The sequence below is a fragment of the Bacillus pfraonensis genome (assembly GCF_050768835.1).
In the GTDB taxonomy this organism is placed as follows: Bacteria; Bacillota; Bacilli; order Bacillales; family Bacillaceae_G; genus Bacillus_A; species Bacillus_A pfraonensis.
This window is the reverse complement of record NZ_JAHCDO010000008.1, coordinates 57,672-115,342: the sequence shown is the minus strand read 5'-3', so window position 1 is coordinate 115,342 and position 57,671 is coordinate 57,672. Positions and strand designations below refer to the sequence as shown.

Annotated in this window: 53 protein-coding genes, 1 pseudogene and 1 riboswitch (1 of these 55 only partly in view); of the genes and pseudogenes, 18 read left to right on the top strand and 36 right to left on the bottom strand. The window is 35.2% G+C overall.

Annotated elements, in window-relative coordinates:
• The first annotated feature begins 115 nt into the window (after positions 1–115).
• The 3 genes from KFD70_RS09395 (at position 116) to gerQ (ending at position 2,647) form a co-directional block, all read left to right on the top strand.
• Positions 116–1,396: a serine hydrolase gene (locus KFD70_RS09395; RefSeq protein ID WP_336451706.1), complete on the top strand. Its 1,281-nt coding sequence runs from the start codon at positions 116–118 to the stop codon at positions 1,394–1,396.
• A gap of 340 nt (positions 1,397–1,736) precedes the next feature.
• Positions 1,737–2,162 (top strand): cell wall hydrolase, encoded by a 426-nt coding sequence (locus KFD70_RS09390; protein WP_336451705.1) that lies wholly within the window; start codon positions 1,737–1,739, stop codon positions 2,160–2,162.
• Between the two features lie 44 nt (positions 2,163–2,206).
• Complete coding sequence (gerQ, locus tag KFD70_RS09385; RefSeq protein WP_336451498.1) at positions 2,207–2,647, top strand: spore coat protein GerQ; 441 nt, start codon at positions 2,207–2,209, stop codon at positions 2,645–2,647.
• Between the two features lie 35 nt (positions 2,648–2,682).
• Here the strand turns inward: gerQ and KFD70_RS09380 are convergent, their stop codons facing one another.
• Both KFD70_RS09380 and KFD70_RS09375 read right to left on the bottom strand, forming a co-directional pair.
• Entirely contained in the window at positions 2,683–3,051 is a 369-nt protein-coding gene (locus tag KFD70_RS09380) for a DUF423 domain-containing protein (RefSeq protein WP_336451497.1), read from the bottom strand.
• A gap of 63 nt (positions 3,052–3,114) precedes the next feature.
• The gene (locus tag KFD70_RS09375; RefSeq protein WP_336451496.1) at positions 3,115–3,411 is read right to left on the bottom strand and encodes a YwdI family protein; all 297 of its coding nucleotides are present in this window, start codon (positions 3,409–3,411) and stop codon (positions 3,115–3,117) included.
• Positions 3,412–3,991: 580 nt separating this feature from the next.
• On the opposite strand from KFD70_RS09375, the gene KFD70_RS09370 reads away from it, so the two are divergent.
• The 3 genes from KFD70_RS09370 to KFD70_RS09360 all read left to right on the top strand — a co-directional run bounded on the left by KFD70_RS09370 (position 3,992) and on the right by KFD70_RS09360 (position 7,005).
• Positions 3,992–5,275 (top strand): purine/pyrimidine permease, encoded by a 1,284-nt coding sequence (locus KFD70_RS09370; protein ID WP_336451495.1) that lies wholly within the window; start codon positions 3,992–3,994, stop codon positions 5,273–5,275.
• Positions 5,276–5,495: 220 nt separating this feature from the next.
• The gene (locus KFD70_RS09365) at positions 5,496–6,317 is read left to right on the top strand and encodes a Cof-type HAD-IIB family hydrolase (RefSeq protein ID WP_431613152.1); all 822 of its coding nucleotides are present in this window, start codon (positions 5,496–5,498) and stop codon (positions 6,315–6,317) included.
• A 394-nt stretch (positions 6,318–6,711) separates the two neighbouring features.
• Entirely contained in the window at positions 6,712–7,005 is a 294-nt protein-coding gene (locus KFD70_RS09360) for a DUF3817 domain-containing protein (RefSeq protein ID WP_241816473.1), read from the top strand.
• Positions 7,006–7,045: 40 nt separating this feature from the next.
• On the opposite strand, the gene KFD70_RS09355 is transcribed toward KFD70_RS09360, so the two are convergent.
• From KFD70_RS09355 to KFD70_RS09335, 5 genes are all read right to left on the bottom strand, one after another.
• Positions 7,046–7,723, bottom strand: coding sequence for a uracil-DNA glycosylase (locus KFD70_RS09355; protein WP_431613151.1), 678 nt, complete (start codon positions 7,721–7,723; stop codon positions 7,046–7,048).
• Positions 7,724–7,742: 19 nt separating this feature from the next.
• On the bottom strand, positions 7,743–8,735 hold the full coding sequence (locus tag KFD70_RS09350) for an ABC transporter permease (RefSeq protein ID WP_431613150.1): 993 nt from the start codon (positions 8,733–8,735) through the stop codon (positions 7,743–7,745).
• On the bottom strand, positions 8,728–9,645 hold the full coding sequence (locus KFD70_RS09345; RefSeq protein WP_336451491.1) for an ABC transporter ATP-binding protein: 918 nt from the start codon (positions 9,643–9,645) through the stop codon (positions 8,728–8,730). The genes KFD70_RS09350 and KFD70_RS09345 overlap by 8 nt, the downstream gene beginning before the upstream one ends.
• The gene (locus KFD70_RS09340; RefSeq protein WP_431613149.1) at positions 9,642–10,454 is read right to left on the bottom strand and encodes an SGNH/GDSL hydrolase family protein; all 813 of its coding nucleotides are present in this window, start codon (positions 10,452–10,454) and stop codon (positions 9,642–9,644) included. The genes KFD70_RS09345 and KFD70_RS09340 overlap by 4 nt, the downstream gene beginning before the upstream one ends.
• An 81-nt stretch (positions 10,455–10,535) precedes the next feature.
• Entirely contained in the window at positions 10,536–11,513 is a 978-nt protein-coding gene (locus tag KFD70_RS09335) for a LacI family DNA-binding transcriptional regulator (protein WP_431613148.1), read from the bottom strand.
• A 98-nt stretch (positions 11,514–11,611) separates the two neighbouring features.
• Between KFD70_RS09335 and KFD70_RS09330 the strand changes: the two genes are divergently transcribed.
• Positions 11,612–12,241, top strand: coding sequence for a YczE/YyaS/YitT family protein (locus KFD70_RS09330; RefSeq protein ID WP_336451488.1), 630 nt, complete (start codon positions 11,612–11,614; stop codon positions 12,239–12,241).
• A gap of 12 nt (positions 12,242–12,253) precedes the next feature.
• Here the strand turns inward: KFD70_RS09330 and thrC are convergent, their stop codons facing one another.
• The 6 genes from thrC to KFD70_RS09300 form a co-directional block, all read right to left on the bottom strand.
• Positions 12,254–13,312 carry a threonine synthase gene (thrC, locus tag KFD70_RS09325; RefSeq protein WP_336451487.1) on the bottom strand — a complete coding sequence of 353 codons (1,059 nt, stop codon included), beginning with the start codon at positions 13,310–13,312 and terminating at the stop codon, positions 12,254–12,256.
• Positions 13,312–14,607 carry a homoserine dehydrogenase gene (locus KFD70_RS09320; protein ID WP_336451486.1) on the bottom strand — a complete coding sequence of 432 codons (1,296 nt, stop codon included), beginning with the start codon at positions 14,605–14,607 and terminating at the stop codon, positions 13,312–13,314. Before KFD70_RS09320 ends, thrC begins: the two co-directional genes overlap by 1 nt.
• Positions 14,608–14,751: 144 nt before the next feature.
• Complete coding sequence (metA, locus tag KFD70_RS09315) at positions 14,752–15,657, bottom strand: homoserine O-acetyltransferase MetA (RefSeq protein ID WP_336451485.1); 906 nt, start codon at positions 15,655–15,657, stop codon at positions 14,752–14,754.
• Positions 15,641–16,939 (bottom strand): bifunctional O-acetylhomoserine aminocarboxypropyltransferase/cysteine synthase, encoded by a 1,299-nt coding sequence (locus KFD70_RS09310; protein WP_336451484.1) that lies wholly within the window; start codon positions 16,937–16,939, stop codon positions 15,641–15,643. Before KFD70_RS09310 ends, metA begins: the two co-directional genes overlap by 17 nt.
• A gap of 91 nt (positions 16,940–17,030) precedes the next feature.
• Positions 17,031–17,136, bottom strand: a riboswitch (SAM riboswitch).
• 127 nt (positions 17,137–17,263) lie between these two features.
• Positions 17,264–17,893 carry a hypothetical protein gene (locus tag KFD70_RS09305; protein ID WP_336451483.1) on the bottom strand — a complete coding sequence of 210 codons (630 nt, stop codon included), beginning with the start codon at positions 17,891–17,893 and terminating at the stop codon, positions 17,264–17,266.
• Positions 17,894–18,126: 233 nt separating this feature from the next.
• On the bottom strand, positions 18,127–18,813 hold the full coding sequence (locus tag KFD70_RS09300) for a YjjG family noncanonical pyrimidine nucleotidase (RefSeq protein ID WP_336451482.1): 687 nt from the start codon (positions 18,811–18,813) through the stop codon (positions 18,127–18,129).
• A gap of 119 nt (positions 18,814–18,932) precedes the next feature.
• Between KFD70_RS09300 and yeiL the strand changes: the two genes are divergently transcribed.
• Positions 18,933–19,607, top strand: a complete 675-nt coding sequence (gene yeiL / locus KFD70_RS09295; protein ID WP_336451481.1) for a transcriptional regulator YeiL — start codon at positions 18,933–18,935, stop codon at positions 19,605–19,607.
• Positions 19,608–19,684: 77 nt separating this feature from the next.
• Here the strand turns inward: yeiL and KFD70_RS09290 are convergent, their stop codons facing one another.
• From KFD70_RS09290 to KFD70_RS09280, 3 genes are all read right to left on the bottom strand, one after another.
• Positions 19,685–20,311 (bottom strand): FMN-dependent NADH-azoreductase, encoded by a 627-nt coding sequence (locus KFD70_RS09290; RefSeq protein WP_431613147.1) that lies wholly within the window; start codon positions 20,309–20,311, stop codon positions 19,685–19,687.
• Between the two features lie 196 nt (positions 20,312–20,507).
• Positions 20,508–21,155: a response regulator gene (locus KFD70_RS09285; RefSeq protein ID WP_336451479.1), complete on the bottom strand. Its 648-nt coding sequence runs from the start codon at positions 21,153–21,155 to the stop codon at positions 20,508–20,510.
• Positions 21,156–21,180: 25 nt separating this feature from the next.
• The gene (locus KFD70_RS09280; RefSeq protein WP_336451478.1) at positions 21,181–22,755 is read right to left on the bottom strand and encodes a GAF domain-containing sensor histidine kinase; all 1,575 of its coding nucleotides are present in this window, start codon (positions 22,753–22,755) and stop codon (positions 21,181–21,183) included.
• A gap of 157 nt (positions 22,756–22,912) precedes the next feature.
• On the opposite strand from KFD70_RS09280, the gene pdxK reads away from it, so the two are divergent.
• The gene (pdxK, locus tag KFD70_RS09275) at positions 22,913–23,737 is read left to right on the top strand and encodes a pyridoxine/pyridoxal/pyridoxamine kinase (protein WP_336451477.1); all 825 of its coding nucleotides are present in this window, start codon (positions 22,913–22,915) and stop codon (positions 23,735–23,737) included.
• Between the two features lie 142 nt (positions 23,738–23,879).
• On the opposite strand, the gene KFD70_RS09270 is transcribed toward pdxK, so the two are convergent.
• The 7 genes from KFD70_RS09270 to KFD70_RS09240 form a co-directional block, all read right to left on the bottom strand.
• Positions 23,880–24,083 (bottom strand): YbdD/YjiX family protein, encoded by a 204-nt coding sequence (locus KFD70_RS09270; RefSeq protein WP_336451476.1) that lies wholly within the window; start codon positions 24,081–24,083, stop codon positions 23,880–23,882.
• Positions 24,076–26,151 carry a carbon starvation protein CstA gene (cstA, locus tag KFD70_RS09265; RefSeq protein WP_431613146.1) on the bottom strand — a complete coding sequence of 692 codons (2,076 nt, stop codon included), beginning with the start codon at positions 26,149–26,151 and terminating at the stop codon, positions 24,076–24,078. Before cstA ends, KFD70_RS09270 begins: the two co-directional genes overlap by 8 nt.
• A gap of 122 nt (positions 26,152–26,273) precedes the next feature.
• On the bottom strand, positions 26,274–26,990 hold the full coding sequence (locus KFD70_RS09260) for a LytR/AlgR family response regulator transcription factor (protein WP_336451474.1): 717 nt from the start codon (positions 26,988–26,990) through the stop codon (positions 26,274–26,276).
• Between the two features lie 157 nt (positions 26,991–27,147).
• Positions 27,148–28,347, bottom strand: coding sequence for an MFS transporter (locus KFD70_RS09255; protein WP_336451473.1), 1,200 nt, complete (start codon positions 28,345–28,347; stop codon positions 27,148–27,150).
• A gap of 318 nt (positions 28,348–28,665) precedes the next feature.
• On the bottom strand, positions 28,666–29,406 hold the full coding sequence (locus KFD70_RS09250; protein WP_336451472.1) for a WecB/TagA/CpsF family glycosyltransferase: 741 nt from the start codon (positions 29,404–29,406) through the stop codon (positions 28,666–28,668).
• Positions 29,407–29,420: 14 nt separating this feature from the next.
• Entirely contained in the window at positions 29,421–30,524 is a 1,104-nt protein-coding gene (locus KFD70_RS09245; protein ID WP_336451471.1) for a glycosyltransferase family 4 protein, read from the bottom strand.
• Positions 30,525–30,609: 85 nt separating this feature from the next.
• Positions 30,610–32,016, bottom strand: a complete 1,407-nt coding sequence (locus KFD70_RS09240) for an O-antigen ligase family protein (protein WP_336451470.1) — start codon at positions 32,014–32,016, stop codon at positions 30,610–30,612.
• 302 nt (positions 32,017–32,318) lie between these two features.
• On the opposite strand from KFD70_RS09240, the gene KFD70_RS09235 reads away from it, so the two are divergent.
• Positions 32,319–32,960 carry a trimeric intracellular cation channel family protein gene (locus KFD70_RS09235; protein WP_174100878.1) on the top strand — a complete coding sequence of 214 codons (642 nt, stop codon included), beginning with the start codon at positions 32,319–32,321 and terminating at the stop codon, positions 32,958–32,960.
• 293 nt (positions 32,961–33,253) lie between these two features.
• On the opposite strand, the gene KFD70_RS09230 is transcribed toward KFD70_RS09235, so the two are convergent.
• A complete protein-coding gene (locus tag KFD70_RS09230) occupies positions 33,254–34,570 on the bottom strand; it encodes a hypothetical protein (protein WP_336451469.1) in 1,317 nt (438 codons plus the stop codon).
• 484 nt (positions 34,571–35,054) lie between these two features.
• Here KFD70_RS09230 and KFD70_RS09225 point away from each other — a divergent pair, with 484 nt between their 5' ends.
• The 4 genes from KFD70_RS09225 to KFD70_RS09210 all read left to right on the top strand — a co-directional run bounded on the left by KFD70_RS09225 (position 35,055) and on the right by KFD70_RS09210 (position 39,076).
• Positions 35,055–35,567 carry an acyl-CoA thioesterase gene (locus tag KFD70_RS09225; RefSeq protein WP_336451468.1) on the top strand — a complete coding sequence of 171 codons (513 nt, stop codon included), beginning with the start codon at positions 35,055–35,057 and terminating at the stop codon, positions 35,565–35,567.
• 425 nt (positions 35,568–35,992) lie between these two features.
• Positions 35,993–36,715 carry a LicD family protein gene (locus KFD70_RS09220; protein ID WP_336451467.1) on the top strand — a complete coding sequence of 241 codons (723 nt, stop codon included), beginning with the start codon at positions 35,993–35,995 and terminating at the stop codon, positions 36,713–36,715.
• 56 nt (positions 36,716–36,771) lie between these two features.
• Positions 36,772–38,226 (top strand): oligosaccharide flippase family protein, encoded by a 1,455-nt coding sequence (locus tag KFD70_RS09215; RefSeq protein ID WP_336451466.1) that lies wholly within the window; start codon positions 36,772–36,774, stop codon positions 38,224–38,226.
• Between the two features lie 28 nt (positions 38,227–38,254).
• Positions 38,255–39,076 carry a glycosyltransferase family 2 protein gene (locus tag KFD70_RS09210; RefSeq protein WP_336451465.1) on the top strand — a complete coding sequence of 274 codons (822 nt, stop codon included), beginning with the start codon at positions 38,255–38,257 and terminating at the stop codon, positions 39,074–39,076.
• Positions 39,077–39,099: 23 nt separating this feature from the next.
• On the opposite strand, the gene KFD70_RS09205 is transcribed toward KFD70_RS09210, so the two are convergent.
• Together KFD70_RS09205 and KFD70_RS09200 are read right to left on the bottom strand one after the other, a co-directional pair.
• A complete protein-coding gene (locus KFD70_RS09205; RefSeq protein ID WP_336451464.1) occupies positions 39,100–40,047 on the bottom strand; it encodes an SDR family NAD(P)-dependent oxidoreductase in 948 nt (315 codons plus the stop codon).
• Between the two features lie 55 nt (positions 40,048–40,102).
• Positions 40,103–40,675, bottom strand: a complete 573-nt coding sequence (locus KFD70_RS09200) for a TetR/AcrR family transcriptional regulator (RefSeq protein WP_336451463.1) — start codon at positions 40,673–40,675, stop codon at positions 40,103–40,105.
• A 129-nt stretch (positions 40,676–40,804) separates the two neighbouring features.
• Between KFD70_RS09200 and KFD70_RS09195 the strand changes: the two genes are divergently transcribed.
• On the top strand, positions 40,805–42,397 hold the full coding sequence (locus KFD70_RS09195; protein WP_336451462.1) for an ABC-F family ATP-binding cassette domain-containing protein: 1,593 nt from the start codon (positions 40,805–40,807) through the stop codon (positions 42,395–42,397).
• A 582-nt stretch (positions 42,398–42,979) separates the two neighbouring features.
• Here the strand turns inward: KFD70_RS09195 and KFD70_RS09190 are convergent.
• Complete coding sequence (locus tag KFD70_RS09190) at positions 42,980–44,434, bottom strand: glycosyltransferase family 39 protein (protein WP_431613145.1); 1,455 nt, start codon at positions 44,432–44,434, stop codon at positions 42,980–42,982.
• 602 nt (positions 44,435–45,036) lie between these two features.
• Here KFD70_RS09190 and KFD70_RS09185 point away from each other — a divergent pair.
• Both KFD70_RS09185 and KFD70_RS09180 read left to right on the top strand, forming a co-directional pair.
• Positions 45,037–45,417: a GtrA family protein gene (locus KFD70_RS09185; protein WP_336451460.1), complete on the top strand. Its 381-nt coding sequence runs from the start codon at positions 45,037–45,039 to the stop codon at positions 45,415–45,417.
• Positions 45,418–45,460: 43 nt separating this feature from the next.
• The gene (locus KFD70_RS09180) at positions 45,461–46,438 is read left to right on the top strand and encodes a glycosyltransferase family 2 protein (RefSeq protein ID WP_336451459.1); all 978 of its coding nucleotides are present in this window, start codon (positions 45,461–45,463) and stop codon (positions 46,436–46,438) included.
• Positions 46,439–46,651: 213 nt separating this feature from the next.
• Here the strand turns inward: KFD70_RS09180 and KFD70_RS09175 are convergent, their stop codons facing one another.
• Positions 46,652–47,521 carry a TetR/AcrR family transcriptional regulator gene (locus KFD70_RS09175; protein ID WP_336451458.1) on the bottom strand — a complete coding sequence of 290 codons (870 nt, stop codon included), beginning with the start codon at positions 47,519–47,521 and terminating at the stop codon, positions 46,652–46,654.
• Positions 47,522–47,669: 148 nt separating this feature from the next.
• On the opposite strand from KFD70_RS09175, the gene KFD70_RS09170 reads away from it, so the two are divergent.
• On the top strand, positions 47,670–50,786 hold the full coding sequence (locus KFD70_RS09170) for an efflux RND transporter permease subunit (RefSeq protein ID WP_431613144.1): 3,117 nt from the start codon (positions 47,670–47,672) through the stop codon (positions 50,784–50,786).
• Between the two features lie 24 nt (positions 50,787–50,810).
• On the opposite strand, the gene msrB is transcribed toward KFD70_RS09170, so the two are convergent.
• The 8 genes and pseudogenes from msrB to KFD70_RS09130 form a co-directional block, all read right to left on the bottom strand.
• Positions 50,811–51,263 carry a peptide-methionine (R)-S-oxide reductase MsrB gene (msrB, locus tag KFD70_RS09165; protein WP_420792338.1) on the bottom strand — a complete coding sequence of 151 codons (453 nt, stop codon included), beginning with the start codon at positions 51,261–51,263 and terminating at the stop codon, positions 50,811–50,813.
• Positions 51,252–51,776, bottom strand: a pseudogene (msrA, locus tag KFD70_RS09160) (peptide-methionine (S)-S-oxide reductase MsrA); the annotation flags it as partial. The pseudogene msrA and the gene msrB, both read right to left, overlap by 12 nt.
• Before the next feature lie 97 nt (positions 51,777–51,873).
• Positions 51,874–52,908 carry an AI-2E family transporter gene (locus KFD70_RS09155; protein WP_336451455.1) on the bottom strand — a complete coding sequence of 345 codons (1,035 nt, stop codon included), beginning with the start codon at positions 52,906–52,908 and terminating at the stop codon, positions 51,874–51,876.
• A 337-nt stretch (positions 52,909–53,245) separates the two neighbouring features.
• Positions 53,246–53,938, bottom strand: coding sequence for an antiholin-like protein LrgB (gene lrgB, locus KFD70_RS09150; protein WP_336451454.1), 693 nt, complete (start codon positions 53,936–53,938; stop codon positions 53,246–53,248).
• 34 nt (positions 53,939–53,972) lie between these two features.
• Complete coding sequence (gene lrgA / locus KFD70_RS09145) at positions 53,973–54,404, bottom strand: antiholin-like murein hydrolase modulator LrgA (RefSeq protein ID WP_336451453.1); 432 nt, start codon at positions 54,402–54,404, stop codon at positions 53,973–53,975.
• A gap of 132 nt (positions 54,405–54,536) precedes the next feature.
• Positions 54,537–55,277: a LytR/AlgR family response regulator transcription factor gene (locus KFD70_RS09140; RefSeq protein ID WP_336451452.1), complete on the bottom strand. Its 741-nt coding sequence runs from the start codon at positions 55,275–55,277 to the stop codon at positions 54,537–54,539.
• Complete coding sequence (locus KFD70_RS09135) at positions 55,255–57,027, bottom strand: LytS/YhcK type 5TM receptor domain-containing protein (protein ID WP_431613143.1); 1,773 nt, start codon at positions 57,025–57,027, stop codon at positions 55,255–55,257. Before KFD70_RS09135 ends, KFD70_RS09140 begins: the two co-directional genes overlap by 23 nt.
• 136 nt (positions 57,028–57,163) lie before the next feature.
• On the bottom strand, positions 57,164–57,671 hold the 3' portion of the coding sequence (locus KFD70_RS09130; protein WP_336451450.1) for a DUF6944 family repetitive protein. Its footprint extends 272 nt past the window's final position; only the last 508 of its 780 coding nucleotides appear in the window; its start codon lies off the right edge, out of view; the stop codon is at positions 57,164–57,166.

Genomic DNA, 57,671 nt, shown 5'->3' with positions numbered 1-57,671 from the left:
TTAAACAATAACAGACAAAAATTTGTCAAATTCCCTATTAAATCATAACCTTCTTATATTCGAAATTACGCTAAGATGGTACGAGCTATATGCTAATAACGATGCGAAGGTGATAATTTATATGAGGAAAATTTTATCTATTTTACTAGTGTTTCTATTGTCATTTTCTTCCTCAGGAGTAACAACCTCCCCTGCAGAAGAAAAAATACAAATAGAAGCTGCCGCTGCCATTCTTTTTGATGCAGATACAGGGAAAATACTACATGAACAAAATCCAGATGAATTACTAGCTATTGCCAGTATGTCAAAACTTATTGTTGTTTACTCCGTTTTAGAGGCTATTAAAGAAGGAAAAATCACATGGGATACAAAAGTAAATATCTCTGATTACGCTTATGAAATTTCCCGTAATAATGAATTCTCCAATGTTCCTTTCGAAAAAGGGCGACAATATACAGTTAAAGAATTATATCATTCTATTGTTATCTTCTCTGCAAATGGATCCAGCATTGCACTTGCTGAACTTCTTGCAGGAAGTGAAAAGAACTTCTTAAATCTTGCAAATGAACATGCAAAAAAACTAGGGTTAAAGAAATATAAATTTGTAAATGCTACTGGATTAAATAACGCTGATTTAAAAGGAAAGCATCCGGAAGGAACCGATCCGAACGGAGAAAACTCCTTATCAGCTCGTGACATGGGTATTCTATCAAAAACGATTATTAAAAAGTATCCAGAAATGCTAGAAGATACAAAACAAAGATTTAGAAACTTCCCAGATAACCATCCAAAGCCAATCCGTATGGAAAACTGGAACTGGATGTTGCCCGGGGCCGCTTTCGCTTACGAAGGAACAGATGGTTTAAAAACGGGAAGTTCAGATACAGCTGGATATGGGTTTACAATTACAGCAAAACGCGGTGACTTACGTCTTATCTCCGTTATTATTAAGACAAAATCAATGGATGAACGCTTTACGGAATCCCGTGAATTAATTGATTACGGTTTTAATAACTTTGAAAAACAGAAATTGAAAGTAGATAAAAATAATACACTTTCTGTTGTAAAAGGAAAAGAAGACAACGTAACTGTGACGCCTGAAAAAGAGATAACGGTAATCACGAAAAAAGGTAGCAAACCACCTTACAAAGTTTCCACTGAAGCAGATAAATCACTTGCTGAAGATGGAAAATTAGTAGCACCTATAAAAAAAGATACAAAAGTTGGCTCGCTCGTTTTAGAGTCAACTGACCAATACGGATTCTTAAATGGAAGCAACAAAATGAAAGTCACTGCAAAAACAACAGAAGAAGTAGAAAAAGCAAATTGGATCGTATTAACAATACGATCCATTGGTGACTTCTTCTCAAATATGTGGTCAAAAGTGTTTGGATAATAAAAAAGCTAGCAAATTGCTAGCTTTTTTATTATGTCTCTCCCTCTATATAAATCCAAATAAAAAACTTGACATAACTCCTTTTCTTTTAGGCGAAATTGAGCATCCAGCTATGCATAGAACTTCCTACCCCATGCCACTAAGTGAAAGCAGCAGGAAAAATCTTTATCCTCCGCAGCAATGACTTATGGATGTATATAACATCAAAATCCCACTTCTTAAAACTTTGTTTGGTTGTCATATCTGGCTTCTTTTTCTCATACGTATGAACTAGTAATTGTTCTACACCGTTTTTACCAACTCCTCTTTCTGTAAAAATGGTGGAAGAGAGGTGAAACAAATGGGTGTAATTTCTTATAACGAAGAACATGTAAAATTATTAGCAAGACTTATGCGAGCTGAAGCTGAAGGAGAAGGACAGCAAGGCATGCTAATGGTTGGGAATGTAGGTGTAAATCGTGTTAGAGGAAATTGTTTAGACTTCAAGAACATACGTAATCTACAACAAATGGTATTTCAAAGGCCTGGTGGTTTTGAAGCGACACAAAAGGGGTATTTTTACCAGCGTGCACGCGAACAAGATATCGCCCTTGCAAGACGTGTTATTGAAGGTCAACGATTTTGGCCTGCTAATTTTGCTTTATGGTTTTTCAGGCCAGACGGTCCTTGTCCACCAACTTGGTATAATCAACAAAATACTGGTCGTTTTAAAAAGCACTGCTTTTTCCAACCATCAGGAGAGGACTGCCCAGGTGTATATAGTTAGTTTTATTCTACATTTTAATTTTTAAGGGGAGGGAACGATTTATTATGGCACAGCAACAAAATCCATTCTATGGAACTTTTTTTCAACCTTCTGGAACCCAGTTACCACCAGGACAACAACAGCAACAAATGACACCTCAGCAACAACAAGCAATGCAACAACAAGCGATGCAACAACAAGCGCAAGCACAGTTTGCAGTATCTCAAGGTATGCTACCACTAGAACAATCCTATATCGAAAACATCCTTCGTTTAAACAAAGGGAAAAGAGCAACTGTTGTTATGACATACGAGCGTGGTAGTTCACTTGGAACACAATCTTATACAGGCATTATTGAGGCTGCTGGTCGTGATCATATCGTAATCAGTGAACCTCAATCTGGAAAACGTTTCTTACTACTTATGATTTACTTAGATTACGTAGAATTCCCGGAAGAAATTGTATATTTACCAAGCCAACAAGCAACCTATCCCCCAAGATCATAAAAAAAAGCTGGCGTTTGCCAGCTTTTGTTTTGTCTTTATAACCCTTTTACAACTGCAGTTCCTAGTAAAATCCAGCCTACGATGAACGCGACGCCACCAAGTGGTGTAATCGGTCCAAAAAACTTAATACCTGTTGTACTTAATGCATATAGACTTCCAGAGAACATAATAATTCCAGCTACCATAAACCAGCCTGCTGCACCTAGAAGGGAAGATTGAATTTTATCCATTAATAAAGCAACAATAAACAATCCTCCGGCATGAAACATTTGATATGTAACACCTGTTTTCCAAACTTCTAACATTTTTGCAGAAATCTTATTTTCTAAACCGTGTGCACCAAAAGCACCTAATGCAACAGATAATCCAGCTGCAATACAGCCTAATAAGAAGAAGATTTTCATTAGAATTCCCCTTTTTATCTTTATGATAAGAAATTTTTACATATAAGCCAACCTTTTTAACTCCTAAAAATCAAATAAAGAATTGCCGTTTGCATCCTCTTCCTTCATGTATACAGGTTCCCCCGAAACTGGTACGACTTGCTGAGTTGTTGCTGTCATTGTCATCGGATGAGATGATATAACTTGTGATTGTAATTTTGGCTCTACATACGTATGAGATTCACTCTGTTCATCTAAAAGTAAATCACATAAAGCACGAACAACTGATAAATGTTCTTTTGCCTTCTGTCCTTCACTGCTTTTTGCTTTCGCAATTTCATTTGCCATTTTATTTAAGATCTTATCGCTAGATACTTGCATTCCGTGTCACCTCTTACTTTGTAGTTCTTTCTCAAATTGCCCTAGTTTCTCTACTATATATATCCACTTTGATTTTCAAGCACCTAAGTCGCGGCTATGAAAACAAAAGAAGATCTCCACTTGTTTTCTCATTTTGTTCTCACTTGGCATGGGGCTAAAAAAGGCACTGACGGCTTCTATCCATCGCCGGATTCTCTCTTTCCACCTATAAAGAATGATTTTATGTCGTTTTTTTATTTTGTATTTATATAGACCGAATACTATTATCATATCATGTTATTTTAATTTTTCCTGCTATTTGTTTATCCATCTTCTTCCTCCGCATTGCATGAAATAAAGTGAAACTTTAATCAGTGGGGGTTTTCTTCATCTCCCACTGATAATTAGTCCCCACGAATCGGGCTTTTACGGGCTAAATTCCCCTCAATACTCATTACTACTACCCTAACAGGAATAATACGAAGTAGTTTTATTTTTTGTATTCCTATTCTTCTTCAACTCTTTTCTCCACTACAATCTTTGCCAGAGGAAATAAAATACGTATATACTAGAAGCGGAATCTACGAAAGAGGTCGATATGATGAAAACATTTCTTTCCGCCCTGCAGTGGGCGTTGTTTATTTTGGCTGGAAGCCTCATTGTACCAATTAGCGTTGCGGCCAGTTATGGACTTGAAGGTGCTGAAGCCATTGCATTTGTACAACGAACGTTATTTGTTCTTGGTTTCGCTGGTCTTCTGCAAGCTATATTTGGTCATAGGCTTCCTATCCAAGAAGGCCCAGCTGGTCTTTGGTGGGGAATTTTCTCACTATATGCAAGTCTAGGTGTTGTATTATTTGGATCTAACAGTGAAACACTTCGAGTCTTGCAATACGCTTTCTTATTAAGTGGTATTATTTGTATTATCCTTAGTGTTTTGGGGCTTATTGATAAACTTGTTCGATATTTTACACCGACAGTAATTGGAACATATTTATTCCTTCTTGTCGCCCAGCTAAGTGGTGCCTTCCTAAAGGGAATGTTTGGCCTAGATGGTAAACATTCCGAAGTACAAGCAAATGTATTCATTCTTTCACTTATTGTTATTTTACTATCATTTTTCATTATGAAGTTACCTATTATTGGACAATACTCTGTTCTTTTCAGCATTGTCTTTGGATGGATTTTATTTGCATGTTTCGGATTGTCTAATCCTATTACACCGGTAACAGACATGATTCGACTTCCATCCCTATTTGTCTTTGGGACGCCTCGCATTGAATGGAACATGGCGATCACCGTTATATTTGTTACACTGTTACTTTTAACAAACATGTTAGCAAGCATTCGTGTTGTACAAAAAGTTGTTTCTAAATACGAAAAAGACGCAGTCCAAGATCGCTTTAAACAAGCTGGTATTATAACAGGAATTAACCAATTGTTAGGTGGTTTGTTCTCAGCGATTGGACCTGTGGCTATTTCAGGATCAGCTGGATTTATTGCAACAACAAATATTTATAAACGCCTTCCTTTCATATTAGGATCAAGTTTTATTATTGTAATTAGTATATTTCCAAAGATTACATCATTCTTTGCCGCTATTCCTGTCGCTGTTGGATATGCTGCCATTTATCCTGTATTTGCAAGTATGATTGGTCTTGCCTTTCGTGAATATGACACCGTAGAAAATAAAGAGCGTTTATTCCGCGTCGCTGGTCTGTCTCTTTTCACAGGAATCGGTGTTATGTTTGTCCCACCGCAGGCTTTTTCGACCCTGCCACCATTTTTAGCATCATTTTTAAGCAATGGCCTTGTACTCGGTTCTGTCATGACTATTTTGCTTGAAGTTTTATTTTCCCGTTCAAAGGAAAAACAGCCATTATAAATTGGAAAACTTCCATTATTGCACTCTATTTTCAGAGTTGTTACGATAGTGATAAATCATTATGGGCAATATGCCCATAATAATTTATCCTAACAATACAGTAATCCAATAAACTTTTTCTAAAGAAGTTCGATGTCTTACTATTTATTCCTCATTATTTTGCTAGATTGAATTTCTAACAATACGAATCATTATTTCAACAAAGAAAGGAATTTTTTACATGTCTTATAAAATGATTGTTTTAGATTTAGATGATACTTTACTTCGCGATGACCATACAATTTCAGAACGTACAAAACAAGCTTTAATGACAGCCCAAGAGCAAGGAGTAAAGGTTGTACTTGCTTCTGGCCGTCCAACATTTGGTATGCGCCATATCGCAAAGGAACTCCGTTTAGAAGAATACGGCAGTTTTATCCTATCATTTAATGGTGCTAAAATTATTAACTGTAAAACAGATGAAGAACTATTCAGTAGTACACTATCTCCTGAAATCGTTCACAGTTTATATGAAATCAGTAAGCATGAAGACGTTTGGATTCATACGTATGTCGGAGATGATATCGTAACAGAAGAGAATAATCCATATACAGAAATTGAAGGTCAACTGACAGGCATGCCGATTATCCAAGTAGATAGTTTTACAGCAGCTGTGCAAGAACCTGTTGTAAAAGTATTAATGAATAAAGAAGCTGAGCGCCTTGTAGAAGTAGAAAAGAAACTACAAAAACAATTAGAAGGTAAACTAAGTGTAATGCGTTCTAAGCCATTTTTCTTAGAATTCACAGAAGCTGGTGTTACAAAAGGAACAAGCTTAAATCAACTGATTCAAAAGCTTGGTATTAAGCGCGAAGAAGTTATTGCAATGGGTGATAGCTATAACGACCAAGCAATGATCGAGTTTGCTGGTCTTGGGGTTGCGATGGGTAATGCTCCAGATGATATTAAAGAAATTGCTAACTACGTAACAGACACAAACATGAATGACGGCGTTGCTAAAGTTGTAGAGAAATTTGTACTTAAAACTGAAGTTCTAGTTTAATATATAAATTTTTCAACATATACATTGCTGCTATGAAATCAAAAGGTAACTTACAATCTCTTTCTCCCTTTGTTTTCATTTGGCATGGGGCGAAAACAGGCACTGACCGCTTCTATCCATGGACTGACTCTCTCTCCCATCTAAAAAGAGGGGTTTTATATCAGTTCTTCAATCTGAATTTATATAAATCCATTCACAAAACCCATTTGAAGTCAAACACTTCAAATGGGTTTTTATTTAAATATACGTAGCTTTGTGAAGATATTTTGAACTTTACAACATTCCGGTAGTGTAAACTTTGTTTTTGTATATAATGAAACAAAATAGACTATTTTATTTTGAATTAGAATACAAATTTACTATATACAAGCTCATATTATAAGGAGGCTGTTTCATGTTATCTACACCAATCGGAAGATTAAGAGCAATTGGATTAGTCGAGGGGATTTCCTTCCTACTATTATTATTCGTAGCAATGCCGCTAAAATACTTCGCGGATTTTCCAGCAGCCGTTAAAATTACAGGTATGGCTCACGGCGTACTATTCATACTATTCATCTTTGCAGTGATTCAAGTAACAATCGTACATCGTAAGTCAATCTTATGGGCTTTAGGTGCATTTATTGCTTCCGTTATCCCATTTGGTACGTTCGTACTAGATGCAAAATTAAAAAATGAACCACAATAAGTAAAAAGGTAGCTAACAATTATCCTGTTAGCTACCTTTTTTATAGGTTTGGAATTTGCCAATCAATTTCTTTCTCATTCATACTAGATAAGATATCGTTCACTTTCGAAAATGGTTTACTTCCAAAGAAACCGCGTCTTACTGATAATGGACTTGGATGTACCGATTCAATAATATGATGATTTGCATTTGTAATCAGCTTTTTCTTCGCCTGTGCATGGCGTCCCCACAGTATAAAAATCACTGGTTTATCTCGTTCATTTAAAAGCTCAATTACGCGATCAGTGAAATGCTCCCACCCTTTTCCTTTATGAGAATTTGCTTCCCCTTGTCTGACAGTTAACACCGCGTTTAGTAATAACACGCCTTGCTCCGCCCATTTCACTAAATAACCGTTATTCGGGATTTCACAACCAAGGTCTGCATGCAGTTCTTTGTACATGTTTTGCAATGATGGTGGTGTTTTCACACCAGGTTGTACAGAAAAACTTAGCCCATGCGCTTGATCTGGCCCATGATATGGATCTTGTCCTAAAATGACAACCTTCGTATCCCCATAACTTGTATAATGCAATGCATTAAAAATATCATTGGCATTTGGATATACTACATGGGTACTATATTCTTCTTTTAAAAACTGCCTTAGTTTCTGATAATATGGTTTTTCAAATTCTGGTGCAAGTAACGGCTCCCAATCATTCTTTAAAATATGTTCCATCTCTTCACTTCCTCTTCACTTAATTAACCATGTCTTGCTTTGTAAAGACTACAAACGAAACGATAAGAGAAGCTATTGCCCAAACGGTTAAATTCATCAATGAAAAGCTCATCGATAGACCTTGCAATGCTGGTAACTTTCCTGACAAGTAATCTGTTAAGGATAAATTTACACTAAAAATATATTTTGCCCCTTCCCAAGATGTTGCGAAAGAACTTAAGATACCACCTGCAATTAATGCTGCCAGCATGACTCCCATACCAGCTGGTGTATTACGAATTAACACTGAAATCATAAAGGATATTGTTCCCACAACAATTGCAACAAACCACGCTAATCCATATGCCATTAAAATATATTGCCATTGCGGAATAAGATGAACAAAATTTGTATTTAATGTTTCTTTATCTATCCCAAATCCTGTAAGTACTGGTAAGTTCCAACCAGAATATCCAAAAACAACGCCCGATAATGCGTATGAAAAAATTCCTACCAGGAGCAATATAAGTGAGATAAATAACAACATCGTCACGTATTTACTGAGAAGAATTTTCCAGCGCCGAATCGGCCGTGTTAGAAGCATTTTCATCGTTCCATCGCTTCGTTCTCCTGAAACAATATCAATCGCTACAATCATTACAAGAAGCGGAATAAACAATGTAATCCCCTGTTCAATGAATGCTCGCACAAATGTCGGTGCTCCCGGTGCAGTTGGATTAATATCATGATCTAAATAATATTGTTGTTGCTCCACTCGTACTTTCAACCAATCCCGCCATTCTTCTGGCAATCTTGAATTATTTAAACGGTTTTGTGAATCAACAATTTGCTGCTGAAGGGCTACTTTCCAATCACTCGTACCGAGGCGCTTTTGTGTTGTTTGCACTTCACGATACTGTGCATACACAAACAAAGGAATTAAGATTGCCAATATGAGCATAACGACAAAAATACGTTTCTTTCGATAGATTTTTTCTGATTCATTTAAAACAAGATTCGCAAATTCACGCATGCTGCTCACTCCTTGTGAGTTCAATGAATAAATCTTCTAACGTAAACACAAGTTCCTTCACGCTATGTACATCTATTCCGTTTTCTACAAAGCGTTTATTCCAATTACTAATTGATGAAATGTCCATCCGGCAAAGTAAACGTTCATTGTCTACACTAATTTCTCTTACTTCTTCTGCCGCTTCTAACATATTTTTCGCCTTTGCAATCGGTGTAACAATCCATTCCACACGATCGCTCGCAGTTTTAATTAACTCTTCAATTGGTGCAACCGTAATCATTTTCCCTTTATGAATAATCGCAACGCGATCACATATCATTTGTACTTCGCTTAGTAAGTGACTCGAAATAAAGACGCTCATATTTTCTTCTTTCACAAGCTTATGTATAAATTCCCGCATCTCTCTAATACCAGCTGGATCTAAGCCATTTGTTGGCTCATCTAATATAAGCAGTTTCGGGTTTCCAAGAAGAGCCTGTGCGATTCCAAGACGTTGTTTCATGCCAAGAGAATATGTTTTTACTTTATCGTGAATACGTTCATCTAAGTGAACCATTTTCGCAATTTCTAAAATACGTTCATCTGATATACCGCCAAGCATCCGTGCAAATTGCTTTAAATTTTCCCATCCCGTTAAATAGGTATAAAGTTCTGGGTTTTCCACGATACTCCCAATTTGTCGCATCGCTTCGCGAAAATTCCCTTGAATATTATACCCACCAATCGTAATCTCACCTTCAGTTGCTTTAATAAGCCCAACTAGCATCCGAATTGTCGTTGTTTTCCCAGCTCCATTTGGACCTAAAAATCCAAATACTTCTCCTTGGTTCACATCAAACGATATGTTCTCCACAAGCGTCTTTTTCCCAATTACCTTTTTTACATCCCGCACTGAAAGTATTATCGTCATTTCGCCTCTCCTCCATCTAGCTGCATCTTACTTACAACATTTTGTAATAAGCGAGTTGCCATGTATGAGTAGCCTGTTTCGTTTGGATGGAAATGATCTGAGTATAATAATTCTTTCCCTCTGCTTTGAAACAGATCAAACGTTGGCGTTATATATACATTTCTATTATCTATTGCTAATTTCTCTAAAGATGCATTCCAATCTACAACAATCGATGAAGAGCCTTTTAAATCCTCTACATCTTCAAATGGATTATATAAACCAAGCCAAAAAATCGGACTATCTTGGTTTAACTTTCGGATTTCAGCTAAAATTTGCTTCGCCTGATTTTGAAACGTTTGCGTATCAGGACGGTATGTTTCTAAGTCTATCTTCTCAAGTGATTCCCAGCCTGGAAATAAGTCATTGCCTCCAATGGTTAAAACGATTAAATCTGCCTGTTTAATGGAGTATTGAGCACCACTGCTTTCTATTTGCTTTAACAAATCTGGCATCTTCGCACCACTAACAGCTAAATTCGTTAACGCAACCTTTTGTTTATAATCCTCTTGTAGACTTTCTTTTACTCGCCCCACATAGCCAATTCCTTCTTTATCACCAACGCCGCGAGTTAAAGAATCACCTAAGCTGACAACTTGTAATGTTCCTGGGTTTTGTTTCCCTTTTACTTGTTTTTGTTCTGTCTTCGTAGTTAAATTTGAAGCTTTCGGATTTAATACATCATTAATACCCGAAATAAAGCCATATGCAAATAAACAAAAAGATACGATTGTAATGAGTAAAATTCCTTTTATTAATTTTGATCTCATATCAAAACCCCTTTTAGCCTGGTAGATTGCCCATATTATACCAAACGCCCATTTGAAAAGCGATTTTCATCTCTTCTATAATTATGTAGTTTCACGAATAGTCAATTGCGGCAAGAGTTCAATACTCTTCACATCTATCTTTTCATCTTTTATCTTCTCATATAGTATCTCAAATGCTTTTGCACCAAATGCTTTACTAGAATGAGCAATCGTTGTAATTCCTAATACATCTGCTACTTCTTGATCGTCACACCCAATAATCGCTAGATCTTCCGGAACACGAATCCCATGTTTCTTTGCTTCTGTTACCATACCTGCTGCAATATGGTTACAAGAAACAAGGAATGCTGTTGGCCTTACAGGCATCTTTATCCATTCCCTTATTACATTGCGCCCGTCGTCTACCTTAAAACACCCTTTAAATTTCCAGTTATCCGCAGGTGTAATAGAAATATGTTGCAGTGCATCCTCGTACGCTTGTTTTCTTCTTTGACTATTAATGCTATTGTCTCTTCCAATACAATATCCAATACAAGTATGACCAGTATCTATCAAGATTTTCATTCCTTGAGCAAACACTTTATAGTAATCAATATGTACGCTCGAGATGAAATTCGAATCTATTTCTTCACAAACTACAATTGGCCCAAATTTCGTATACTCCTCGAGCTTTTCCTTATCATTTGTCCGGGAACATATAATGACTCCATCAAGCTTTTTCATTTTTAACATCTGCAAAATTTCAAGTTCCCTTTCTTCACTATAATTCGTCTGACAAAGCATCATATGATAATTATTCTTTGCAGTTTCTTTCGATATCCCCTCAATAATAGCACTATAATATTGATCATTTACATGCGGCAATAAAACACCAATTACATTTGTTTTTCCTTTCACTAAATGAATTGCATTCACATTTTGAGTGTAATTTAACTCTTCTATAATGGCTAAAATCTCTTTTCGTTTCTGTTCATTCACATACGGATGATTATTAAGTACACGTGAAACAGTTGATACAGATACTCCAGCCAATTCGGCAATTTTTCTTATATTAGTCATTTCATTCTCTCCTTTTTACAAAATTTCTCCCTTGACCTGGTAAGCTTTTCACATTATATCCTTTCCTAGCAAACACGTTCAGAAAGGATTAGGAACATATGATACAATTCAAACTAGAATATATATTTTTTATCGGTGGCTTACTCATTCTATCTCTCGGAATTAATATGATGACAACCATCACTTCTTTTGGACTTAGTCCTTATGATTCATTTTTCATTGCCCTATACCAAAATTTTGGAGTAAGTATTGGCTTTTGGATTTTTATGATTAACTTCGCTTTTACAATTATTGTACTGTTTTTAAATAAAAAGCACATTACAATAGGAACAATCGTTACTATGGTTCTTATATCTGTTTTTGTTGATTGGATTGGTTCTATCGATGTCATTATGAATTCTATCCGCTCTCTTCCAAAATATATAACACTTATTTGTGGAAATCTATTTGTTGGCGCTGGAATTGGCATTTATGTATCTACACAGCTCTGTGCTGCACCGCAAGAAGCATTCGTCTTAACCATGGCTGAAAAGAAAAAGTGGACATTTCGAAGAACAGAAATTTCATTAGCCTTTTTATTTTTAACATGTAGCTTTTTACTAGACGGTCCTATTTACTTTGGTACAATTATCCTTTCATTTACAACAGGCTGGATTATTCAAGCATTTATTCAGATTGGCACAAAGGTCCTTAACATAAAAAAGCCTATTGAGCATCACGCTCAATAGGCTTCATCTATTTTACTGAAAAACAGCTCCCTGAATATAATCAAAGACAGCCTTCTCATCATTTGGTAACACAACTGGCTGAATTTTCTTCGTATCAATAGCGATATTTGGGTCTTTCAAGCCGTTACCTGTTAATACCGCTACAATTTGGCTTCCTTTTGCAATTTCGCCGCTTTGCAGTTGTTTATAAACACCTGCAAGAGAAGCGCATGAAGCAGGTTCTGCAAAGATTCCTTCGTACTTGGCTAACCATTCATATGCCTCAAGAATTTCACGATCTGTCACTTCATCAATTTTACCTTGAGAGTATTCTGCAGCGAGGGCGGCTTGTTCCCAACTTGCTGGATTCCCAATTCGAATCGCTGTTGCAATTGTTTCTGGCTCTTCAATCTTATGTCCACGCACAATTGCCGCTGCTCCTTCCGCTTCAAAACCGTGCATCTTTGGCAATCCCGTGCCAAGTCTTTCATGATACTCTTTGAAACCTTTCCAATATGCTGTAATATTTCCAGCATTACCAACTGGAATTGCTAGAATATCCGGTGCTTTTCCAAGCGCATCACAAATCTCAAACGCAGCTGTTTTTTGCCCTTCAATTCGGTATGGATTAACAGAGTTTACAAGTGTAATCGGCGATGACTTACTTAGCTTACGTACAATTTGCAAAGCATGGTCGAAATTCCCATCAATACTGATAATCTCGGCACCATACATGACAGCTTGCGCTAATTTACCGTATGCAATCTTCCCATTTGGAATAATAACGATACATGACAATCCTGCCCTAGCCGCATAAGCTGCTGCAGATGCAGATGTATTCCCCGTAGAAGCACAGATAATGGCTCCGCTCCCCGCCTCTTTTGCCTTTGCTACCGCCATTACCATACCGCGATCCTTAAAGGATCCGCTCGGATTTGCTCCTTCGATTTTCCCATAAATTGTTGAACCCCACCGCTTCGAAAGGTTTTCTAATAAAACAAGTGGTGTATTGCCTTCATGCAATGTTAAGGAAGGTGTCTTTTCCGTAATAGGTAAAAACTCCTTATACTCAGCAAGCAAACCTTTCCACATTACTTAGCATCTCCTTCGATTCGATAGTTTGCTTTCACACAATCTACTTCCTCGTATTCCCTAAGTGTATGTAAAATATATTCATAGTCTGCAAGTGATGCACGATGGGTTACGATAACAATCTCAGCCTTTCCTTTCTCCTGTAGCGGCATTTGGATAATCTTCTCAAAGCTAACACCACGTTCAGAGAATAAAGACGTGATTTTTGCAAACACACCAATTTCATCTTTTACATGTAATCGTAAAAACTTTTTCACAAAAATTTCATCCGGCTCTTTTAATACCTTCTCATACTGAGGAGAAACTGCACTATTCCCAGTTACACCAAGGCGTACATTTTGCATTACCGCAACTAAATCAGAAACAACCGCTGTCGCTGTTGGTAAGCTTCCTGCACCAGGTCCATAAAACATCGTTTCTCCTACCGCTTCACCATACACATATACGGCGTTATATTCATTTTGAACAGCTGCAAGAGGGTGTGTATTCGGAAGCAACGTTGGTTCAACTGTTACCTCTAACTTTTCACCATCGCGCTTTGCGAGCCCAATTAATTTAATTGTGTATCCTAAGCTTTTACTATATGCAATATCTTCCTCTGTAATGGAAGTAATCCCTTTCACCTTCACATCTCCAAGTTCTACATTTGTAGAAAAACCAAGAGTAGCCAAAATCGTCATTTTTCTTGCTGCATCTAAACCTTCAACATCTGATGTTGGATCTGCTTCTGCAAATCCAAGCTGCTGCGCTTCTTTTAACACGTCGTCGTATGCTCTCCCTTCGTCAGACATTTTTGTCAGAATAAAGTTCGTTGTTCCGTTCACGATTCCCATCACTTTCGTAATAAGATCCGAGGAAAGCCCTTCTACAATGCTGCGTAGAATTGGAATCCCTCCAGCTACGCTCGCTTCGTAGAATAAATCAGCTTGATTTTCCTTTGCTACTGTCAGTAATTCCGCCCCATGCAATGCCATTAAATCTTTATTAGCAGTAACAACATGTTTACCATTGTTCAAGGCTTGTAAAATATAAGATTTTGCTTCCTGTATACCTCCCATCACTTCAATGACAACATCGATATCAGGATTATCTATAATTTCATTTGCATTTTTCGTTAATAAAGTAGAGGGGACTTGGACCTCTCTCTCTTTCTCAATATTTTGCACTAATACTTTTGTTACTTTCACTGGGCAACCAACTTGGTGCATTAATCGATCTTGATGATCCGTAATAATACGAACCACACCGCTGCCAACTGTTCCAAGGCCTAATAAGCCCACTTGAATTTCATTCATGATACTGTCCACCCCTCTAAAGAATTGTATTTAGATGCCATTATATAAGGTAAAATTCTGAAAAACAATGTATTTTGAACATTTAGAAAAATATAAGATAATCCTTACAAAGAAAGCGTTGCCACGTGTTATATGATGATCATCTTACAAAATATAAGGGGTTTCTTGATATACATAATAATTTAACCAATTTGAAAATAATAAATTTCCATGACTTCGCCATCTTATGAGTGGCTTTTCAGCTGGGTTATTATGTTTAAAATAGTTTTTTGGAACCTTAATCTCTAGCCCTTTTTGTTTATCGCGTTCATATTCCTCTTTTAACGTATTACAGCTATATTCACTATGACCAAGAACAAAAACCTGCCTTCCCTCTTGCCCCATAATAAGGTGAACACCCGCTTCTTCTGATGTTGCTAGTAACGTTAGTTCTGGTACCTTTTCAATATCAGCTCTACGTACTTCTGTATGGCGAGAATGAGGTGCAAAGAAGAGTTCATCAAACCCTTGCAATAATTTCACATGCTGTTCATGCACTTCATGTTCAAATACACCAAACATCTTTTCTTTAAGCGGATATTTTGGAATTCCATAGTGATAATGCAAACCCGCTTGCGCCCCCCAACAAATATGCAGAGTAGATGTTACATTTGTTTTTGAATATTCCATAATACGCCCAAGTTCTTCCCAATAATCTACCTCTTCAAAAGGAAGTGTTTCAACCGGCGCTCCTGTAATAATGAGACCATCAAATTTTTCTCCCTCGATATCGCGAAACGTTTTATAAAAACTTGTTAAATGATCTTGCGCTACATTACGGGATACATGAGACTCCATATGGAGCAAATGCACGTATAATTGGAGTGGTGTATTACCGAGTAATCTGAGCAATTGCGCTTCTGTTTCTTGTTTTGTTGGCATTAAGTTCAAAATTGCAATTTTTAAAGCACGTATATCTTGTGTTTCAGCTCGTTCTTTTGTCATGACAAAAATATTCTCTTTTTGCAATACTTTACGAGCTGGTAAATCCTTATCAACAATGATCGGCATGTGCTTTGCCTCCAACTAATGCTTCCTCTAGGTCCGCAATAATATCAGAAACATCTTCTATACCGACTGATAGGCGAATTAAATCAGATGTAACACCTGCTAAACGCTGTTCTTCTTCATTTAACTGTCTATGCGTTGTACTAGAAGGATGAATCACACATGTTCTCGCATCTGCTACATGTGTTACAAGTGTTGCTAACTTCACATTTGCAATAAATTCTTTCGCAGATTCTAATCCTCCTTTAATTCCAAATGTTAAAACACCACTTGCACCTTTTGCTAAATACTTTTGTGCTAGTAGATAATTTTCGTTACTTTCTAATCCCGGATAATTCACCCATTCAATACGATCATGATTAGCAAGCCACTTCGCAACTGCAAGAGCATTTTCACTATGACGCTCCATTCGTAAATGCAATGTTTCTAAACCAATATTGCTAATATACGCATTGAATGGGCTCATACAGTTTCCATAGTCTCTTAATAGTTGAACACGAGCTTTCACAATATATGCTGCCTGCCCAAAGTTCTGCACATAACTTACACCGTGATAACTTGGATCTGGTTCGACAAGCTCTGGATATTTTCCATTTGTCCAATCAAAATTTCCACCATCAATAACAATCCCACCTAATGAACTTGCATGGCCATCAATATATTTTGTTGTAGAATGAACAATGATATTTGCCCCATGTTCAAACGCTTGGCACAAATATGGTGTCGCCAAAGTATTGTCCACGATAAAAGGTACTTCTAGTTCTTTTGCCGCTGCTGAAAACTCTTTAAAATTTAAAACATTCATCGCTGGATTTCCAAGCGATTCTGCATAAATTAGCTTTGTTTTGTCATTTGCAAGTGCCACAATCTCATCAGCAGCTAAATTTGGATTAAAGAATGTAACATCAATTCCTAATTTACGTAGACTTATCCCAAATAAGTTAAATGTTCCCCCATAAACGGTTGAAGAACAAAGTAAATGATCACCACTACTACAAATATTTAGAACAGCAAGCATAATGGCCGCTTGACCAGAGGCTGTCGCAACAGCTCCAACGCCGCCTTCTAAATCGGATAACTTTTGTTCAAATGCTGCTAGTGTCGGATTCCCAATACGCGTATAAATATAGCCTTCTGCCTCTAAATTAAAGAGTGCCGCTAAATCATCAGACGTATCGTATTTGTACGTCGTACTTTGATAGAGTGGTAAAACACGTGGTTCACCATTTTTTGGTGTATAACCACCCTGTACACAAATGGTTCCTTTTCCCCATGATTCTCCCATTTCTCTTTCTCCTTTCTTTTATAGAAAATAAAAAAACTGCTTCTTTCCCTAACAAGAAAGAAGCAGTTTGAAAACACGCTCTAAAGTCTCTTTCTTATCTCTCAGGGTTTATTACCTGCAGGATTTGGCACAATTCCGTGATACGGCTGTTGCCAAGGTTTCATAGGGCCTGTCCCTCCACCTTTTCTTGATAAGACTATGCAATTACCGTTGATTTTATAGCAATCATTTCCTAATGTCAATTATTTTTCTGAATGTTTACAAAAGATTTTATTAACTGTTTTATTGTTTATTCAGAAAATTAAAGTTATATTAAAATTATTATTATAATTGACCTTTCCCCCTAAAATATTCTACACGTTTACTTATACGTTTTTTCTTTTCATACTCTATCGTCATGAGTAAAGCGGCTATTATAAGCAAGCTATTACTAACAATCATCAAAGGAATAGATAAGTATATCATTGCATATAAACTTGGAAAAATTGCAGCGCACATAAAAAAAATTCGATGAAGAAACACTGCGATACAAACAAATAGTATAGATACCATAACCATAATAAAAATAGAAAACTGTTCTACATGAAAGGAAGTCCACCGATATTCTCGATAAAAATAAGTTATGACTTGTACGGCACATGCTAAAAAGCCTATCATGTGACCAACAACATGGAATTTATACCTATCTTGTTTTCTTCCAATTTTTATAGCTAAATTTATAAAGGTACCCATTACAGCCCCGATTACTGTGAACACCCCTATATACCATAAATTTCTACCAATCGAAATCTCAACGCCATAAACACCATAAAGCATAAGGGCTATACCCGTTCCAATCATTATAGTAGACAAAACAACATCATATTTTTTATACGGAAATTGCCTTTGCAAAATTAACGAAATAATTAATATACAGGTACATGCTGCTAAAGCAGTATAAATAAAAACACCCAAACCTCTCCCTCCCTCATGGTAAATTTTACTATAAAATCACAATAAGTCTTATATTCATTCATATGAAAAAAAACTCACGTACATAACGCGAGTTTTCACTATTCTACAATAACAGCTATACCTTAACCAATTCATTTCCCTCTATTCCTTTGGCTTATTGCACAAGACACTCTCCCAATTTCCTTAGAATCTTTAAAGGGATAACACCATGTTTTAATCTAAGAAGATCGTAATTATTGTAAAATTTGATAAAGCTCATTAAGACTTTGTATTTCATAAGTCGGAATAATTCCAATATGATTCGGCTTCTTAGCAGGATTAAACCAACATGTGTCTAATCCTGCTAACTGCCCACCTTTAATATCTGCACTTAATGAATCACCGATAATTAATCCTTTCTCCACAGAGAAATTAGAAATTCGTGCAAAAACATAATCGAAGTATTCCTTCATTGGCTTTTGATGACCAGTGTCTTCTGAAACAAAAATATCCTTAAAGAATGAATGTAATCCCGAATTACGCAGGCGTTTATCTTGCGTTTTGGAAACACCGTTTGTAACAATATATAAATCATATTCGCTTTGGAGATCTTGTATTAGTTCAAAGGCTCCTTGAATAAGCTGATTCCCTTCTTCTAAATAACTACGATAATTCTGTTCAAACAAAGGTCCATCAACTTCCTGACCGTACTCCTTAAATAAAATTGAAAATCGAGTATTTACTACCTCATCTCGGTCCATTTTTCCTTCCTCAAAGGATTTCCACAGACCTTGGTTTATTCTTTTATAATGTGCTGTAATTTCATCAGTTAAAGGGATTTTTTGTTCCTCAAAAAGTAAATGTAACGCCGTTCTTTCAGCTGCTTTAAAATCTAATAAGGTATCGTCTACATCAAATAGTAATGTTTGATATTTCTTCATGTTGTTTCTCTCCCTTTCCACTATAAAAACACATTTTTTCTTTTATTCTCAAATAAATCGTATCACTCCCACTTGTAAAAAGAATAGGAGATATCTCATACTAAATGAGAGGTGAAAAAATGAAAATCGAAAAAAATTCAGATGAAATTTATAGTTATGTACAACGCTTCAATTTTCAAACGTTCTTCTCATTTGATATTTTTCCATATATAGAAATTCATTCGTTTCAAAAGAAAGAAACCATTTGTAACGAAGGAGAAGACTTTCCTTATCTCTATTACTTAATCTCTGGAAAAGCAAAAATATATATGAGCCATCAAAATGGGAGAATTTCCTTAATTGACTTTGTAAAAGCACCGTCAATTATTGGAGAATTAGGATTAATTGGAGTCGAATCTATAACAAAAGGTATCGAAGCTATGGAATCATGTATCTGTCTAGCTCTTCCTCTAAAAGATTGTCATCATCTCTTATTACAAGACGCATACTTCTTACAACAGCTATGCAAATTTATTGGAGAAAAAACACTTACTCGAACTGAACAATATGCAAGAAGCTATAACTACCCTTTAGAAAATCGATTAGCAGCTTTTATTCTGTTAACTGAGCAAAACAATTGTTATCTCGAAAAGCATACAGAGGCCTCTGAATACTTAAACGTTAGTTATCGTCATCTCTTATATGTATTAAAGCAGTTTTGTCAGCAAAATTGGTTAAAAAAAGAAGGAAGAATGTATTTGATACAGGGTAGAGAGCAATTAAAACAGTTAGCAGATGAGCTCAAACGAAAATAAAAAAGCAGCACCAACGTCTTAAAAACGTTGATACTGCAAGGGTACTTGTCATGTTTGAGTGACGATTATATTTTTAATTAAAATGTACTTGCTACTTTAGCAGCTTTTTCAAGGCCTTCTGCAATAATTGCTTCTGCTTTATCTGGGAATTGATTATGACCTTCAATGATCACTGTTTCCATATTTGTTGCACCGAAGAAGCCCATCATGCTTGCTACATATTTAACAGCCATTTCTACGCCAGCTGCTGGTCCTTCAGAATATACACCACCGCGTGCATTTAATAGTGTAATTTTCTTATCACCGATAAGACCTACCGGACCTTCTGGTGTATATTTAAATGTTTTTCCAGCACGATTTAGGTAATCAATATATGTGTGTAGTACAGCTGGAATTGTTAAGTTCCATAATGGGAAACCAAATACCACTTTGTCAGCTGCAAGGAATTGATCTAAATATTTATCCGCAACAGCTACTGCTTTTGCTTCTTCTGCTGTTAAGTCAAACCCTTTACCAGCTTTAAATGTACCATTAATCATATCTACGCCTACATATGGCAACTCTTCATTATATAAATCAAGTTCTACCACTGTATCATTTGGATGTGATTCTTTGTAGCTTGCTAAAAATGTTTCATATAATTTCACGCTAACCGCTTGGTCCGCTGGGCGGTTGTTAGCCTTTACGAATAAAACTGTTGTCATGTTTTATTTTCCTCCTAATACTTACTCTTACGTTGTTTATTATTTACTCGCTAAAAAGGGACAACCCCTTGTAATTGTTGTTGCTTACAAATACCATTTTATCCTCTCTCTTCTTTCATTTCTTCCTCACATGGACGTATCTTTTCAAAAAAAAAGTCCGCCTCCTAAAGGCGAACTAGGTCCTACGACTTTTGTCTTATACGATCCCATTTTTCACTGCATATAAAGCTGCTTGTGTACGATCCGATAGACTTAATTTACTTAGAATACTACTTACATGGGCTTTTACTGTTTTTTCGGTAATAACTAAAACAGATGCAATTTCCTTATTACTCATTCCTTTTGCCAAGAGCTGTAATACTTCATTCTCCCTTGCCGTTAGTACATCTACATGAATATTTGATAACTCCTGTTTCTCTTCTTGCGGCAACGTTTGAGAAAGAAGGCTACTGGCTATATCAGGATGAAGTTGAATATTTCCTTTGTATGCACTACGGATGGCTTCCACAAGTTGATCCGGCTCGACATCTTTTAAAATGTATCCACTTGCTCCAGCCTTTAAGGCTGGTAACACATGTGCTTGATCCGAAAAACTAGTTAATACGAGCACTTTTACATTTGGATACTCTTTTTTTATACACGCAGTTGCTTCAATCCCATCCATCTCTGGCATATATAAATCCATTAGTACAACATCTGGCTGCACCTCTCCTACTTTCATTAGTGCCTCTTTTCCGTTATTTGCTTCTCCAACTAGCTCCAAATCTTCTTGCGTGCTTAAAAAAAATGCTAATCCTTTTAAAACAACTGTATGATCATCAACTAATAATACTTTTATCTTCACGAATTTCCCTCATTTTCACATAGCATTATAATGGTACGATAACTTTTATACTCGTTCGATTTTTCTCACTTACAATTGTAATACATCCGCCAATTAACCCTGCGCGCTCACGCATTGTTGTCATACCGAGCGATTTTTTCTCTTTTATGTCTTTTTCTATAAAACCAAGCCCGTAATCAACTATCTCTAAAGACACTTCTTTCTCCGTCACTCTCAAATAAATTGTGGCCTCTGTTACTCCCGCATGTTTACTCACATTATTTAACGCTTCTTGCCCAATTCGCCATAGCGTTTCTTCCACTACACGTGGTAAATCGCGCACACCTGTAACCTGTTCACGTATTTTCAAACCTAAATTTTCACCATATTGCTTTAAAGCGGGCAGTAATCCTTTTTCTAATCCTTCTGGGCGAAGTTGCCAAATAAGTGTCCGCATTTCTTTTAAGGCACCTTGCGCTAACTCTCTCATCTCATAAAGAGATTGATCTACTCTTTCATTTTGTCCCTTCAAAACAGCTTCTGCGCCCTTCGTCATGAAGGTTAATGAAAATAGCTTTTGTGAAACTGAATCATGCAAATCCCTTGCCAAGCGGTTTCGTTCTTCCATTCGGACAAGCTCACGGCGCTGCTGGTTTAATCGTAAATTCTCAATCATTAATGAAATATGATTCGTTAACGCTTGAAGAACATCTACGGCATTTGTATCAAACTCACCCTTGTTTGAACTCACACATAAAACGCCGAACACATGATTTCGAATATGTATTGGAGCTGCAATAATAGAACCATTAGGATGAACGCTATTTCCCACTTGTCTTTTCATTAAAATAGGTCGATTTTTTTCTATCGCTTCCTTCGCTGCCCTCTCTAAGCCAAAATCCACTTGTACTGTATGCTTCTTATAGCAAGCTCGCATAGAGAGCTTTTCCTCTTTTATAAAAAATGAAACTGGCTCCCATAGAAATACATCTCCCACTTGTTTCACAACTTCTTCTGGCAATGTACTTAATTTATGAATTTTTCTTAGTTCCTGAATAAATCGCTCTAGTTTCACATAATAATGAGCTCGTTTCTTTTCATTTTCATATAGTTTCGTTCTTTTTAAAGCTGTCCCAATTTGCAAAGCAACCGATTGCAACAGCATAAGTTCTTCTTCAGAAAAATGTATTTTCCCTGGACCTGCAACATTTAAAACCCCAAAATCTTCTCCACCAGCTTTTAATGGGACAGTTGCATGATGAAGGATCCCCTCAGTGTCACCCCAATTATTTTCAACCGCGTTGTTAATTCGTTTACATTCAATAATATTAACAGCTCGCTCTAATTTCCCCTCTACAAAACGGCGTAAACACCAACATTCTCCTTCACACATTGGCCTTTTATTTTGAAAAGAAAGCGCTGCTGGTAAATGATAATCAATTAACTTTGTATACCTACCATTTTCATCAGCAAGAAAAATCCATCCTGTTGTTAATCCTGTTACATGCAATAACTTCTCTAATACTGCTTGCAACACATGATATGTATCATTAGATGTATTTAATGTTTCTGCAATCTCTTTTAATATAGCTAATTCACTTATACGGTTTTCTTGAAACATAAATTGTCTCCTACATACAATATTTTCTTTTCTCATTGTACCAAATTCAATATCTTTTCAACCAAGCTAACTACTTTTTCACTTTTTACTTATTCACAACATTGATATAATGGTTAAAAATGTAGTTTTCATTATATCACCTGAGGGGGCTTTCACAATGACATTAAACAAGGCACTTACAATCGCTGGTTCTGACACAAGCGGTGGTGCTGGTATACAAGCAGATTTAAAAACGTTCCAAGAACTTGGTGTATACGGCATGACATCTCTTACAACAATCGTAACGATGGATCCGCATAACGGCTGGGCACATAACGTATTCCCTATTCCTGCTTCTACACTCAAACCACAATTAGAAACAACAATTGAAGGTGTTGGTGTTGATGCTTTAAAAACAGGTATGCTTGGATCTGTTGAAATCATTGAAATGGTTGCTGAAACAATTGAAAAGCATAATCTACAAAATGTAGTCGTAGACCCAGTTATGGTTTGTAAAGGTGCAGATGAAGCGTTGCATCCCGAAACAAATGATTGCTTACGCGATGTACTTGTTCCAAAAGCATTAGTTGTTACACCAAACTTATTTGAAGCCTACCAATTAAGCGGTGTAAAAATTAATTCACTTGAAGACATGAAAGAAGCTGCTAAAAAAATTCATGCTTTAGGTGCAAAATATGTATTAATTAAAGGTGGTAGCAAATTAGGTACAGAAACTGCAATTGACGTATTGTACGATGGAGAAACATTCGATTTTCTAGAATCAGAGAAAATTGATACAACAAATACACACGGCGCAGGTTGTACATACTCTGCAGCAATTACAGCTGAACTTGCAAAAGGTAAATCTGTAAAAGAGGCTGTAGCAATCGCAAAAGAATTCATCACAGCTGCAATTCGTTACTCTTTCAAATTAAACGAATACATCGGACCAACACATCACGGTGCATATCGTAAATTTGCTGCTGGAAAAGAACTTGTATAAGAAATAAAAAACAAGCTATCCATGGATAGCTTGTTTTTTATGATGCTAATTTATCTCTATAATCCCAAAACTTTTTACCTTTTTGTTGTTCCACGTGAAACAACAAAAAAAGTAAAAAAGAGCGACGAATCGCTCTTTCTCTTCAACAACACCTTGATATTTTTCCACCTTTCGCATTGAATCTAGCTTCTTGCGCCTCTGCAAAAAACTGTTTTTGACATAGAATCGGTTCTTCCGGGTGGTGCTGTTTCATATGAATAACATACGTTTCATAACTTGGTACTCCAACAAGCAAACTAATAAATTGCTTTCGCGATTTCCACACCTTCCCCAATTTTTTAAGCATAGTTTCTCGACTCACTTTCATCTCTTGAAATATATGGCGCTTCTTTTAATGGTGTTGCTTTATTTTGCAACACTTTAATCCATATACGAATCGCAGAAATAAGAACTGCGATAACAACTACCATGAAAATCCCACAAAGTGCTGCATCGATATAATCATTGAAAATAATTTGCTTCATCTGTGCCACATTTTTGGCTGGTGCTAGTATTTTCCCGTCATCTAAAGCATTTTGAAATACTTTTGCATGCGATAAAAATCCAATTTTCGGATTCTCATGAAATAATTTTTGATAGCCAGCTGTCATCGTCACAATCAACAAGCCTACCGTTGGGATAAGTGTAACCCAAACATATGCCTTTTTCCCCATTTTGAACAATATCGTTGTTCCAAGTAATAAAGCGATTCCAGCTAGCATTTGGTTAGCAATTCCAAAGAGTGGCCATAATGTATTTATACCACCGAGTGGATCAACTACACCTTGGTATAAGAAGTATCCCCACCCCAACACACATAACGTTGTTGCAATCACATTAGCCAGTGTAGAATCTGTTTTCGCAAACGGTTTATATACGTGTCCTAAAATATCTTGGATCATAAATCGTCCTACACGTGTACCAGCATCAATTGTAGTTAAAATAAATAGCGCTTCGAATAAAATAGCAAAGTGATACCAGAACGCCATCATCGCAGTGCCACCAATTACTTGTGAAAAGATATAGGCCATTCCAATCGCTAATGTTGGTGCTCCTCCCGTACGAGATAATATCGTTTGTTCACCAACGTTTACAGCCAGTTCTTTTAATTCATTTGGTGTAATCGTGAATCCCCAAGAAGAAATTACTTGAGCCGCTTGTGAGACATCGGTCCCGATAAGAGCTGCTGGACTGTTAATTGCAAAGTACGTTCCTGGTGTTAATACACAAGCCGCAATCATTGCCATCGCTGCAACGAACGATTCCATTAGCATTGCCCCGTAACCAATTGGCTGGGCATGTCCTTCTCTTTCGATCATCTTCGGCGTCGTACCAGAAGAAACTAAAGCATGGAACCCTGATACAGCCCCGCATGCAATTGTAATAAATAAAAATGGAAATAGATTTCCAGAAAACACTGGTCCTGTTCCGTCAATAAACTTGGACACAGCTGGCATTTGTAAGTCTGGCGCTACAATGAGGATCCCGATTGCTAACCCAACAATCGTACCCACTTTTAAAAAGGTACTTAAATAATCACGTGGAGCTAAGAGCATCCACACCGGTAATGCAGACGCAATGAAACCGTATACAATAAGCATAATTGCAATTGTTTCACCACTAAAAGTAAACATACTTGCAAGTGTAGGATTCTCAGCTACATACTGTCCTCCCACAAGAGATAAAAGAAGTAAAATAATACCGATAACGGATCCTTCCCCAACTCGTCCAGGACGAATGTAACGCATATAAATACCCATTAAAATAGCGATTGGAATTGTCGCTGCGATTGTAAACATTCCCCAAGGGCTACCAACAAGCGCTTTCACAACTACTAAAGCTAATACCGCTAATAAAATAATCATAATACCTAAAATACCAATCATCGCAATCAATCCTGTTACAGGACCAATCTCATCTTTAATCATTTCACCTAATGATTTTCCATTACGTCTCATTGAAGCAAATAAAATAACAAAATCTTGTACTGCTCCAGCAATTACAACTCCAACAATAATCCAAATTGTTCCTGGTAAATATCCCATCTGCGCTGCTAAAATTGGACCTACTAGCGGGCCCGCTCCAGCAATTGCCGCAAAGTGATGTCCAAATAATACCCATTTATTTGTTGGAACATAATCCTTCCCATCATTTAGCGTCTCAGCAGGTGTTTGTCGATTATTATCTAGTTCAAATACTTTTCGTGCGATAAATCTACTATAAAAACGATACGCAACCGCATATACAGAAACCGCTGCGACTAATAACCATACAGCATTAATCGTTTCGCCTTGTGATAAAGCAATGACACCAAATCCAGCTGCTCCTATTGCTGCGATTACACCCCAAAGTAAAATTGACTTAAATGCCTTCACATACAATCCCCCCTATACTACTTCTTAGTGGAGATTGTACTAAATTTTCTGAATATTTTAGTCGAATCCTCCTTATCATGAAGGATTCTTATGTTAACATGTTGAAATTCACCTATGACTTGTCATAATTCAATTTTATTTCGAAGTCGTTTTACATAATTTCGACTAACAGGAATCGGCTGCTCATCATACCTTTCTAAATAAAGATTATAAGTTCCGTTATAATAAGGCTTTAGTTCTTGAACATACATAACATTTATTAAATAACTTTTATGAACGCGCAAAAAATCATATGCTGTTAATTTATTTTCTAATTCTTGGAGTGTGTATGTTGAAATATACTGATTATTTGTTGTATATATTGAGACAGTTTTATTCTCCTTATTTTTACTTACATATACTATATTCTCTGGGAAAAGATACGTAATTCCTTCATGACTTTCAATCGGAAGTTTGCGCAAATGATTTTTTATACTCTTTCCTTTTTCTTGTTCTAGTCTATGCAAAAGAAATTGTAAATCTTCCGCATGAAAAGGTCGTAATAAATAATAAAACGCTTGGAAGCGAAAGGCTGTTATCGCCTCTTCTATATTCTCACCTATAAAAATAAACTTTGTATCGCTACTTAATTGCTGTAATAAGCTAGAGAATTCAAATCCTGTGCCATCCTTTAATTTTGTATCTAAAAAAATAAAATCAGGAATATGCTTTTTGGCTACTTGTAAAGACTCCATCCCTGTTCTTGCTTCAAAACACTCTATATTTCGAATATTTTCTGTAAATATCTCAATTAATCGATTTCTATTTTCTGTCTCTTCCATGATAAGTAAAATTTTCATCTGCCCAACCACCTAATTGTTTTGTCCATATGTCTTGTTGTATACATTCGCTTTAGTACGAAACAATCCCTTTTTCTATGCATATTTTCTATTGAATAAGCTACTCTTCTTCTCAATAATAACAAAGGAAGGAAGTCTTTTGGACCTCCTTCCTTTGTTATACTAATTCTCTTTGCTTCGTTTCCTGTCCAAGTACAACCACTGCAAGCACCCCTATTAAAATGGAACTGCAAAAGATTGTAAAGATCAAAGAGAGAGAAGCTTGAGAAGCAACAAGGTAACCTACTAACAACGGACCAAGAATACCACCAATACGACCAAATGCTGCAGCCATACCAGCCCCAGTACCGCGAATCACTGTCGGATATTGCTCAGGTGTATATGCATATAGTGCACCCCATGCTCCTAGATTAAAGAAGGATAATAACATTCCTGCTACTAACAATGTCGTGAGCGATTCAGCTACTCCAAAGACGTAAGCACTACATGCTGTGCCAATTAAATACGTAACTAATACAAATTTACGACCGAGGCGTTCAATAAACCATGCAGCAGTAAAATACCCTGGAAGCTGTGCCAATGTCATAATTAACACATACTGGAAACTCTTTATTAAACTAAATCCTTTTAACACCATCACACTTGGCAACCAAAGGAACATGCCATAATAAGAAAAGACCACACAGAACCATAAAACCCATAGCATAATCGTTGCTTTTCTATATTCTCCAGACCAAACCGCTTTTATATTTGCAAGAACAGATTGTTTTTTCTCAACCTTTTCAAACCTTGGTGAATCCGGTAAATTCCATCGTAAATATAACGCATAAAAAGCGGGGATCGCACTTAATACCATCGCTATTTGCCAACCGTAGTTTGGAATGACAAAATAAGAAATTAAAGCTGCAATTAACCAGCCACCCGCCCAAAAACTTTCTAGTAATACAACAATTTTTCCACGTTCATGAGCTTCCACACTTTCAGATACAAGCGTGGAAGCAACTGGTAATTCCCCGCCAAGGCCCATACCAATTAAAAAGCGTAATATGAGAAACATAGTCAATGTTGTTGTTAATGCCGTTAAGCCGCTACCGATAGAAAATAATAATAACGTTATAATAAAGACCGATTTTCTTCCCATCTTATCCGCTAGTATCCCAAATGCGAGTGCACCAACAGCCATCCCGATAGAATTGATACTTCCTATCCAGCCCATCTCTTGGCTACTTAGTCCCCATTCTTTTTGCAGTGCAACGATGACAAATGAAAGCATACCCACATCCATTGCATCAAATAGCCAACCTAGCCCCGCTATTCCAAGAAGCTTGCGCTTTGAAATTTCTTTTACATTCCCCACAAGAAGTCCTCCTTACACAGGTGTCTTTACACATCATTTTACATGTGTGTATTGTATAAGTAAAATAATTTCATCCCTATTTTTACTTAAAGGTTCCTTTTTAATCTTCCCATAAAGTGGAGCTTCCATTAGTAGGGTTTTACTAATGGTTTGCCCTCAACAATTGGGCTTTTACGAGCAATGATTCTCCACTTATCTTCTTCGTGTTCCTCTGAATCTTGAGGCGTGGGTCTTACTCCCCTAAAATAGCGGGATAAAATGAAGGTTAAGAATGCCACATATTCAACTTTCAAAAATAAAAAAAGCAGCGATATTTCGCTACTTTTTCGAACGCATCACTGCTTTTAGAAATTCAGCTAATACAAGCTGACGACGCCAACGCGTCGGATTACTACATAGACGGTAAAACCATTCTAAATGAATGGCTTGAATCCATTTTGGTGCACGTTTTACTTCTCCTGCCCAAACGTCCAAACTACCGCCTACACCAACAGCTACCTTTGCTTGCAAACGATGTTTATTATTTTGGATAAAGTTTTCTTGTCTTGGGAACCCAAGTGCTACAAGTAATAGATCTGGCTTTGCTTCTTGAATACGAGAAATAATATCTTCTTCCTCTTCTTGCTTGAAATATCCATCTTGTGTTCCTACAATAGATACAGCTGAATATGTTTTTGTTAAATGATCAGCAGCACCTTTCACAACATGCGGTTTTGCTCCAAGTAAAAAAACAGATACAGATTTATTCTCTTTCGACAACGCCCCAAATAAATCACTCATTAAATCAAAACCTGCTACACGCTCTTTTAATGGCGTGCCTAGCATGCCGCTTGCTTTTACAACTCCAATACCATCTGGTGTGATTAAATCAGTTTTCAAAAGTGTTTGATGAAAACTTGGATCTTTTTTCGCACACATTACAATTTCCGGATTCGCTGTTACAACTTGAAATGTATGAGTTTGTTCTAATTCTAACTGCTTCATGATATATTGAATTGTCTCTTCCATTGTCATCGTAGAGAAAGGGACACCTAAAATATCAACTGTTTGTACTGCCATAATTATAATCCTCTCTATTTCAATAAAAGTTTTTTATATGCTTTATGAGTATCTTCATATAGATTTCGTAATGAGAAATGAGAAGAAGCATGCTCATACAAACGTTCACCCATCGATGCTAATTCACCATTCATCCATTTCTTATAGCTTTCCTCTAATGCACTTGCTAATGCATGCACATCACCAATTGGTACAATCCATCCATATGTATGATCAACAATCAACTCTTCCATATCACCAACATTTGTTGCAATAGAGGTTAAGCGTTGATTTGCTGCTTCTAATAATACAAGTGGGAAGCTTTCACTATAAGAAGTTAATAAATTAATATGAGAGGATGCATATAATTCTTTAACATCCGAACGATACCCTAAAAACATCACTTTATCTTCTAAGCCTTTCTGCCTTACTGTCTCTTTCAATTCTGTTTCAATTGGGCCATCTCCAACTAATAATACCTTAATGTTAGGAATTGTTAGTTTTTGCAAGGCATCAAATAAAATATTATGTCCTTTTACAGGATGAAGACGGGCTACTTGAATGGCAATAAAGGTCCCTTCTTGTACACCTAATTCATCTTTCATATTATAAGGCTTTGTTGGAAGGTTATCATACTCAATCCCGTTATAAACGGTACAAATTTTATCTTCTGGCACACCTAGTGCTACTGTATTTTTCTTAAAACGTTCCGTAATGGCAAAAAATAAATCCACTTTCTTATAAGATTGCAAATTTAACTTTGTAAAAATCCAACCTTTTAAACCGCGCTTCATAAAATCAAGAGTTGGATCACTATGAACTGTTGTTACCCATTTTGCACGTATCTTCCTTTTTAGAAGAGAAAGATAAAAGTTCGCGCGCGCACCATGTGTATGTACAATATCAAAGTGTTCTTCGTTAATAAACGTACGTATTTTGGAAAGAATTGATATGTCATAACGAGATGATTGGGAAAAAACGTGCACCTTAATTCCAAGCTCTCTTGCTTCTCTAGCAATTGCACCTTCTTCAAACACAAGTAATTCAACTTCATCTTTTGGAAATTGCGACAAAAGTGAAATAATGTGAGTTTTCCCGCCACCTTCTTCTGCTCCAGCATTCATATGCAACACTTTCATCTCTGTCTTCCTCCATCTTTATGTTCTCTTATAATTACTATAACAAAAAATAAAAGCTAACGTGACGCTAGCTTTTATTTTTCTATCATTCAATTTCTAAATCAACAATTAAATATGCAAAGATTACAGCAAAATAAATACTTACTCCAGGCGCCGTTAATACATGTCCCGCTATAAATGCGATACCCAGCGCTAAACCTAATGCAGTTGCTAATAATCCGTATTTGACTGTAAATACATCCTTAAATCTAGTTACTAGTACGAGAAGAATTTTCACACCGAAGTATAAGAATGGGATTAAAAGTAGAGCGAAACCGACAATTCCAAATGAATAGAACCAATCATGAAAATCTCGTTCAATTAGCTTCGGATATTCTTTGAAATTCCCAGCATACCCCATGCCTAATAATTTTTGAGATGTTGGAGCTTTTGCATAGTAGTCTTTGTACATTTGTTGGAATAGCTCACGCCCACTAAAAATAATTGCTTGTGTTTCTTCTTTTTTCTCTACTTCTTTTTCTTTCGCTATTTCTTTTTCTTGTTCCTCTTTTGTAACAGAAGGTTTATTTTGTTTCTTTTCTTCTTTCTTTTCTTCTGCCTTTTTCGCTTCTTGTTTTTGCTCAAAAATTTGGAAGTGAAGTCCTATATTTTTTAAGAATGGTGAAAATGGTGTATACGCTAATACTCCAGCAAAAACGACAGTTGCTAGAATACCATTCAATAAATATGGCTTCTTCTTTCTATCTTTACGCTGCAGGAATGCTTGAACATAGCACATGAAAACAGCAACAACCATTGTACCAAAAATTGCTCCAAAACCAACCTTTGTACCAACAGCAAATAATGAGAAGATAATTAAAATAGAAGGAATCCAAAAATAACTCTTCGCTATGCTTGTTGTTTTCTCAATTGAATATAGGACAACAATTGGACATATAACTGCTAAAATAGCGCCTAATTCATTTCCTGCATAGAACCAACCACGTGAACCAAGTTTCACCCATTCGTAGCTGTTATAATCCGTTCCTGTCGCAATGGAAATAACCATGATACTATTTATAATTAACGTTGCATACACAATATAGTTACGCATTTTGGAATACGCATTTGTTTTTTCTCTTAATGATTTAAATACAAAAATGTAACAAGTAAGCATAATTAATGGGTATAATGATTTTGCTATGAATTTAACTTCTTCTCCTAACATAATAGGGCTTTTGACAAGTTTATTATTTACTAAACCTATAGCAAAAACAACACCTACTACTATTAAATAGATGATATATTTACGATTTTCTTTTTCTTTTGCTTGAAGCAAAATATAGATTCCACCAAGAGCCATTACTAATAAACGCGTAATAACTCCAATTGTTGTATCGATTTTCAAAACCATGATGCAAAATGATGTGAGTAAGTCTAAAACTGGCTGTAACATAATGAAAATCAATAAAAGATTTCCAAATTTATTACCTAAACTATTATTTTCTAACATCTCGAACCCCCATAACTATCATAACCTTATCTCACTTTATACAATCTACAATAAACCTTTAACTCGTCTCAAATATTTATTATAACATAATTTTTCAGTTAACCACTTGCTATTTTCAACTACTATCTATATAGATAATAGATAATAAATCTCTTCCTTATATGTTGCATATCCCGTATTTTCAAACGCTTTCTTTCCTCGTTTTTTCTTTTTTTCTACATGTAACGAAAAGTAATTGTTATTTCTAAAACTTTAGTGTATATTTTGCTCTGGAACATCTTTAAGAGGAAGGGATTAAAGCCATGTTATTAATCGAAATATTTACGTTTCTCGGCATTATCGCCGCTGCCATTTCTGGTACATTAGTTGGTTTAAAGAAAGATTTAGATTTATTTGGTGTCCTTTGTTTAGCTGTAGCTACTGCACTTGGTGGCGGAATTATTCGTGATATTATGATTGGTAACCTACCTCCCGTTGCATTTGTACAACCGATTTACTTTTTTGTTAGCGTATTAGCAGCTCTCTTTACTTGTATGTTTTTTGAACGTATTAATAAACTTCAAGTTGTCATTATGCTTTCAGATGCTGTCGGTTTAGGCGTTTTTACTGCTATTGGCGCAAATGCTGCCATGTCACATCACGTCGATGCTTCCTTCTTAGTTGTTTCGATGGGTGTTATTACAGGTATTGGCGGAGGGATTTTGCGTGATATTTGTGCTCAAGATATTCCCTATGTATTCCGTAAAGAGATCTATGCAATTGCTTCTATTTTAGGTGCAATTAGTTTCCTAATTACGTATGAAATGGGTGCACACGTATTAGCCTTTTATATTTGTTTACTAGTAACATTCATCATACGTGTAGTCACTGTTATATATAATGTGCATTTTCCAGTCTTCTTTAAAAGTCATGCAAAGGCAAATGCTAATAAAGTGAAACTTTAATCAGTGGGGGTTTTCTTCATTCCCCACTGATTATTAGCCCTCACCAATCGGGCTTTTACGGGCAGTTGACCTCCCATCTAACTTCTTTGCTTTTGCCGAATTTTGAGGTGGGAGGCTTACTGCTCGTTAATGCGGGGTAAAAGTCATAAAGAGAATTCAAAGGGAATTCTCTTTATTTATGCCTAAAAAGAAAACTCACCACTTAAAAAATGGTGAGTCTTCTTTTCTCATATACCTCAGTATGTCCCCGAAAGATACAGAATAAAAATATCCTGCTCCAAAAAGGTTTTATTCTATTTTTTGAAAAATAGCTTTTGACAATAGAATGACAACATATAGACACCTAAACTTTGTAGAATGAATAAACTTGGTATAGTTAAATTACTATGTATCATATCCTTATTTAAAAGTTTCATGCCAATATATCCAGTTATAAGTAACAGTAGAAACATATAACCTTCGCTCTTTTGTTTCTGAATAAGAAAATGTAAAAGCGCAATTGACATAAATAAAGTTACAGCTATAAAGATGAGTTTTTCACCTTTTAGCAATGCCCCATTCATTCCTTCTGAAGATAGCTGATCTGCACTTGGCTTAACGACAGCTAACCGTTCTGTTTCTAACTCACTTACATTTTGATTTAGGCGTTCTTTCATGCTTTTTGCTTGAACCGTTTCTTGTTTATTACGCCCTTCCCCAATTAAAACCGATTGCATATACGCATCATTAGAAATGGTATATTGTTTTATTCCCATTGCTTGAATCCCATAGTTGATACCAAAATGAGTAGCATAAAATACAGCCAAAACCCCGATCAGTTTTAACAATACATTTTGTTTATCTGCACTTTGGAATATTTCCACTAGTAAGACATACATAATTACTAAAGTAAGTATAAATACCCCTACTGGATACATCATATTACTAAGAGCAAATAGTATCGCAGCACATGCCCATGTGTAAGAATGACTCAATCCTTTATGCAGTAAGATGTAACTCGCAAAGTAAAATAGAAATATAGAGAGTGATTCCCCTGTTAATAATGAACAAGAAAGAATATTGGGCAAATATAGTGAGTAAAACACCGCCGCGATTCGACCGCATTCTTCTTGAAATAAAATTGCCGCAATTCGATAAATGAAAAATGCTGTTCCTGCGCAATATAAAACATTACATAATTGCAACACAAATGTAGCATCGCCAAATACACGAATTAATACTGACTCATATATAATGAAAGGTATTTGACTAACAAGAGTTATATTACCGCTTCCCAGCGCAACTTGTTTTGCAGTCTCATACATGGCCCTCATATCTCCTATAACTGGAGTATCAAAAAAGAGAACTGCTCCAAGTCTAATAAGCACCGTCATACTCATTAGAAAAATGAGAAACTGTTTATCCGTAAATCGATATTGCAAAATAGAAGAGAGAAGTAACAGTAGTATAACGAAAATCGAGAGCACAATCGCTAAACTTGTAGCACTTCCTCCTAAAAACTGCTTACTTCCCTCAAAAGCGTTCCAGCAAGAATAAACAAAAAAGGCAAGCATAGTTCCAATAATCATTTTACTAAAAAAAGATGAAAATCCTGTTTGTAGATGATTCATATGTATATTGCACCTCTATTTCCATTCATGACAAAACGATTCTATCATGAATGGACTTGTGACAGGTAGAAAATTTATCCCGCTATTTTAGAACAGTAACACTCCACCTCAAAATTCAGCGGAAGCAAGGAAAGTTAGGTGGGAAATGAACTGTCCATAAAAGCCCGATTGGTGAGGGCTAATAATCAGTGGGGGATGAGAAAAAACCACTGATTAAAGTTTTACTTTATATGATAAAAATATAACAGTTACTTTTTCACTTGCAATGTAAGCGAAACCTCTTTTACACTACAACCTATACAAAACAAATTTTCTTTCAGTTATACGAATAGAAATACAATATTATTCTATTTTAATAAAGTATACTTCTTATCGAATCTCAATTATCGAAATAACAAATTGTATTCGAGAGAAGGCACTAACCTTTTTTATACAGAAAACAGGCATGCCACTCTGATTGAAAACATAAATAGGAGTCGATTATATGGATAAGAAATTTATGAGAGAATCAAAAGCAATTAAAACAACGCGTGTTTTTCCAAACGATTTAAACAACCATCAAACATTATTTGGCGGAAAATTATTAGCGGAAATTGATAGTATCGCATCTATCGCAGCAGCAAGACATAGCCGAAAACATTGCGTAACAGCTTCCATTGATTCCGTAGACTTTTTAACCCCAATCCACCAAACGGATTCCGTTTGCTATGAGGCATTCGTTTGCTACACCGGGAGATCTTCTATGGAAGTATTTGTGAAAGTCGTTGCAGAAAATTTATTAGAAGGAGAACGCCGTATCGCTGCAACTTGCTTCATTACATTCGTAGCACTAAAAGATGGAAAGCCATCTTCTGTACCACAGGTGCTACCAGAAACAGAAGAAGAACATTGGTTACATAAAACAGGAAAAGAACGTGCACAAAGTAGAAAAGATAACCGTACAAAAAGTAGAGAAATGGCCGATGTATTAACATTGAATAAACCTTGGAACGCATAAATTAAAACTTCTTTCAAAAAGGTTGATACTCTCTTAGCGAATATAGGTCCACTATATTCGCTATTTTTTAAAATATATATGAATCCAACTTGATTTTCCAACATATAAATTGTGGCTATGAAGAACAGAAAGAGACTTTCACTCATTTTCTCCTTCTGTTTTTACATAGCATAGGGCTAAAAAAGGCAATGACCCTGTACATGAGCAGATTCTCTCTCCCACCTAAAAGGAATGGTTTTATGTTGGTCTTTCAATCCGTATTTATATTTATCCAAACATATCTTTTTACAAAACCCATATCATTCGTTTTATCTACTTCATATATCTTCCTAACCAATAGTTGATTTACAAAGTTTATGTGCGGTACACTTATATCCGTAGTTATTGACTACCAATACTAATTTATTGAATATGGAGGAAATCTCTTGAAGCTTATACAACGAATTAAAAACAATCCACTTTATAGCAAAGTAAAATCAATTCCTGCTATTAAAAAATATTCTCAAAATAAAACACTCCGTATTCGAAGAGCAAATATGGAGCAGTACGGATTAAAAGCACTCATCCTAATGCAGGAAGCGTTTGAAGCTGCCGGTCATACATTTTGGTTAGATTATGGGACTTTATTAGGCGCTGTACGTGAAAAAGATTTTATCGGACACGACGATGATATTGATGTTGGAGCTTTTTACGTAGATGAAAATATGAGACAAGCTATTGAAGACCAAATGAAACAAAGAGGATTTATAAAAGAAAGAGCATTTATAATTGATGAAAAAACAGTAGAGGAAACATATGTATATAACGGCGTATACGTTGATATTTTCTATTACTTTAAAGAAGCAAATCATAAAATATGGTGCTATTTCTTCGAAGGCGGTAAAAATGTAGTGTTCGAAGATCATGAAACATACCGTGTTTCAACTGGCTGGAAAACAAAAAAGGCCGTCTCTACATTCGCAGACATGGGAGCAATCTCGTTTAAAGGTGAAACATTTGCTGTTCCTAGTAATTATGAGCAGTATTTAACAGACAATTATGGACCAAATTATATGATTAAAAATGCAGATTGGGATTCTTCTAACTCTGCTTCTAATATTGAATTACTTCCTATAGAACATGCAGAAGGAATCTATTTCAATAATTAATACAATGATTATGAAAGATACGTATTTAACTTTCATTTGTGTGGAAAGGTGAAATTATGCAAAAGTCACTTGTCTCAAATATTTTTTATAAAATATTGCTGAATACCTTTAATATTATTCTCCCAATTCTAGTAGGCCCTTACGCATACAGGATGCTCGGTGCTGATTCAATGGGAACTGTTAACTTTGCTGAAACGATTTTTAATTATTTTTTCATTTTTGCTGTATTTGGTGTATATCAATATGGATTGCGTGAAATTAGCTTAGTGAAAAATGATAAAAAGAAAGTTTCACAATTATTCACGAGTCTATATGTGATTAACTTTACAACCAGTATTCTGGCTTTAATAGCATTTTCACTCTTTAGTTATATTGGATACGGAAACCAAGATTTATTTCCTGTACTTCTCATTTTCGGATTCAACTTTATTGCAAATTTATTTTATGTAGAGTGGTTTAATGAAGCACATGAGAATTATGATTTTATTACGAAAAAAACCGTTATTGTTCGTCTGATTTATGTTGTGCTTCTTTTCACTTTTATTCATGGAGCAGATGACTATAAGCAATTTGCCGGTTTATTAGTTCTATCAACATTTTTAAACCATACGATTAGTTTTATATATGTGAAACGACAAGTTAAGTTTGATTTTTCCAATTTAACAATTATTCCACATTTAAAGCCTTTATTTTTAGTTGTTATCTTTTCAAACGCTAATATTCTATACACACAGCTAGATCGCCTTGTTCTAGGAGAATATGCCGGAAAAGCTGAAGTTGCTTTCTATGTAATGGCCTTTCAAATTATGACCATTATTAATACACTTATGTTAAGTGTTGTACAAGTTACAATTCCAAGACTCTCCTATTTATCAGGTAACGCAACTGAAGGAGAATATGAATCATTACTAAATAAAATCTCAAAAGTATATTTCATTACTCTGTTTCCTGCAGCGATTGGATTAATGCTTATTGCTCATGGAGCTGTTGTCATTTACGGCGGAAATGAATTTGCTGGAGCTGGTAACACCTTAATCGTGTTTGCATTTTATATGATTTCAGTAGGAATTGAATCTATTTTATCAAACCAAATTATTTACGTGAAAAAGAAAGAAAGTATTTTAGTACGCTTTTTATTCATTTGCGGTTTCATAAACCTTGCATCTAATATTGCGCTTATATACTTTGATGTACTTACACCAACAACAGCAATTTTCACAACAACAATTGCTAACTGTTTATTAATTATATTCGAATATATTTATGTAAAAAAGAAATTAAAAGTAAATTACACATTGTTCGACATGCAAAAGCTACGATACCTGTTTTATTCACTGACATTTTTACCAATATCATTCTTAGTGAATACAATAATTTCAGCACAAATCCTACAAGTTATCATCACAATGTTAGCATGTGGATTCGCTTATGCACTTATCCTATTCATAGCGAAAGATGAAATTCTCTTTATGCTATTAGACAAACTAAAAGCACGATTTAAAAAAGCTTAAATGCAACCTCTTAAAGGAGCTGTTACAATTGAAATTCTCTTTAATCATGGCCACTTGTGGTAGACGTGATGATATTCTTGATTTACTACAATCATTAGAAAAACAAACATATAAAAACTTCGAACTTATTGTAGTTGACCAAAACGATACACCAATTTCTGATCTATTTGAGGATTACAAAGAAAAGTTCGCCATTAACTATATTTATACCCCTATTAAAGGGTTATCCCGTGCCCGTAATACAGGATTAAAAGTAGCTGATGGCGATATCATTGCTTTTCCAGATGACGATTGTATCTATGAAACAAATGTGTTAAAAAGCATTCTAGAAACATTTAACAGCAATAAAGATATTCAGTTTATATCAACGAATACTACAAATGTAGAAGGAACCGGCTCATTAATACTCGCTCCAGAAACAGATATTATTTTAAATAATAAGTACGGATTCATGGGACCTTCCTTCACACTATTCTTTACAAAACAATTTGTACAAGATGTTGGTATGTTTGATGAAGATTTAGGTGTTGGATCTGGAACAATTTACGGAGCTGGTGAAGAAACTGATTTCGTGCTGCGTGGTATGAAAAATGGATATACAGGACTATTTAGAAAAGACCTATTCGTATACCATCCAGTAAAAGAAGAAGTGATTAATGAGCAATCATTAAAAAGAGCTATTTCCTATGCCGGTGGTTTCGGAAGAGTAATTCGTTTACATTATGGCTTTCCTTACTTTTTACGCGCGGTTGCAGCCGCTACATTCCGTATGACACAAAATATTTCGAACGACAAACGTAAATTCCATGCAAATCGTTTAAAAGGAATCGTTCGAGGGTATTTTAAATAGAAGAAAAATAAGAGCAAACGAATTTAACGTTTTCTCTTATTTTTTCCCTTTAAAAATGCAATTGTTTCCTTTAACCCCTCAAGATAAGATGTCTGCGGTACTTTGCCAATGTGACGCTCATATTTTTCCCCGCTCAATACAACCGGTTCTTCTGTCAAATATAACATTTCTACAAACTCTTTCATTTGTTTATCAAATAGGCCAATCATTCCGATTATACGTTTTTTTACAGTCATTATAGGTTTTGTATATCCAGTTAATTCTCTTATATGCGTAATCATTTCTTCGCCTGTAATTACACCTGATCCTGGTATGTTCCAGTTTTGCCCATATGCATCATCACGTAATGTTAATTCAACAATAGCTTTAGCTCCATCCGGTGTAAAAATATATTCCCTAGCAAGCTTCTTATCCCCAACAAAACTAGATATTCTATTTGCAAGAACACCTTGCAGTGTATGATGAACGAGTGTACTTTCCGCATTTGGGCCATAAAAATCTGGAAAATGAGCAATAAGTACCGGCACCTCTGCTTGCTTCGCCATCCATTCAAGCTGTAAACGAATTTTCCCCTTCTTTGTGTGCGGATCCTTCACAGCCTCTTCCGTTACCTTCCCTCCGCCTTGTCTTCCATACGCATAAATATTATCTATCATCGCTAATTTAGCACCGTGGTGTTTCGTCGCTTCTAATATATTTTTTAGTAACTCTGGTTGTTTTATCTCCCAATCTGTATACGGTATATTTACAGCATGAAATATAACATCTACATCTTTAGCAGCTTCCATTATATTTGCTTGCTTAAATACATCTCCTGCTACTATTTGTATTTTTTCTTCATCGTAAAACAGCTTTTCTAATCTCTCCTTATTTCTCGCAAAAGCAATTGTATCAATCCCTCTCCCGCACAACTCCTTTGTAATCGCATACCCCATTGCTCCAGATGCTCCCAACACTAGCGCCTTTTTCATCATCATATCCCCCTTTAATTAACCGATGTTCAATTAATGTTAAAAAGAAAATCACTTACATTAGAAGTGATTTTGCAATAAAATTCACATGTTCTTTAGCTAAATCTTGTACATCTTCAAACGTTTGACCACTTCCACAATAATGTGCAACAAATCCATGTAATGATAAAAAAACAGACCATACTGTCATTGCGTTTATATTTCCTTTACATAAAGAAGATATAACAGAAGCGAACTTTTCATAACTAACATTTGGTCCATCTGCTAAACATTCTTTTAATTCGTCATCTTTAATCAAGAACATGATTTCATAATGACTTTGATTTCGTAAACCGAATTCAATAAATCCAAATAAAACCGATTTTAATTGCTCTTCTCGCTGTAAATTTTGAGCATTAATTTCATCTAGTTTTTCATTTAATAATTGAAAATCTTGTTCAACCATCGCATAAAAAAGCTCCGCTTTATTCTTAAAATGATAATAAATTGAACCATGACTATACCCTAATTCTGTTGCAATTTTACGCATGGAAGTATGCTGATATCCTAATTTTATAAATAAATCTCTCGCTGCATTCATAATCATTTCTCTTGTTAATTCTTGTTTAACTGCTTTTCTTGGCGACATCTATCATACCTCACAATTTAATTAACCACCGTTCAATTATATTATATTCCTTTCCCAGAAAAAAACAACCTTGTTTTTGAAAAAATATACATTTTGAAAGGATGGTATTATCTCTAAGAATTTAGTATCATGATTCAAGATACTATTTTGAAATGGACGGAGGACACTATGAGCTTATTAACAGTTGAAAATTTAGGTCATACATTTGGTGACCGCACACTATTTAAAGACGTATCAATGCGTTTATTAGCAGGAGAACATGTTGGATTAGTTGGCGCAAACGGCGTTGGCAAATCAACATTTATGAATATCATTACTGGACAACTTATCCATGACCAAGGACGTGTAGAATGGACACCTGGCACACACTACGGATATTTAGATCAACATACCATTTTAACACCTGGCAGAACAATTCGTGACGTATTAACAGATGCATTCTTACCTTTATTTGAAAAAGAAAAAGAACTCAATATCATTACAGAAAAAATGGGAACGGCTACACCAGAAGAATTAGAAGAACTTCTAGACCAAATGGCAGAAATACAAGATGCACTTGAAGCAGGTGGCTTCTACTTACTAGATATTAAAATCGAAGAGGCGGCACGCGGTCTTGGAATTGATGCAATTGGATTAGACCGTGATGTTTCTGCGTTAAGTGGTGGACAGCGTACAAAAGTATTACTTGCAAAGCTATTACTTGAACAACCAGAAGTACTATTACTGGATGAGCCGACAAACTATTTAGATGTTGAACATATTCAATGGTTAACAAATTACCTGAAAGAATATCCACATGCATTCCTTTTAATTTCCCATGACACGGAATTTATGAACAGATGTGTGGATGTTATTTTCCATCTAGAATTCTCAAAAATGACGCGTTACACAGCGACATATGAAAAATTCCTAGAGCTAGCTGAAATCAATAAAAATCAACATTTAAACGCTTATCAAAAGCAACAAGAATTTATTAAAAAACAAGAAGATTTTATCGCAAAAAACAAAGCTCGTTATTCTACAACAGGTCGTGCAAAGAGCCGTCAAAAACAACTTGATCGCATGGAACGCATCGATCGTCCAGAAACAGCGATTAAACCAGAATTCTCTTTCAAAGAATGTCGCGCAAGTAGTCGCTTTGTCTTTGAAGGTGAAGACGTAGAAATTGGATACACACATGCATTATTACCAAAACTAACGATGACAATTGAACGTGGAGAAAAAATTGCAATTGTTGGATGTAATGGTGTTGGTAAATCAACATTATTGAAAACAATCCTAGGTAAAATTAAACCGTTAAGCGGGAAAACAAGCCTTGGTGATTTCTTAGAACCAGCATACTTTGAACAAGAAGTAAAAGCTGATAACTTAACACCTATCGATGATGTTTGGAATACATTCCCGAATCTAGATCAACATCAAATTCGTGCAATGTTAGCAAAATGCGGACTAAAAAATGAACATATTACTCGTCCATTAAGCCAATTAAGCGGTGGAGAGCAAGCAAAGGTTCGTTTATGTAAACTCATGGGTGAAGAAAGTAACTGGCTATTATTTGATGAGCCGACAAATCACCTTGATGTTACGGCAAAAGAAGAGTTAAAAAAAGCAATGAAAGCATACAAAGGAACAATTCTTCTTGTATGTCACGAACCAGACTTTTACCAAGATTGGATAACAAAAGTTTGGAATGTAGAAGAATGGGCCGAGCAAAAAATCTAACCACACCTTTTTCTATGTGGCAGTATAGAAGTTCTAAACTGCCACATACTGTATATCAATAAGACATCATCATGTTGGAAGCTATAAGTATGCTTTTTAATTCCTATGAATTTATGTTCTTCTTGCCTATAGAAATTATTGGATACTTCTTATTACAAAAAGTAAATCGAAACCTTGCCAAACTTTTCTTAGTAGGTATGTCTCTCTACTTTTATGCATATTTCGAAACAAAGTATCTAATGCTAATAGGTGTTTCATTATTTACCAATGCCATTATAGGTAACCAAATTTCACTGTAGAAAACGCAAAAAAACCATCACTGATGAAAAGGCTTATGAACAAAGATTATCAAATTTCACAAATGAAGTAATGCATTTTGATGCTTCTAAATTAACAAATACAGATGTAAAACTTAACTAAAAAAGCCCTCCCATAAGTTGATTTCACCACTTATGGGAGGGTCTCTTTTTTACATAAAATTACCTCATTCTATATAGTTATAAGGAACTACAATAAAATACATTTTTTTAAAACTTCTAACTATGATTTTTATCTTTAATATTTTTCTATTTTATAATTTTATTAATACATGCTATCAACAGATTTTTTCTTATTAAAAATATGAGTAATACCAATAGCTGCTAAAACAACCATAGGCATTGTAGCAGAATAATGATATCTTGGTGCTACTTCTACCAACATTTGCGCTAATGTTAACCCTATCGTGTAAAGACAAATAATGAAAACTGAAGATTTATTTCTATTTTTAAATGCTTTCACGACACCTAAAAGCGAAGTTGCAATTAAGAAATAATAAAAAACATTAGATATTACGGCGTATCGTACTGGATGATCCAAGACGGGTTGTGCATATCCAGCAGCCTGACTATCTTCACCTAAAAAAACGATAAACTTATCAAAAAATAGCTTTGAAAAATCTATGTTACCACTTTGTATTCTCTTCTTTGCTTCTTCTAACATTTGTTTTTGAACCTCATTCGCAGTCCATCCTGGTTTATCATTGTAATATATCAGCAATTCAGAATCTGCCGCATTCCATGTTCCTGAACTTTCTGTGTTAAATCCTACATAAAAATTGTATCCAGGTGTTGAGGCTATCTCTTCACCTAAACGCAATGTTATATAATGATTTGCTGCTGAAGAAAAAACAAAGTATCCCAATAATATAACACCTAAGTATGTTGCCTTACTTACAAGTAGTTTTTTATTTCCCAAGTGCCTTGTATCTATTATGAAAAGCCATATAGCTAAAGCTATAATCGGTACCGCCGCAATTGGACGTACCATATTCATTAATGCAAGTAATAAAGCTAATAACACTGAATAAAAGAGCAATTTTTTAATACTGATACTTGGAAGTTTCTCATAAACAATAATCATGATTGCCCAAATTAATAGCAATATTGTACAATACAACGGTTCCGACATTGCAAACATATTATAGATAGTTTGTGAAGGTAAAAGAATCCATAAAACACTTGCAGTTATTGCTGTTCTCACACCGCTAATTCTTCTGCATATAAAATATATTAACCCCATCGATATCGTCGATAAAACCACATTAACAATTGGAGGTATCATATAACTTACTCCAAATATTTTAAAGATAATACTTAGGAACGATGCATACCCAAAAATATGGGGAAAGAGCGCTACATATCTACTGCTAATAACGAAATCTTTACTGAGTGATTCAGCAGTATAATAAAAAGTTGCATAATCAACAAGTGGCTCAATTTTATACATGAAAATCCAAGTTAATTTAACTGCCAAACAAATGATTAATAATACCAAGAAACATTTTGTTTCATTTAATTTTTCAAGATACAATGAACCTTTTCTTAGAATAAAAGTTCCAATCAAACACAAAAATAAAAAACTAACTAACAAAAATACATAATTATATTTTTGCGTATCAGAGAAATAATTAATAATTAATAATGCAGCAAAAAAACCGTAAATAATATATATGGCTCTTGCCGAAAAAGTTGATAATCCTTTAAAAAATGTGTTCAACAATTACACTCCTTTTAAATTATATTTATATAACGATATTACAACAGCACCTTTATCACACATTAACGGGCATTCCCTACTAAAGGAAGCTTTACTTTATATGATTTGTGCAGAACGTTCAAAAAACTGCTTTTCATTATTTTATAAAACAAAAAAACCCTAAAATTCCTGAATAATATTTACACCATTAACACAACTCTTACATATCCCAGTTATTGAATTCCGCTACAAATTACTATACATTAATAACACTTGGATTGCCATATTCGTTTTAGCCCCAGCCATTATACTATATATAAATCAAATTTATAAAAAACGAACCTTTTAGCACCCTATATTTAAATGATTTATACTTATAAGGACTAATAATAACGTAGCATTTTAATCAAAAGTCCTCCAACTTCCCCTTAATTTTTTATATCCACTATTGTTTTATATCATAATTAAAAGATTTAATTGCTATACCATATTGAAATGTTAATCTACCCAAAATATGTAACATGTTACTAACAATTATGCTATAATTGTTAGTTGTTATGTATGAATAACATTCCAGTACAATCTATTTTATTTATATATTTTATAAAGATGAGGATACTATTATGGAGAAATTTTTAAAGTTTGGTTTAGTAGGAATCTTTAATACGCTCATTACAATTATAAGCTATATCATCTTGGTTAAATTGGGTATGAATTACCTTATCGCAAATACAATCTCCTATTTAATTGGCGTTGCAAATAGCTATTATTGGAATAAAAATTGGGTATTTCAATCTAACAGTAAAAACTTATCCGTGTTTTTAAAATTTCTGACTGTTAATCTAATCGTATTAGCTTTTAATACACTTAGCTTGTTTATATTGGTAGACAAACTTTTATATAATGAATTTATTGCGCAAATTTTCGCGATTGGTATAGGTATGATGATAAACTTTTTCCTAAATAAAATTTGGACATTTAATCAAAGCGAAAAATCCTACTAATTAGAAACTATTCAAATTTATTGAAACTATGGAGGACAGGAACATGGAAAAACTCATTTCAGTTGTAGTTCCTATGTATTTCGAAGAAGAAGTAGCACAGGAATGCTATAATCGTTTAAAATCTGTCATGATTCAAAATAATATCAATTATGAGTTTGTGTTTGTAAATGATGGAAGTACAGATCGGACAATGGAAATTTTAAAAGAAATTGCTGCAAATGATTATCGTGCTAAAGTTGTTAATTTTGCACGTAATTTCGGTCACCAAACGGCTGTAACCGCAGGGATTGATTGCGCAAGTGGAGATGCTATTGTAATTATAGATGCAGATTTACAAGACCCTCCCGAGGTGATTCCTGAACTTATAGCAAAATGGCAAGAAGGCTATGAAGTTGTTTATGCAAAAAGAAAGCAACGTAAGGGCGAAACTTGGTTTAAACTTTTAACAGCTAAATATTTCTATAAATTCTTAAACTACATGTCTGATATCGATATCCCAAAAGATACAGGTGATTTTCGAATTATCGATCGCAAAGTAGCAAATGTGTTTAAGCAAATGACAGAGCGAAATCGTTTCATCCGCGGGATGATGTCTTGGATTGGATTTAGCCAAACATATGTGGAGTATGAAAGAGATGAACGTTTTGCTGGTGAAACAAAATATCCACTAAAGAAAATGATTAAATTTGCATCAGATGGAATTATTGCATTCTCTACAAAGCCATTAAGAATCGTCATGACTTTAGGTTTAATGTCTGTTTTCATTTCTATTGCAGTTCTACTATACTCTGTTATTGTGAAATTAATTGGAAGTGATATTCAAACGGGTTGGGCGTCTATTATGGTTGCCATTACATTCTTCAGTGGAATTCAATTACTTGGCCTTGGAATCGTCGGCCAATATATTGCTCGTATTTATGACGAAAGTAAAAACCGTCCAATTTATATTGTGAAAGAAACAATAAATATTGATCAGAAAGATATTACTAATCCTGAAAGAGAAACAGTAAATTCATTATAAATAGAAACAAAAGGTATCGTTATATTTTTGTAACGATACCTTTTTTATTCTACCATTGGTGGGCGGTAATACTCCTCCCACCTCAACATTTAGCAAGAACACAGAAATTATATAGATAAATTACCCGTAAAAGCCCCACTAATTAAATTTTCGCTTTATGTAAATACTTATTTTTCTTCATATCAGCTCTTTATGATAGTCAAAACCTTAAAATCATCTTATATTATAATATCCTTTAAGTCGTAATTTAAAATCATTCAAATCAGGATATGCATTTAAATTTGCTAACATCCCTTGAATAACTGGAATTCTTGGATTTGGTACTCTTATTTCAGCTTCCAAAACATCTAATGTAACTAACAATTCGTCATTTTCTAATTGATCTGCTAAGGTGCGTTTAAGCATAATGATTTCCTGTAAGAAGTGTTCCTTTGCTTGCTCTTTAATAAGGTCAGAACTACAAAAGAATTGTCCTAATTTTTCCTCATGTAAAACAGGTATATCTGAAGAGTTCAAAAGCCCTGCTACGAGATCATCTATTCTCTTTAGAATAAATGTAGAAACATGTGGTAAATCAATTTCCGTTGCATTTAAAATGATCAATTCTAAGTATCCACGGCATATTCCCTCTACTATAATCACAAGGTCTAACAAATACGGAGTAATCTTATCACCGTAAATAGATAGTAAACTATTTCTATAAAATGCGTGTGACTCAAGCTTCATTCGCATCATAAATGCTTCTACCTCTTTATTAAACGGAATGGCATTCTCCCTCGCATGCATGATGATAAATTCCTTATGCTTTTGTACATCACTAAACTGACAATACAATTGTTTTTCAAACTTCTCGCGTGGAAGTAACGATTCGTTATCCAAGTCCATCATCTTTTTATGGATTTTGTCATAATAATACTTGAGTGTTGCTAATAACAATTCATCTTTTGACTTAAAATATAAATAAAAAGCTCCCTTCGATATGCCACAAGCAGTCACAATCTCTTGTACTGACGTTGCGTTTACGCCTTTAGTTGCAAATAACTTCATTGCCATTTCTATAATTAAACGTTCTTTTTCTTTCATAGTTTCTCTCCTAATTTAATCTCGCATCTTAAAGTTTTAACTTAGCTTTATTATACCATTCCTTTTCATTGACGACTGACCACTCAGTCAGTTATATTATGTATTAGACTGACCAGTTGGTCAATATACGTTAAAAGGGAGCGCAAACATGAACAAAATAATTAACTTTTCGTTAAAAAACAAGTTCGCAGTTTGGCTATTAACCATTCTCGTTACCGTGGCAGGAATTTATTCTGGGCTTAATATGAAGCTCGAAACAATCCCTGACATTACAACACCTGTTGTAACAGTAACAACGGTTTATCCTGGTGCTACACCAGCGGAAGTAGCTGATAAGGTATCAAAACCGATGGAACAGCAACTGCAAAATTTGAGCGGAGTCAATGTTGTCAGTTCCTCCTCTTATCAAAATGCCTCTTCTATTCAAGTAGAGTATGACTTTGATAAGAATATGGAGAAAGCTGAAACCGAGATTAAAGAAGCACTTGCAAATGTAAAATTACCAGAGGGCGTAAAGGATCCAAAAGTTTCTCGAGTAAACTTTAATGCCTTTCCTGTTATTTCATTAAGTGTAGCGAGTAAAGATGAATCTTTAGCTACCTTAACTGAAAAAGTTGAAAAAAATATTGTCCCAGGATTAAAAGGACTTGATGGCGTTGCATCTGTTCAAATTTCGGGACAACAAGTAAATGAAGTACAACTTGTCTTTAAAAAAGATAAGATGAAAGAATTAGGTTTAAGTGAAGATACAGTTAAAAATATCATTAAAGGTTCTGATGTATCTTTACCACTTGGCCTATATACATTTAAAGATACTGAGAAATCAGTTGTTGTAGATGGTAACATTACAACAATCAAAGCTTTAAAGGAAATGAAGATTCCTGCCGTTCCTTCAGGAGCAAATAATCAAGGTAACCCAGGCGCAGGAGCTCAAGCACCTCAAATGAATCCAGCGACATCTGATGGTATTCCAACTGTTACATTAGAAGAAATTGCTGATATTAAAGAAGTTGGAAAGGCAGAATCTATTTCTCGTACAAACGGAAAAGATGCAATTGGTATTCAAATTGTTAAAGCTGCTGATGCAAATACAGTCGACGTCGTAAATGCAGTCAAAGATAAGGTAAAAGACTTTGAGAAAAAATATAAAAACCTAGAAATCATCTCAACATTTGACCAAGGTTCACCAATTGAAAAATCAGTTGAGACAATGCTTAGCAAAGCAATTTTTGGTGCAATCTTTGCCATAGTCATTATTATGTTGTTCTTACGTAACATTCGAACAACATTGATTTCTGTTGTCTCTATACCACTTTCTTTATTAATTGCTGTTTTAGTACTAAAACAGATGGATATTACACTTAACATGATGACACTTGGAGCGATGACCGTTGCAATTGGACGCGTTGTCGATGATTCAATCGTTGTTATTGAAAATATTTATAGGCGTATGTCCTTAGCAGACGAAAAATTAAGAGGCAGAGACTTAATCCGCGAAGCGACAAAAGAAATGTTTGTTCCAATTATGTCTTCAACAATTGTAACAATTGCGGTCTTTTTACCTCTTGGACTCGTAAAAGGTATGATTGGGGAAATGTTCCTACCATTTGCTTTAACAATTGTCTTTGCACTATTAGCTTCACTGCTTGTAGCTATTACAATTGTACCGATGTTAGCTCATTCCTTATTTAAAAAGGAAAGCACGAGAGAAAAACAAGTACATCATGAAGAAAAACCAAGTAAATTAGCAAATGGCTATAAACGTGTGCTTGGTTGGGCATTAAACCATAAAATCATTACATCTAGCATCGCTGTTCTCTTATTAGTAGGTAGTCTTGCACTTGTACCGATTATCGGTGTAAGTTTCTTACCATCTGAAGAAGAGAAAATGATTATTGCAACATATAATCCTGAACCGGGGCAAACATTAGAAGACGTTGAAAAGATAGCAACAAAAGCCGAAAAACACTTCCAAGATAAAAAGGATGTAAAAACAATTCAGTTCTCATTAGGCGGAGAAAACCCAATGAGTCCAGGTAAAACAAATCAAGCTATGTTCTTCGTTCAGTATGATAATGACACGAAAAACTTTGAAAAAGAGAAAGAACAAGTCATTAAAGACTTACAAAAGATGACAGGAAAAGGTGAATGGAAAAGCCAAGACTTCGGAGCTAGTGGCGGCAGCAATGAAATTAAGCTATACGTATACGGAGATAGCTCAGAAGACATCAAACCTGTCGTAAAAGATGTTCAAAATATCATGAAGAAAGAAAAAGACTTGAAAGATATCGACTCTAGTCTTGCAAAAACATATGTAGAATACACATTAGTCGCAGATCAAGAAAAACTAAGTAAAATGGGGCTAACTGCTGCCCAAATTGGAATGGGACTTTCTAATCAACATGATCGCCCTGTCCTCACAACAATCAAAAAAGATGGTAAGGATATTAACGTCTATGTGGAAGCAGAAAAACATGATTATGAAACGATTGATGATTTAACAGATCGTAAAATTACAACACCACTTGGCAACGAAGTAGCCGTTAAAGATGTTATGACTGTAAAAGAAGGTGAAACTTCCAATACAGTGACACATCGTGATGGACGTGTTTATGTGGAAGTAAGTGCAAAATTAACATCCGATGATGTTTCGAAAGCATCCACTGCTATTCAGAAAGAAGTCGATAAAATGAATCTTCCTTCTGGTGTAGATGTTTCCATGGGCGGTGTTACAAAAGATATCCAAGAATCATTCCAACAACTTGGTTTAGCGATGTTAGCTGCGATTGCCATTGTATACTTCGTTCTTGTCGTTACATTTGGCGGTGCTCTTGCACCATTTGCAATCCTATTCTCGCTACCATTTACAATCATTGGTGCCCTTGTTGCCTTACTGATTTCAGGTGAGACGTTAAGCGTATCAGCAATGATTGGTGCTCTTATGTTAATTGGTATCGTTGTAACAAATGCGATTGTTCTAATTGATCGTGTTATTCATAAAGAATATGAAGGTCTATCAACACGTGAAGCATTATTAGAAGCTGGCGCAACTCGTTTACGCCCAATCTTAATGACAGCAATCGCAACAATCGGTGCTCTTATTCCACTTGCACTAGGATTTGAAGGCAGTGGATTAATTTCTAAAGGTCTTGGGGTAACGGTAATTGGTGGATTAACAAGTTCAACATTACTAACACTTCTTATCGTTCCAATTGTGTATGAGGTACTCAGCAAGTTTAAAAAGAAAAAGAAAATAGTAGAATAAAAAATAACCTCGCGTGCAGCGAGGTTATTTTTTATTTGCAAACAGAATGAGAAAATCTCCATATCCTTCTTTCTCTAATTCCTCTTTCGGAATAAAGCGAAGTGCCGCTGAATTAATACAATAACGGAGACCACTTGGCCCTGGTCCATCGGGGAATACATGACCAAGATGAGAATCTCCTTCCTTACTTCTTACTTCCGTACGCGTCATATTGTGACTAACATCGATTTTCTCTTTTACACTAGCTGACATAACCGGCTTTGTAAAACTCGGCCAACCACATCCACTATCAAATTTATCTAAAGAAGTAAATAGTGGTTCACCGGAAACAATATCTACATAAATACCTTCCTCTTTATGATTCCAATATTCATTTTGAAAAGGCGGTTCTGTACCATTCTCTTGTGTTACATAAAATTGTATATCTGTTAATCGTTCTTTTAAGTGTGCATTATCTTTTGGCCAATGTTGTTTAATAAAGGCATCTCGCCCTGACCCTTTTCGATATAGTTCATAACGAAAAGCATTTTTCTTATGATATCCTTGATGATACTCTTCGGCTGGATAAAATGTAGCAGCAGGAAGAATTTTTGTAGCAATTGGCTTCGAGAAACGGCCACTATTAGCGAGCTCCAACTTTGATGCCTCAGCTTGCTGACGTTGCTCTTCATTGTGATAAAAGACGACTGTTTCATACGACTGCCCACGATCATGAAATTGACCGCCGACATCTGTCGGATCAATTTGTCTCCAATAAATGTCTAGTAACTTTTCATACGGCATTTTATTTGCATCGAATGTAATTTGTACCGCTTCATAATGGCCTGTTGTTTCGGAGCAAACCTCTTTATAAGTCGGATTCTCTTTATGCCCACCCGTATAGCCTGACACAACCTTAATGATACCTTCCATCTCTTCAAATGGTGAAACCATACACCAGAAACATCCTCCAGCAAACGTAGCAAGTTCTACTTTTTCATTTGTAGCCAATTTTCCTCACCTCACTATTTATTCTTCCTACAGTATGGCATATAAAGATAGACAATATGAAAGAAAAAGCATCGACACCGATGCTTTTTCTTTTACTTTATTTTTCAGCAAAGTCCTTTTCTTTCTCATCACTCGTCACATCTAGCACGTCTAAAAGGAACATAAAGACTGGAATACCAATAATCAGTCCCCATACACCTAAAAAGTGTTCCGAGAAAATTAATACCATGAATGTATAAAAAATCGGTAAATTCGTTTTTTGCGACATGAATTTTGGATTTAGAACATAACTTTCAAGTGCGTGAATAACAGTAACAATTATTAAAATATAAACTACATACGTAATGCTACCAATATTATAAGCAATCATACAAAGTGGAACGAGCGAAATGATTACACCAGCTACTGGAATTAAACCAAGTAAGAAAATCATTAACGCTAAACCAAGTAACTGGGGAAACCCTAAAATCCATAGTGCAATTACTGATAGAATACAATTAACAATCGCAATTAGAAACTGAGCTTCAATTACCTTTCCAAACGAACGAGCAAATTTCTTCCCGAAATATTCAATTTCAGTATAAAAAATAGCAAGTCTACTCTCCTTAAACTTTGCAGTAAAAGCAACAATACGAGCTTTTTCTAGTAAAAAGAACAAACTTAGAATGAGGGAAAGTAAAAATTGCAAGCCAAACTTTCCGACATTGGCAATAGATTTATAAAGAATATCTACACCTTGCCCTACATATTTGGAAAGCTCCATATGATTAATTGCATTAATTGAAGCCTTTATAATCTCATTATCTGGTGGATTTTTAAGAAATACATTGAACTGGTAAATCAATTGTGAGATTTGCACCGTCAATACTGGTAGATATTTAAATAATGTAATGGAAATTCCACCAACTAACATTACATATAAGAATGCTATAATAATTTTTCGATTAATCGGCATGAAATGATTCAATTTTCGAGAAATGAACTTCTGGAATCGATCCATTAAATACGTAAGTATAAACGTAATTAAAATTAAATTGAACATGCTTTTTAGCCCATATAACATTAAGGCTAGCAAGACTAATACAAGTAACCTCTGAAATCCTTTGCTTTGAAACAGGTTTTTCATTTGCATAATTGACGAGTGATCTCTCCTGTCCTATAAAGTAAAACTTTACAAAGGGGGTTTTCTTTATCTCCCCCACAAATTTGGCGTTTATGAATATCCTCTACCCATCTCTTTACTTTCGCTAGATTTAAGCTCGGGATACATGATGTTACCTTTCTATTTTACAATACAATTGTCCTTTTCAGAACGCATTCTATAAAGTATTAATGAAGATTTAAGGAAACTCTCTTTTCTTCTCGTATTAAAATAGGTCTTACCAATACTGTAACATAAAAAGCAAGCTATCAGTAGAAATCTGTCCTACGAATAGCTTGCTTTTATATTTTTTACCAAACATATTCTGTTAACCGATAAATGGCATAAACATCGGAATAACAACGACTGTTACAACCCCAACAACTGTTACTGCAATACTTGCCATTGCTGCTTCTACTTCACCCATTTCAATCCCAACTGCAACGCCAAGTGCATGTCCTGCAGTGCCAAGTGCTAATCCTTTAGCAATTGGATTTTTCACTCTAAATGTTTTTAAGAATAAAGCGCCAAGTGCGTATACAATAACTGCGTTAAAGATAACTGCAAAAGATGTAATAGCTGGAATACCGCCAATGCTTTCAGATAATGGTAATGCAATTGCTGTTGTTGCTGCTTGTGGTAACATAGAATTCATTACAGATGTGTCTAAGCCAATTGCTTTTGCGACAATGAACACAACAACCACTGAACAAACAGATCCAACAACGATAGCAGATAAAATTTGCCACCAATATTTTTTTAATTTATCAACTTGTTTATATAACGGAATTGCAAAGGCAATTGTTGCTGGCTCTAAGAAGAAACTAATCATTTTACCGCCAGTATTATATTCTTCAAATGTAAAGTTACCAACCTTTAAAAAGACAATCCCAAGTACCATTGCTACAAATAGTGGTGTGAATAAGAAGAATCCTTTTGAATGTTTAAATAAGAGTGTTCCGATCCCGTATGCAATTAATGAAACGACAATTCCGAAATATGGAGTCATTGTGCTTGCCATGTTCATTACCTCCTAACCTTGTATGATCTGATAATTACGCAACTTTCCCATGTTTGCGTCCTTTATGTGCAACATCTAATTGTTTTGTATCTGTTGTTTCTTTTTCTTCTTTACCTAGAATCAATTGTGCAAATAAACCAGTTACTGCTAGTAAAATAATCGTTGCCACAACGATTACAGTTATGATTTGTACAAAATATTGTCCCATTACACCAAGAGAGTTAATAACGGAAATACCAGATGGTACGAAAAGAAATCCGATAATACCTGTTAACGCTGTTCCAAGTGATTCAACCTGCTCCAATTTAATGACCTTTAAGCATAATAGGCTAAACAAAATGACTAATCCGATTACTGATGACGGCATTGGAATTGGTAAGTGCGTTGCAATAATATGAGAAACAAACATAATAACTGAGAAAACAAATGCTTGTGATAAGAAACTGTATACTTTTTTTGTACTCATTTTGGCCACCTCTTTCGATTTGGTACCTTTATTGTATATGATGTAAACGCTTAAGTAAGCGTTTACATATTGGAACGTCAAATATACGGAATCAGTTACAAAAATAACAGGATGAAATGCAAAAGCTGCTTCTTAAATACGAAGCAGCTTTTTGAGTTCCTTGGCATATGTACGACTTACTGGTACTTTGGAACCATCTTTCATAATTAAATTATAAGTAGAGTTAAACCATGGCTGGATTTCTGAAATGTGGTTAACGTTCGCAATAAAACTACGATGAACACGCATAAAATTTGTTTGTGGCAACTTTTTTTCTAAAATAACAAGCGTATCATGCGTTACATATGTTTCCCGAATCGTCTTTACAGTTACCTTCCCGTCCACAAGCCCTACATAAACAATATCTTCAATACCCACAAGCACAATGGATTCTTCTATTGGCAGTGCAAGTTTATGCATCTCTGTCGTAACATCTGGAACTTTCATATCCTGTTTTTTCTCTGTTTCACTTTGCTGACGCTTCTTATACTTTTTCAATGTCTGTACAATTCGTTCTTCATCAAAAGGCTTTAAAATATAATCTAATGCATCCACTTCAAATGCTTGAAGCGCATATTGGTCGTACGCTGTTGCAAAAACAATAGCCGGCGGGTTCTTCATTTTCTTTAATATATTCGCAATCTCAAACCCATTATCATCTGAAAGCTGAATATCTAAAAAGACAAGGTCTGGCTTGTTTCCCATTAATTTTTCTAATGCATCTTCTACGCAATCAGCTTCATCAATTACATCAACTTCTTTTGTACGCTGTAATAAATATTTCAATTCATCCCGCGCTAACATTTCATCATCAACTACTAATACCTTTAACACCACTTTCTTCCTCCTCTATGTTTTGAATTGGTATTGCAAATGAAATCTCTGTCCCTATTTCTATTTCACTCTTAATATGAAGAGTTGTATCTTTCCCAAACAGTCCTATTAAACGTTGATTAATATTATATAAAGCTGTGCCAGTCCCTTTTTTTGATGGTACAATTGCTTTCCCTAATTGTTCTAGACGCTCTTCTTCAATTCCCTGGCCATTATCCTTTACTTTAAAGTGAATCGTATCTCCCTTAGCGTGTGCATAAACTTCTACCTGGCAAATCGGTTGTTTCTTTGGAAAAGCATGGCGAAGTGCATTTTCTACTAACAATTGCAATACAAATGGCGGAAGTAAAATCGTCTCTAATCCTTCCTCAATATATGTTTTCACCTCATATTTATTTGGGAATCTCGCTTGCTCTAATGATAAGTATGCATGTACATGATTCAATTCTTGCTCTAATGGAATAAGCAACTGACGTGCTCCCTGTAAATTACAACGAAAATAAACGCTAAGTTGTAATAAAAGCTTTCTTGCCTTTTCTACATCTGTGCGACATAAAGCCGACACCGTATTAATTGCATTAAATAGAAAATGTGGATTAATTTGTGCTTGTAATGCCTTTATTTCTGCGTCTTGGAGCAGTTTACTTTGTAGTTCTGCTTCCCCTAATTCAAGCTGTGTCGAAAAAATCTTCGCTAACCCTTCTGCTAATTCTTCTTCTACACGACTTAATCGATTTGGATTTTTAAAATAAAGCTTTAATGTCCCAATTGTATTTCCATGTGATGTTAGAGGAATTACTACCGCTGCTTGCAGTGGACATCCTTCATATTGGCAATTAATAACCTCTCGTGATTTCGCTTTCATTATTTTCCCTGTTTTTAATACTTCTTTTGATAATCCTGTAATTAGACTATGAGATGGGATATGATGATCTGATGCTAATCCAACATGTGCTAATATCTTTTCTGTATCTGTTAAAGAGACTGCGTCTGTCCCTGTAAAACGATGGATAATTTGTGCTACATGTTTACAGGATTCTTCTGTTAAGCCTTGGCGAAAGTAAGGTAATGTCTTATCAGCAATTCGCAATACTTTATGAGTTTGTAAAGCCTTTGCATTTTCTTCTTGGCGCAAAATGGCTTGTATCATAGAAAGTAAAATAAAACTACCGAAACTATTCACAAGAATCATTGGGATTGCAATCGTTTTGACAACATTAATCCCACCTTCTACAATACATAGAATCATCACCATTTCTAAAGATACAATAAGAACACTTAAAATGGCAGAAAACCTTGGTGTAATGGTGCGATTATGCTTTCGAAAAATACGTCCAATATAACCAGTAATAATCCCTGCTAAAATAGATGAAATCGCACAACTAAGTGCTGTCGTCCCTCCAAGCATATAACGATGAATACCGGCAATAAATCCAACGCCAATCCCAACAATGGGTCCACCTAATAAACCACTAATTCCAACTCCCATAATACGCGTATTGGCAATCGTACTCGATGAAGAAACACCTTGCAGCCAATTTTCATTCATAATTGTATTACCTGCAATTTCAATCCCTGTGTAATTGCTTACAATTGTAAATGATGAAAAAATGTAAATAAGCATGAGTCTATCTTTATACCCATCTTGTTTATGAAGAAGTCGTCGAAATGTTTTAATATGCGAAAGTAAAAAACCTAATATAACAATTAATCCAACGCGTTCTATCATCATAAGTACTAAATCTAGCATCTGTGATTCATCCTTTATTTGTTTAGTTAATTTTATTATCGGAAAATAATGGAGTAAGAGTCAAGGATGAATAAATCAATGAAATTAAAATTATATAAAAATAGGATGTTTTCTTTATTATGAAAACATCCATTCCTCAATCCTCATGTTCTATCGTTTCTCCAATTGCTCCAATTACCGCTCCAGTTGCCTGTACCCAGCTTCCAATTAGCCCGATTAATTGTTCATCAACTTTGTTCTCTTTCTTTTCCTCTTCATTCTTCTGATTATTACCATCTTCCTTATCATTTTCATTCTTTTTTTCCATCTCTTCTTCTTTCAATACATTATATAAAGCTTGAAATGCTTGTAATCCCGCTCCTACTGTTTGTAATGAATTACCGATAACCCCTAACCATTGAATATTCTGAGTATCCCTAAGTTCATCAACGACTGCCAAAAAAGCACCGAAAGACTGCAAACCATTCCCAGCTATAATTAAATAATCATTTTCCTTCTCTTCATTCTCTAAATTAAGGGCCGTTCCAATTACATCAGAAGTATTCCCTAATGCTTGTACGAAAGCACTTGTTCTTCCCAATGAACAACCAGATTTCTCACTCGGCCGCATCTCGCCCCCTGTTTGCTCTATGAAATCATCGGAT

Excerpts from the sequence above, each read along its gene's own strand:
- KFD70_RS09390 (WP_336451705.1), top strand. The coding sequence starts at position 1,737 with ATGGGTGTAATTTCTTATAACGAAGAACATGTAAAATTATTAGCAAGA.
- gerQ (WP_336451498.1), top strand. The coding sequence starts at position 2,207 with ATGGCACAGCAACAAAATCCATTCTATGGAACTTTTTTTCAACCTTCT.
- KFD70_RS09380 (WP_336451497.1), bottom strand. The coding sequence starts at position 3,051 with ATGAAAATCTTCTTCTTATTAGGCTGTATTGCAGCTGGATTATCTGTT.
- KFD70_RS09375 (WP_336451496.1), bottom strand. The coding sequence starts at position 3,411 with ATGCAAGTATCTAGCGATAAGATCTTAAATAAAATGGCAAATGAAATT.
- KFD70_RS09370 (WP_336451495.1), top strand. The coding sequence starts at position 3,992 with ATGAAAACATTTCTTTCCGCCCTGCAGTGGGCGTTGTTTATTTTGGCT.
- KFD70_RS09365 (WP_431613152.1), top strand. The coding sequence starts at position 5,496 with ATGTCTTATAAAATGATTGTTTTAGATTTAGATGATACTTTACTTCGC.
- KFD70_RS09360 (WP_241816473.1), top strand. The coding sequence starts at position 6,712 with ATGTTATCTACACCAATCGGAAGATTAAGAGCAATTGGATTAGTCGAG.
- KFD70_RS09355 (WP_431613151.1), bottom strand. The coding sequence starts at position 7,723 with ATGGAACATATTTTAAAGAATGATTGGGAGCCGTTACTTGCACCAGAA.
- KFD70_RS09350 (WP_431613150.1), bottom strand. The coding sequence starts at position 8,735 with ATGCGTGAATTTGCGAATCTTGTTTTAAATGAATCAGAAAAAATCTAT.
- KFD70_RS09345 (WP_336451491.1), bottom strand. The coding sequence starts at position 9,645 with ATGACGATAATACTTTCAGTGCGGGATGTAAAAAAGGTAATTGGGAAA.
- KFD70_RS09340 (WP_431613149.1), bottom strand. The coding sequence starts at position 10,454 with ATGAGATCAAAATTAATAAAAGGAATTTTACTCATTACAATCGTATCT.
- KFD70_RS09335 (WP_431613148.1), bottom strand. The coding sequence starts at position 11,513 with ATGACTAATATAAGAAAAATTGCCGAATTGGCTGGAGTATCTGTATCA.
- KFD70_RS09330 (WP_336451488.1), top strand. The coding sequence starts at position 11,612 with ATGATACAATTCAAACTAGAATATATATTTTTTATCGGTGGCTTACTC.
- thrC (WP_336451487.1), bottom strand. The coding sequence starts at position 13,312 with ATGTGGAAAGGTTTGCTTGCTGAGTATAAGGAGTTTTTACCTATTACG.
- KFD70_RS09320 (WP_336451486.1), bottom strand. The coding sequence starts at position 14,607 with ATGAATGAAATTCAAGTGGGCTTATTAGGCCTTGGAACAGTTGGCAGC.
- metA (WP_336451485.1), bottom strand. The coding sequence starts at position 15,657 with ATGCCGATCATTGTTGATAAGGATTTACCAGCTCGTAAAGTATTGCAA.
- KFD70_RS09310 (WP_336451484.1), bottom strand. The coding sequence starts at position 16,939 with ATGGGAGAATCATGGGGAAAAGGAACCATTTGTGTACAGGGTGGTTAT.
- KFD70_RS09300 (WP_336451482.1), bottom strand. The coding sequence starts at position 18,813 with ATGAAGAAATATCAAACATTACTATTTGATGTAGACGATACCTTATTA.
- yeiL (WP_336451481.1), top strand. The coding sequence starts at position 18,933 with ATGAAAATCGAAAAAAATTCAGATGAAATTTATAGTTATGTACAACGC.
- KFD70_RS09290 (WP_431613147.1), bottom strand. The coding sequence starts at position 20,311 with ATGACAACAGTTTTATTCGTAAAGGCTAACAACCGCCCAGCGGACCAA.
- KFD70_RS09280 (WP_336451478.1), bottom strand. The coding sequence starts at position 22,755 with ATGTTTCAAGAAAACCGTATAAGTGAATTAGCTATATTAAAAGAGATT.
- pdxK (WP_336451477.1), top strand. The coding sequence starts at position 22,913 with ATGACATTAAACAAGGCACTTACAATCGCTGGTTCTGACACAAGCGGT.
- KFD70_RS09270 (WP_336451476.1), bottom strand. The coding sequence starts at position 24,083 with ATGCTTAAAAAATTGGGGAAGGTGTGGAAATCGCGAAAGCAATTTATT.
- KFD70_RS09260 (WP_336451474.1), bottom strand. The coding sequence starts at position 26,990 with ATGAAAATTTTACTTATCATGGAAGAGACAGAAAATAGAAATCGATTA.
- KFD70_RS09250 (WP_336451472.1), bottom strand. The coding sequence starts at position 29,406 with ATGGCAGTACAAACAGTTGATATTTTAGGTGTCCCTTTCTCTACGATG.
- KFD70_RS09245 (WP_336451471.1), bottom strand. The coding sequence starts at position 30,524 with ATGAAAGTGTTGCATATGAATGCTGGAGCAGAAGAAGGTGGCGGGAAA.
- KFD70_RS09240 (WP_336451470.1), bottom strand. The coding sequence starts at position 32,016 with ATGTTAGAAAATAATAGTTTAGGTAATAAATTTGGAAATCTTTTATTG.
- KFD70_RS09235 (WP_174100878.1), top strand. The coding sequence starts at position 32,319 with ATGTTATTAATCGAAATATTTACGTTTCTCGGCATTATCGCCGCTGCC.
- KFD70_RS09230 (WP_336451469.1), bottom strand. The coding sequence starts at position 34,570 with ATGAATCATCTACAAACAGGATTTTCATCTTTTTTTAGTAAAATGATT.
- KFD70_RS09225 (WP_336451468.1), top strand. The coding sequence starts at position 35,055 with ATGGATAAGAAATTTATGAGAGAATCAAAAGCAATTAAAACAACGCGT.
- KFD70_RS09215 (WP_336451466.1), top strand. The coding sequence starts at position 36,772 with ATGCAAAAGTCACTTGTCTCAAATATTTTTTATAAAATATTGCTGAAT.
- KFD70_RS09205 (WP_336451464.1), bottom strand. The coding sequence starts at position 40,047 with ATGAAAAAGGCGCTAGTGTTGGGAGCATCTGGAGCAATGGGGTATGCG.
- KFD70_RS09200 (WP_336451463.1), bottom strand. The coding sequence starts at position 40,675 with ATGTCGCCAAGAAAAGCAGTTAAACAAGAATTAACAAGAGAAATGATT.
- KFD70_RS09195 (WP_336451462.1), top strand. The coding sequence starts at position 40,805 with ATGATTCAAGATACTATTTTGAAATGGACGGAGGACACTATGAGCTTA.
- KFD70_RS09185 (WP_336451460.1), top strand. The coding sequence starts at position 45,037 with ATGGAGAAATTTTTAAAGTTTGGTTTAGTAGGAATCTTTAATACGCTC.
- KFD70_RS09180 (WP_336451459.1), top strand. The coding sequence starts at position 45,461 with ATGGAAAAACTCATTTCAGTTGTAGTTCCTATGTATTTCGAAGAAGAA.
- KFD70_RS09175 (WP_336451458.1), bottom strand. The coding sequence starts at position 47,521 with ATGAAAGAAAAAGAACGTTTAATTATAGAAATGGCAATGAAGTTATTT.
- KFD70_RS09170 (WP_431613144.1), top strand. The coding sequence starts at position 47,670 with ATGAACAAAATAATTAACTTTTCGTTAAAAAACAAGTTCGCAGTTTGG.
- KFD70_RS09155 (WP_336451455.1), bottom strand. The coding sequence starts at position 52,908 with ATGCAAATGAAAAACCTGTTTCAAAGCAAAGGATTTCAGAGGTTACTT.
- lrgB (WP_336451454.1), bottom strand. The coding sequence starts at position 53,938 with ATGGCAAGCACAATGACTCCATATTTCGGAATTGTCGTTTCATTAATT.
- lrgA (WP_336451453.1), bottom strand. The coding sequence starts at position 54,404 with ATGAGTACAAAAAAAGTATACAGTTTCTTATCACAAGCATTTGTTTTC.
- KFD70_RS09135 (WP_431613143.1), bottom strand. The coding sequence starts at position 57,027 with ATGCTAGATTTAGTACTTATGATGATAGAACGCGTTGGATTAATTGTT.